This is a genomic window from Pseudomonas sp. Con_6, from assembly GCF_059379395.1.
Map to the genome: position 1 here is coordinate 6,225,814 of NZ_CM182011.1, position 41,687 is coordinate 6,267,500.

A 41,687-nucleotide genomic window follows, 5' to 3' on the forward strand; every position below is an offset into this window, starting at 1 on the left:
AGCGGCTCCAGTTGGTGCCGAACTGGTAGGCCATGACCAGGCCGGAGACCACGCCCATGCCGAAGTTGACGGCAAAGATCTTCGACCAGAAATGGTAGAGGTCGCGGTAGACCGCTTCGTTGGTTTTCAGCCACAGGCCTTCGAGCACCGCCAGGTAGCTGGCAAGGCCGATGGTGATGGCAGGGAACAGGATGTGAAAGGACACGGTGAACGCAAACTGCATTCGGGCGAGATCGAGAGCCTCTGATCCGAACATGGTGCTTCCTCTGTCAGGTAATCCGGCGCCAGGGTCCGTTGCCTTGACGCCAACTGCCCCTGTGGTGGTGGAGTGCGACACCTTTGGATTTGTTCTGAAAAGTTTCCCACCGCAGGGATTGGTGGCCCGCAGGCCTGTCGCAGACGGATCGATCGTTTCAGATACAACTATTGATCCAGATCAACGACAGGGAGAAAGGATAGTCCCGAACCACCGCGACGGTTGTGTGGTGCGTTGCCGCGTGACCGGTTGCCTCACCCCCTTTACGGAAAGATGAAACGGTGCGCTCAGCGAACAGGATCGACGCTTTTCGCAACCTTTTGTTACAGGCCGGTGTTACGCTGCGTTACCCCTCCCCATAGAAGACTCCGCGCTCGCCCATGTCTGCCCAGGCTCCGTTGTTGCTGCGTCATCATCGTCCTTTCCTGTCGTTCTGGCTGGCCCGGGTGTTCACCGCCAGCGGTTTCCAGATGCTCACCGTGGCCATCGGCTGGCACCTCTACCAGCTCACCGGCAACGTCCTCGACCTGGGTCTGGTCGGTCTGGTGGAGTTCGCCCCGCGAGTGCTGTTCATGCTGCACACCGGGCATGTCGCCGACCGCTATGACCGACGCCGCGTGGCCGCGTTGTGCCAAAGCCTGCAGGCAGTCATCGCCTTGGTCCTGGCGCTGGCCAGCACCACGGATTCGGTGAGCCGCGAGCTGATCTTCATCCTCGCCTTCCTGCTCGGTGCCGCGCGTTCGTTCGAAATGCCGGCGACCCAAGCGCTGCTGCCCAACGTGGTACCGCCGGAGCTGTTCCCACGGGCGGTCGCAGCCTCGGCCTCGGCGATGCAGTCGGCGACCATCGTCGCCCCGGCCCTTGGCGGGTTTCTCTATGCCTTTGGCAGTGTCTGGGTGTACGGGCCGACGGTGCTGCTGTACGTCATCGCCTGCTGCCTGACCCTCAGCCTGACTTCACGACAGACCCCACTGGCCCAGGGCCGAGCCAGCATCGAGTCGCTGCTGGCGGGGATCCGCTTCATCCGCAGCCGGCCGGATATCCTCGGGGCGATTTCCCTTGACCTGTTCGCCGTGCTGCTGGGCGGGGCCACCGCGCTGCTGCCGGTGTTCGCCAAGGACATTCTGCTCACCGGGCCCTGGGGCCTGGGCCTGCTGCGCTCGGCGCCAGCGGTGGGGGCGTTGCTGATGTCACTGTGGCTGGCGCGCTTCCCGGTGGAACGCAAGGTCGGGCGGGTGATGTTCACGGCGGTGGGCGTGTTTGGCGTGGCGACCATCGCCTTCGGCCTGTCCACCTCGTTCTGGTTCTCCTTGGCGGTGCTGGCGGTACTGGGGGCGGCAGACATGATCAGCATGGTGATCCGCGGCGCCTTCGTGCAACTGGAGACACCGGACGAGATGCGTGGGCGAGTGAGTGCGGTGAATGGCTTGTTCATCGGTGCTTCGAACCAGCTTGGCGAATTCGAGTCCGGGGTGACGGCGCACTGGTTCGGCACGGTGCCGGCGGTGGTGCTGGGCGGGGTCGGTACGCTGGTGGTGACCGGGGTATGGATCAAGCTGTTCCCGACGCTGGCGGGTCGGGATCATATGCATAGCCGGCGTTCGGCCGACTGACCGCGGGGCCTTCATCGCTGGCTTGCCAGCGATGAAGGCCTCAAGATCAACACCCAAGCAGATGCGCCACCTGCCCGCGCATCACCTTCCCTTCCAGCAACTCCACCAGCGTCAGGGCAAACTCGATCGCCGCCGCCGAGTGCTGCGCCGTGATGCAGTTACCATCCACCACCACCGGCTGATCGACGAAATTGCAGCCAGACAGCTGCTGGCTGACATCGTTGTGGCAGGTCATCTTGCGCTGGCGCAGCAACCCCCAGGCATTCAGGGCAATCGCCGGCGATTCGCCGATCGCCGCATAGAACGACCCGGCCTTGGCCTGCTGTTGCACCCGCTGCTGTAGCGGCTGGCTGGCAGCCATGTGCTGAGCACCATTCTCTCCGCCCGGCAGCACGATCAGGTCGAACGACTGCGCCAGTACATCCAGCAACATGGCGTCGGCAGTCAGCCGTGTGCCGCGGGCGCAGGTAAGCATGCGGCGGTTCTCGATGCTCACCACCAGCACTTCCACCGCCGACTGGCGCAGCACATCGATCAGGGTCACGGTCTGCAGGTCGTCGACGCCTTCGGCGACGACGATCAGGGCTCTCTGGGTCATGAATGAACTCCTTCCGGGCGTATCCAAGCAGCGTAGATCACACCGCCGACAGCGGCTGATCGATGGCCGGTTGGACGCATTACCCTGTGCCAGCCATGCTGGTATGATGCGCGGCTTTTTTCCGGTCCGACGCGAAATCACATCAAGGCGGTACGCTTTGTGCTTTCCTGACTGGACCGACAACTTTCGGCGCCCATCGCGCCACGGGGAGCAGGACATGCTGGAAAGGCTGTTTCAACTGAAAGCACACGATACGAATGTGCGTACCGAGATCCTGGCGGGCGTCACCACGTTCCTGGCCATGGCCTACATTCTCTTCGTCAACCCGAGCATCCTCGGCGAGACCGGCATGGACAAGGGCGCGGTGTTCGTCGCCACCTGCCTGGCCGCGGCCATCGGCTCCACGATCATGGGCATCATCGCCAACTACCCGATCGCCCTGGCACCGGGCATGGGCCTGAACGCCTTCTTCACCTACACCGTGGTCCTGCACATGGGCCACACCTGGCAGGTGGCGCTCGGCGCGGTGTTCATCTCCGCAGTGCTGTTCTTCCTGCTGTCGATCTTCCGTATCCGCGAGTGGATCGTGAACAGCATCCCGCTGCCGCTGCGCTCGGCCATCGCTGCCGGTATCGGTCTGTTCCTGGCGCTGATCGCCCTGCATAACGCAGGCATCGTCGTCGATAACCCGGCGACCCTGGTGGGCCTGGGCGACCTCAAGCAACCGGCACCGATCCTCGCCACCCTGGGCTTCTTCCTGATCGTCGCCCTGGAAGCGCTGAAAGTGCGCGGCGCCGTGCTGATCGGCATCCTCGCCGTTACCGTCGTCTCCATCGTCCTCGGTGTCACCCCGTTCGGCGGCCTGGTGTCGATGCCGCCTTCGCTGGCCCCGACCTTCCTGCAACTGGACATCAAGGGCGCGCTGGACATCGGCCTGGTCAGCGTGATCTTCGCCTTCCTCTTCGTCGACCTGTTCGACAACTCCGGCACCCTGATCGGCGTGGCCAAACGCGCCGGCCTGATGGGCAAGGACGGCCACATGCCGAAGATGGGCCGCGCCCTGATCGCCGACAGCACCGCGGCTATGGCCGGTTCGCTGCTGGGCACCTCGACCACCACCAGCTACATCGAGTCGGCAGCAGGCGTCAGCGCCGGCGGCCGCACCGGCCTGACTGCCATCGTCGTTGCCATCCTGTTCCTGCTGGCGCTGTTCTTCGCCCCGCTGGCCGGTAGCGTGCCGGCCTTCGCCACCGCCCCGGCGCTGCTGTTCGTCGCCGTGCTGATGGCCTCCGGTCTGGCCGAGATCAACTGGGATGACATTACCGAAGCCGCGCCGGTGATGATCACCGCCCTGGCCATGCCGCTGACCTACTCCATCGCCAACGGCATCGCCTTCGGCTTCATCTCCTGGACCGCGATCAAGCTGATCTCCGGCCGCCGCGGCGACCTGAACTCGGCCCTGGTGATCCTGTCCATCCTGTTCGTCATCAAGCTGGGCTGGTTCAACGCATGAGTGCTGTCTTCGACCCTTCCACCTACGACCAGCAACTCGCCGCCAAGGTCGAGCGCCTGCGCGAACTGCTGGCGCCGTTCGATGCGCCGCAGCCGAGCGTGTTCGACTCGCCGCGCGAGCACTACCGCCTGCGCGCCGAGTTCCGCCTGTGGCGCCAGGATGGGCAGCGGCATTACGCGATGTTCGCGCCAGGCGAGAAACACACGCCGATCCTCATCGAGGACTTCCCCATCGCCAGCCTGCAGATCAACGATCTGATGCCACGCATGAAAAGCGCGTGGCAGGCCAGCGAGGCGCTGAGCAACAAGCTCTTCCAGGTGGAGTTCCTGACCACCCTGGCCGGCGACGCGATGATCACCCTGTGCTACCACCGTCCGCTGGACGAGGCCTGGGAGGTCGAAGCGAAGCGCCTGGCGCAAGAGCTGGGCGTGAGCATCATCGGCCGTTCCAAGGGCAAGCGCCTGGTGATTGGCCGCGACTACGCGGTGGAAGCGTTGAACGTAGCGGGCCGCGAGTTCCGCTACCGCCAGCCGGAGGGCGCCTTCACCCAGCCCAACGGCCAGGTGAATCAGAAGATGCTGGGTTGGGCCTATGAAGCACTCGGCCAGCGTGACGACGACCTGCTGGAGCTGTACTGCGGCAACGGCAACTTCACCTTGCCGCTGGCGACCCGCGTGCGCAACGTGCTGGCCACCGAAATCAGCAAGACCTCGGTGAATGCCGCGCTGCACAACCTCGATGACAACGGGGTTGATAACGTGAAGCTGGTGCGGCTGTCGGCGGAAGAGCTGACCGAGGCGCTGAACGAGGTGCGGCCGTTCCGTCGCCTGGAAGGCATCGACCTGAAGAGCTACCAGTTCGGCAGCGTCTTCGTCGACCCGCCGCGCGCCGGCATGGACCCGGACACCTGCGAACTGACCCGGCGTTTCGACAATATCCTGTATATCTCCTGCAACCCGGAGACGCTGGCGACCAACATCGCCCAGTTGCATGACACGCACCGGATCGAGCGGTGTGCGTTGTTCGATCAGTTCCCCTATACCCACCATATGGAAAGTGGGGTGCTGCTGGTTCGGCGCTGATCTCCCGGACCTCATCTCGGGTGAACCCGCGATGAGGTTCTCACAGTCAGCACATCAACAAGGGCACCAACTGATCCATATCGGTCAACGCCCCATGATGCCCCTGCCAGCGACTCGCCGCTGGCTCCACCTCGCTGCGAATGATCCCCCCGTCCCCATTCGGCACCACGATCAGGTCGCCGATCCGCGCCTCCGCCTGGCTCAGCATCACATCGCCAAACAGCCCGGCACCGATGGCATCCGCCTTGTTCAGCACCGTATAGGCATCGCCCAGGCGATCGCTCCAGCGCTGCTGAGTGCGGTCCAGTCGCGTCGGGTCGACATAGACATGCCGCGCGCGGATATCCCCGGCCACCGCCAGCACCCCTTCCTGCAACCCTGGCTCACGGTCGAAGTCCACCACCGCCTCGGCGTCCAGCCCGAGCATGCCGTGGTCGGCGGTCACCAGCAGCCGAGCGCCGGCGGGCAGTTGCTGGAAGATCGATTCGGCCAGGCGATCGGCGAGCCGCAACTGCGCCAACCACGCCTCGGAGCCCGGCCCGAACAGATGCCCGGCGAAATCCAGATCGGCAAAATAGGCGAAGCACAATGCCGGCGCTTGCATCTGCAGGGCCTGGCGCACCAGTTCCGGATAAGCGTAATAGGACGGCGCCCCGAGGATCTGCGAGCCCCGGTAGATCGCCCGGGTGTACGCCGACTCGGCATAGCGCGCCGGCATCACCGTGCTGATCCTGAAACCCTGTTCGGTGGCCTGCTCCCAAGCGGTCTGCGGCGCGATGAAGCGCTCAGGCGCAGGGGCGTGGGTAACGGCGCGGCCCGCGACGAAGGGCGCGCAGCTCCAGGTCAGCGGCGAGAATTCGCTGTCGGCATCCAGGGCGAAGCTGCAACCGACGATACCGTGGGCGCCGCTGCCCAGCCCTGACGCCAGGGCGGCCAGGCTCGAAGCCGTGGTGGCGGGGAAGCCAACCCGAAACACGCCCTCCGGACGCATCAACGCAGCAAGAAACGGCGCATGCTCGGCATGCTTGCGCAGCAACTCATGCCCCAGGCCATCGATCAGCAGCAAGCAGGTAGCCGACGACGGCGCCAGGCCGAACGGATTGCGAAAGCCCACCGCGCCCAACGCCGCGAGAATCGAATGGGTCAGGTTGGCCAGCCCGGGCCAGGTCTGATGCTGGGTAACGTCCATTTTCACCGCCATTTACGTCCCTCCTCCGTGGTCGAACCACAAGATGTAGCACGACCCTGTTCGATCAGCGAACACTAATCGTCGCCGCCAATTGATTCCTGTTAACCAAACGGTACATTTTACCGGGACACTCCTTTTCCAATTGCCAAGAACAACAACGGAGTCTTGACCGATGAATCTGGCCAAACCGCCCGGCATTCTCGCCGGCCTGATCGGCGCGGGCATCCAGGCCTCGCGCACCCCAGCGCTGCATGAACACGAAGGCGCCGCCCAGGGCCTGAACTACCTGTACCGGCTGATCGACCTCGACCAGCTCAAGCTCGACAGCAGCGCCCTCGAAGAACTGCTCACCGCCTCGCAGTACATGGGCTTTACCGGCCTGAACATCACCTTCCCGTGCAAGCAGGCGATCCTACCGCTGCTGGATGAACTTTCGCCGGAAGCCCGCGGCATCGGCGCGGTGAACACGGTGGTGCTGAAGGATGGCCGGCGCATCGGCCACAACACCGACTGCCTGGGCTTTGCCGAAGGTTTTCGGCGCGGGCTGCCGGATGTCTCGCGCCAGCGTGTGGTGCAGATGGGTGCCGGCGGCGCAGGTGCGGCGGTGGCTCATGCCCTGCTCAGCGAAGGCGTGGAACAACTGACCGTGTTCGATGTGGAAGCCGAACGGGCCCAGGCCCTTGTGGATAACCTCAACCAGCATTTCCCGGGCAGCCGCGCCAAAGTCGGCCACGATCTGGACAGCGCGCTCAAGCAAGCCTGCGGCCTGGTCAACACCACCCCGATGGGCATGGCCAAGCTGCCGGGTATGCCAGTGCCGAAAGCCCTGCTGCGGGCCGAGCTGTGGGTGGCGGAGATCGTCTATTTCCCGCTGGAAACCGAGCTGCTGCGCGAAGCCCGCGCCCTCGGCTGCCGCACCCTGAACGGCGCGACCATGGCGGTGTACCAGGCGGTCAAGGCGTTCGAGCTGTTCAGCGGAATCACCCCCGATCCGCTGCGCATGACCGAGCATTTCCACAGCCTGGGCGCTTGAGAAAGAAAAACGCCGCGGAGCAAGTCCGCGGCGTTGTGGGGATCAGGCCTGCAGGTAGCGCAACACCGATTCGCAGATCATTTCTTTGTGCCGGGCCTTGACGGCCTGGTCCTCGAAATCGACCTGGAAGATCTCACCGAAGGTGTGGCGGTTGGACACCCGGTAGAAACAGAACGAACTGATCAGCAGGTGCACGTCCAGCGCTTCCAGCCCCTTGCGAAACAAGCCGTCGCTGGCACCACGGCGGAGAATCTCGTCCAGCGCCTGCAACACCGTCTTGTTCATCGAACGGATCGCCGAGGACTGCTTCACATACTCGCCATGGTGCATGTTCTCGTTGCACACGATACGCACGAAATCGACGTTGCGGTCATGGTGATCGAAGGTGAACTCCACCAGGCGACGGATGCCGGTGCGCGGCTCCAGTTCGGCCAGGTGCAGGTTGCTCTCGGTGCTGCGGATATCGCCGTAGAGCTTCTCCAGCACCTCGACGTACAACTGCTCCTTGGAATTGAAGTAGTAGTAGATCATGCGCTTGGAGGTCTGGGTGCGCTCGGCGATCGCATCCACCCGGGCACCGGCCAGGCCCTGCTGGACGAACTCGCTGATCGCCGCCTGCAGGATGTTCTCGCGGGTCTTTTCCGGGTTGTTCTTGCGGCCCTTGCGCGACGCGGTTTCGGCGGGCACGGAAGGTGCAGTGGTCGTGGTCATACGGAGCTCGTGGCCTTCGATTTATCCGCACGATTATGGGGCGCATGTGCGTCAGAAGAAAGCCTTGGGATTGCAAGGAAATTCCAAGGATCACGCGGACCCTGTGGGAGCGGGTTTACCCGCGATTGCGATGGTGGACTCACTACCGTAATCGCGGGTGAACCCGCTCCCACAGGGTTTTGCGGTGCCTCAGAGTTTGGCGTGGCGCAATCCGCCGCTACGGGCCTTGGCCATCGCCGCCAGGCGCACCGCCACGTTCGCCGCGCCATACCCGGCATAACCATTGCGCCGCTGGATCACCTCGAAGAAGAAACGCTCCTCGAACGGCTCGGTGTACACGTGGAACAGCTCGCCGCCATTGGCATCGCGGTCATACAACACGTTGTAATACGCCAGCTCGCTGAGGAACTCGTCGTCGAAATCGAAGCGCGCCGCCAGGTCGTCGTAGTAGTTCAGCGGAATGTCCAGCAGCGCCACCCCGGCTTCCTTGGCCTTCTTCACCGCGGTGAAGATGTCCTCGCAATCGAAGGCGATGTGATGCACCCCCGAGCCACGGTAGTGCGACAGCGCATGGGAAATCGCCGTGTTGCGGTTCTCCGAGATGTTCAGCGGCAGGCGGATGCTGCTGCACTGGCTGCGCAGGGCACGGCTCTTCACCAGGCCGTAAGGGTCCGGCAGCACCACTTCGTCATCGGCCTTGAAGTCCAGCAGACTCTTGTAGAACAGCACCCAGGTATCCAGGCCATCGGCCGGCAGGGCCATGGCCATATGGTCGATACGGGTCAGGCCAAGGCTGCCCGGCGCGGCTGCGGCGCTGAGGCTGAAGTCGGTGTCGTAGATGGTCTGGCCATTGGCATCCTGGTCTACCAGATAGATCAGGCTGCCATCCGGCGCCCGCACCGCCGCCAGTTCGCGCTCGTTCGGACCGACCAGGCCGCGATAGGGCTGTCCGTGATAGCCGACGGCGCGAGCCAGTGCCTTGGCGCTGTCCTTGACCCTCACGGCGGTGGCGCACAGCGACGGGCCATGGCTCTCGAAGAAGTTGTGAGCGAAGGAATACGGCTCGGCATTGAGGATCAGGTTGATGTCGCCCTGACGCAGCAGGCTGACGTTCTTCGAACGATGCTGGCCGACCTTGGCGAAACCCAGGCCTTCCAGCCAGCTACCCAGCTTGGCGCCCGAGGCGTCATCCACGGCGAACTCAAGGAATTCGACACCGTCATAGGCATCCGCCGCTGGCGGCGCGAACAGCAACTCCGGCTCGGCCGCCACGGCCGGTGCGGTCTGCAGCAGGCGCTCACGGGTCTTCTCTTCGAGGTACAGCAGCGAGCGCAGGCCGTCGGCGGCGTTGGCCCGCGGCGGCGCGGCGCGGAAGCCGTCGTTGAAGATTTCCAGCGAAAGCGGGCCGCGATAACCGGCCTTGAGGATCGGTGCGAGGAACGCCGGCAGGTCGAACTCGCCCTGCCCCGGGAAGCAGCGGAAATGCCGGCTCCACTCCAGTACGTCCATGGCCAGGATCGGCGCATCGGCCATCTGCACGAAGAAGATCTTCTCCCCCGGCACCTGGGCGATACCGCTCGGGTCACCCTTGATCGAGTAGGTGTGGAAACTGTCGAGGATCATCCCCAGTGCCGGGTGATCGGCCTCACGGACAATGTCCCAGACCTGCTGCCACTGGTTCACATGGCGACCCCAGGCAAGGGCTTCGTAGCCGATGCGCAAACCACGCGCGCCAGCACGCTCGGCCAGCAGGCTCAGGTCATCGACCAGGATCTGTTTTTCACCGATGGCATCGGCGGCAACGTTGCTGCACACCAGCACCAGATCGGTGCCAAGCTCCTGCATCAGGTCGAACTTGCGTTCGGCGCGATCGAGGTTGCGTGCCAGACGCTCGCGGCGGCAGCCTTCGAAGTCGCGGAAGGGCTGGAACAGGGTGATATCCAGGCCAAGGTCGGCACAGCGCTGCCTGATTTCGCGGGGGCTGCCGTCGTAGTAGAGAAGGTCGTTCTCGAAGATCTCGACGCCGTCGAAACCCGCGGCGGCTATGGCTTCGAGCTTTTCCGGCAAGGTGCCGCTGAGGGACACGGTGGCAATCGAACGCTGCATCTTCAGTCTCCTGTGGGCAGGCAGTGCCCAAACTGAGGAGAATTATTGGCCGGGGCGAAAACCACCTCAAGAAAAAGGTACGAACCGGTTAGTTTTGTGTGCGATTATCGCCCGAAATGCGCTGTGACGAATTGACCCTTTTTTGAGCAGTGCGCACCATTTCAAACCATGGAAGCAGGGATCCTGGCCACCGTACCCGGTCGATCCTGCCAACTAAGGCTTATGCAATGCCGTTTTTTGCGTCACCCAAGGCTCGACCTATAAACATAAAAAATACGGGTAACCTACGATGATCCACAGCTCCAGCAATCCCATTGCTCAGCCGTTGAGCAGTACCCCGCACGCCGGTATCGGCGACAAGATCCGCGGCGCCATGGCCGTGGGCAAGACCCGTTGGGTCATGCTCGCCCTGGTGTTCTTCGCCACCACCCTCAACTACATCGACCGCGCCGCCCTCGGCGTCATGCAGCCCATCCTGGCCAAGGAAATGAGCTGGACGGCGATGGACTACGCCAACATCAACTTCTGGTTCCAGGTCGGCTACGCCATCGGCTTCGTCCTGCAGGGCCGGCTGATCGACAAAGTCGGCGTCAAGCGCGTGTTCTTCTGCGCCGTGCTGCTCTGGAGCCTGGCCACCGGCGCCCACGGCCTGGCCACTTCGGCGGTCGGCTTCATGGTCTGCCGCTTCATCCTCGGCCTGACCGAAGCCGCCAACTACCCGGCCTGCGTCAAGACCACCCGCCTGTGGTTCCCGGCCGGCGAACGCGCCGTGGCCACCGGTATCTTCAACGCTGGCACCAACGTCGGTGCCATGTTCACCCCGATGCTGCTGCCGCTGATCCTCACCGTGTGGGGCTGGCAGGCCGCGTTCATGGCCATGGGCGCCCTGGGTCTGGTCTGGGTGCTGTTCTGGGGCCTGAAGTACTTCAACCCCGAAGACCACCCGACCGTCACTGCTGCCGAACGTGCCTACGTCATGGGCGAGGCCGAGCCTGAGCAGAAAGGCGTGCCGTTCTCGCGGATCCTGCGCATGCGAGGTACCTGGGCCTTCGCCCTGGCCTACTCGATCACCGCGCCGGTGTTCTGGTTCTACCTGTACTGGCTGCCGCCGTTCCTCAACCAGCAATACAGCCTGGGCATCAGCGTCACCCAGATGGGCATCCCGCTGATCGTCATCTACCTCAGCGCCGACTTCGGCAGCGTCGGCGGCGGCATCCTCTCCTCGTTCCTCATCGGCCGCGGCGTGGCGCCGGTCAAGGCGCGACTGATGTCGATGGCGCTGTTCGCCGCCACCATCGTCGGCGTGATCTTCGCCGCCGGCGCCAGCAGCCTGTGGGTCGCGGTACTGGCGATCTCCCTGGCCATCGCTGCGCACCAGGCCTGGACCGCCAACATCTGGAGCCTGGTGATGGACTACACGCCCAAGCACATGATGAGCACCGTGTTCGGCTTCGGCGGCATGTGCGCGGCCATCGGCGGCATGTTCATGACCCAGATCGTCGGCTACGTGCTGACCACCACCAACAACAACTACACCGTGCTGTTCACCATGATCCCGGCGATGTACTTCATCGCCCTGACCTGGATGTACTTCATGGCGCCACGCAAGGTACCGAAGGTCGAAGACTGACCTTAAGCGCCTGACCCACGCGGGGCCTGTTCCGAAAAAACAGGCCCCGCTTGCGTTTCAGCGCCGCCGTTGCAGCCAGGCCGCAGCCAGCCCGCTCAAGCAGACGATGGCTATGCCGATGATCCCCCATTGGTCCGGACGCTGGCCAAACAGCACGATGCCCATCAGCCCGGCGAAGACGATCTGGCAGTAGCTGAACGGCGCCAGCATGGCCGGCGGCGCGTGGCGGAAGGCCTGGGTCAGGAACAGGTGGGCGAGCATGCCGAAGGTACCGAGGGCCAGGGTCATCAGGCCGTGGGTCAGCGTGGGCACGGTCCAGAAGAACGGCACCAGGGCGCTCATCACCAGGGTATTGAACAACCCGGTGAAGAAGTTGGTGGCGGTCGGGCTGTCCACCTGGCTCAGCTTGCGGGTGAGGATCTGGTAGAAGCAGAAGCAGGTCGCCGAACCGAAGGGCAGCAACACCGCAGGAGTGAACAGCGCGCCGCCGGGATGAACGATGATCAGCACGCCGACGAAGCTGGCCAGCACGGCCAGCCACTGGCCCTTGCTCACCGACTCCTTCAGCAACGGCAGCGACAGCGCCGTCACCATCAGCGGCGCGAGGAAGTTCACCGCCGTCGCCTCGGCCAGCGGCAGGTACTGCAGGGCCTTGGTGAACAGCAGGCTGCAGCCCAGCAGGCACAAGGCCCGCGCCGCCTGCAGCCGCGGCCTTCGGGTGCGCAAGCCGCTCAGGCCGGCCTGGGGCAGGAAGATCCCCAGCATCAGCAGGGTGTGAACCAGATAGCGCGCCCACACCACCCAGACGATCGGATAGAACCCCGACAGGTACTTCGACATCGCGTCGTGGCTGGAAAACAGGAAGGTCGCGACAACGACCAGCAGGATGCCTTTGAACGGTTGACTGACGGAGGGCATGGGCGGCTCGAAGCGTTAGAGGTGGCTCAATACGTTATGGGTCTTGTCCAGCGCCCACTGTGCGCGTTGCAGCGCGGACACGCCCTGTTCCAGCAGTTGCCGGGTGGGGATCTCCAGGCTCAGGGGCATGTCGGGGGAAACGCTGGCGAGCAGCCCGCGCAGGTCGCAGTCGCCGTCACCGGGGAAACGCCGCTCGTTGCGCGCCTGGCGCAAGATCTCGGCCATGTCGTCCGGTCGTGGCCCGGCCACGTCGCACAGTTGCAGGTAGCGCATCCGCGAAGCCGGCACGTTGCGCAGGTCTTCCAGGCGCGAGGCGGAGCGGTCGAAGTGGAAGGCATCCACCAGTACGCAGCCGTTGTCGCGGTTGGCGGCCTGGACGATGGCCAGGGCCTGGGTGAGGTTCTTCGCGTCGGTCCAGGGCATGAATTCCAGGTGCGGATGGATGCCGTACTTAGCCGCCAGATCGCAGAGGGCGGCGAAGTTGTCGGTCATGCGCGCCGGGTCCGGGTCATTGCCGGCCACCAGCAGCTCGGTGGCGCCGAAGTCCGCGCCCACGGCCAGCAGCGAGTCGAAATCGGCGACGCGGGTTTCCGGCTTGAGGCGCAGGATCTCGATGTCCAGCACCTTGATCCCGGTGTCGCGCAAGCGCGCGGCGGTCTGCTGGCGCAGCGCGGCGTCGCGGACCAGAGGGAAATGATGTTCTTCCGGGGTGGCGGGCTCTAGGCGCAGGCCGACGTGGCTGTAGCCGGCGCGGGCAGCGACTTCGACCATGTCCGGAGGGGAGAGCTCGAGGACGGTGAGGGCGGCCAGGGAGAGGATGCGTTGGCTCATGGGAGTGGGGTTCTCTTTTGTTCTGGGTGCAATTATTTAGAACTTGGTTCCAGTTTCATTGCAAGCAGAAAAAAGACTGCCCTGGGTTCAGAGCGGGAGAGTGCTGCTGTGGATATCAGGACCTCATCGCGGGCAACGCCCGCTCCCACAGGTCATGCGGCGTACGCGGTCCCTGTGGGAGCGGGCGTTGCCCGCGATGAGGCCCTGAAGAACAACGGAAGAATCAGATGAACAACTCGGAAGCCGGACTCGCCGCCGCCAGCTCCTGCACAGTCTCCAGCAGCACTGGCGCCAGCTCATGCATTCGCGCCTCGCTCATCCGCGCCGTCGGCCCGGCGATGCTCACCACCCCCAGCGCGTGCCCGTCCCGCGGATCGGCGATCACCGCCGCCAGCGCCGACATGCCCACCGCCGAACTCTCCACCACCCAGGCATAGCCATGCTCCCGGGCAATACGCAGGCGCTCCAGCAGCTCGGCATTGGACTTCGGCGCATTCGGCCCGAAGTCTTCGGCAGGCGCGATGCCCTGGCGCTCCACCAGCAGCAACGCCTGGGCATCACTGAGGCTGGCCAGCCAGGCATGCCCGGAAGCGCTGTAGAACAACGGCGCATCCCGCCCCATGTCCGGGTCGTACTTGAGCCCGGAACGCGCCCCCTGGGACTTGGCGATCCAGGTCTGGCGCTCGCCATCGATCACCCCAAGGCGCACCAGCTCGCCACTCTGCCCGGCCAGCTGGTCGAGGATCGGCTGGACGATGTCCGCGCCGCTGTTGGCCAGGTAGCGAAAGCCCAGGGCAACCAGGCGGGTGCTCAGCAGGTAGCGGCTGTTCTCCGGGTTCTGGCGCACATAACCCAGGCGGATCAGCTCGGCGAGCATGCGGTGGGTCGCGCTCTTGGGGATGTCCAGTTGCTCGGACAGGGCCTGCATCGGCAGCCCGCGAGGCTCGCTGGTAAGGCTTTCGATAAGGCTGAACGCGCGTTCGATCTGACTGCCGGCCATGGTCGTGGTCCCTGAAAATATGAGCGAATTCTAAAGAGCGCCAGACAAAGCGCAAACCACTGTTCGATCTTCGCCCAACTTCACGGGCAGCGACTTGGCACCACCCGCGCGATCATGGATTATGGAATCAAGTTCCAAAAATAACACTACGAGGATTTTCCATGACCGCCCTTCCCTCCCACGCCCGCACGGTGGACTGCGATGTCCTGGTGATCGGTTCCGGCGCCGCCGGCCTCAGCGCCGCGGTCACCGCCGCCTGGCACGGGCAGAAGGTCATAGTGGTCGAGAAGGACCCGGTATTCGGCGGCGCCACCGCCTGGTCCGGCGGCTGGGCCTGGGTGCCGTGCAATCCGCTGGCGCGGCGCGCCGGCATCGTCGAGGAACGTTCGGCGCCGCGCACCTACCTGGAACATGAGCTGGGCGAACGCTTCAACGCGCCGCTGATCGACGCCTTCCTCGAAGCCGGGCCCAACATGGTCAGCTTCTTCGAGAAACACACCGCCTTGCAGTTCGCCGACGGCAACGGCATCGCCGATATCCACGGCGACACGCCAGGCGCCGGCACCGGCGGCCGTTCGGTGATCGCCGCGCCCTACGATGCCCGGCAGACCGGCAAACTGCTCAAGCGCCTGCGCCGGACCATGCGCGAAACCTCGTTCTGGGGCATGCCGATCATGGCCGGCCCGGACCTCGGCGCCTTCCTCACGCTGACCCGCTCCTGGCGCTCGCTGCTGCATGTAGGTAAGCGCGTCGGCAAGCACCTGCTCGATCTCGTCACTCATGGCCGGGCCCTGCACCTGGTCAACGGCGTGGCGCTGGTGGCGCGCCTGGCCAAGTCCGCCGACGATCTCGGCGTGCTGCTCTGGGAGTCGGCACCGGCCCGCCGCCTGCTGCGGGAAGACGACAAGGTGACGGGTGCAGTAGTGGAGACCGCCAACGGCGAAGTCACCATCAACGCCCGCGCCGTGGTGCTCGCCGCGGGCGGCTTCCCCAACGATATCGAACGACGCAAGGCGCTGTTCCCACGCACGCCCACCGGCCACGAACACCTGGCCCTGCCACCCGTAGCCGCCAACGGCGATGGCCTGCGCCTCGGCGAAAGCGTCGGCGGCAAGGTCGCCGACGACCTGCACAGCCCGGTGGCCTGGGCACCGGTATCGAAGGTGCCTTATGCGGACGGCAGCAGCGGTCACTTCCCGCACATCATCGAGCGCGGCAAGCCTGGGATCATCGGCGTGCTGAGCAATGGCCAGCGCTTCGTCAACGAGGCCGACGGCTACTACGACTATGTCAGCGCCATGGTCGCCGCCGCGCCGGGTGAGAAGGTCGAGTCCTGGCTGGTCTGCGACCACCGCTTCCAGCGCCGCTACGGCCTCGGCATAGCCCGCCCCTTCCCGCTGCCGACCTCGACGCTGGTGCGCAATGGCTACCTCAAGCGCGCCGACAGCCTGCACGACCTGGCCAACCAGTGCGGCATCGATGCCCGTGGCCTGGTCGATACGGTCAGCGAGTACAACCGCCATGCCCGCCTCGGCGAGGACCCGCAGTTCGGTCGCGGCCACACTCTGTACAACCGCAAGCAGGGCGATGCGCTGCACGGGCCGAACCCCTGCGTGGCGCCGATCGAGCATGGGCCGTTCTACGCGGTGAAGGTCGAGCCGGGCTGCTTCGGCACCTTCGCCGGGCTGCGCACCAACGAACATGCGCAGGTGCTGGATGAGCGCCAGCAACCGATCGAGGGCCTGTACGCGGCGGGCTGCGACATGGCCAGCATCATGGGCGGACACTATCCGGCGGGCGGCATCAACCTCGGGCCGGCGCTGACCTTCGGCTACATTGCCGGTCGTCATATCGCCGGCGTAACCGCCTACGAGTGATCAGTTGAAGCGTTGCCCGGAAATCGCCGGATGATAGATCGGCTGGACCTTGTTCCCCGCCGGGTCCAGCAGGTGGAAGCTCCAGGTTCCATCGCCGTGGGCGAACGGCGCGTCCAGCAGGGTCACGCCGCATTCCTTCAGGTAGGCATGCCAGGCATGCAGCTCGTCGATGCTGTCGACCACGAAGCCGTAGTGATCCACCGCCTGCTCGCCGCTGCTCGGCACGAAGGCGCGGCCCAGGGACAGGTTGTCGTTGCCGCAGGTCAGGTAGACCAGATCTTCGTTGGCGCGGTGCAGCACTTGCATGCCGAGGATATCCACGTAGAAGCGCTCGCAGACTTCCAGGTTGGGCACCAGGATCGCGAGATGACGCAGGCCGTTGAGGCGGCTTGGACGGACAGCCATGAGTTCGACTCCATTTTTGTATACAATTTTTCAGAAATATAAGACAAAAAGGAGTTCGACGTGTACAGCCTTCTACTCAAGACCCAATTGCAGCCCGGTAGCCTGGAGCGGTTCATGGAGGCGATGCGGGTCAATGCCGCCAGTTCGGTGAGGGATGAACCGGGGTGCCTGGTGTTCGATGTGATCCGCGATTTCAGTGAGCCGGATCTGGTGTGGTTGTACGAGGTATACGAAAGCGAAGCGGCGTTCGAGGCGCATATGCAGACCCCGCACTTCCTGGCCAGCCGGCCGTTGCTGGAGCCGCTGATCGTCAGTCAGGGGGTGATCGAGGGGGAGGTGCTGGCCTTCAACTCAAAGGCCAAAGGCTGACGCGGCCCCTACGGGAGCGGGTTCACCCGCGATTGCGGTAGTGAATTCACTGACGTAATCGCGGGTGAACCCGCTCCCACAGGGTTTTGCAGCGTTCTTCAGGTTCAGAAGTCGAAGAACACCGTCTCCCCTTCCCCCTGGATACGGATATCGAAGCGATACGCCGTCTTCCCGTCCCGCTCGCAGCGGGTCGCCACCAGGGTCTCGCGACGCTGTGGCTGCTCGATCAGGTTCAGCACCGGGTCCTTGGCGTTGGCCTCGGCCTCATCGTCGAAGTAGATCCGCGTCTGCAGGTGGATGTTGATCCCCCGGGCGAACAGGCTGACGTTGATATGTGGTGCCATCGGCACGCCAGCAGCGTTCTTCGCCACACCCGGCTTGACGGTCTGCATGGTCCACTCGCCGCCGTCGAAGGTGGTGGCGGTGCGGCCAAAGCCGTTGAAGGCGTTTTCCAGGTTGTAGTCGGTCTGGTAGTCGCCGTTGTGGTCGGCCTGCCAGAACTCGATGAACGAGTCGCGCACCAGGTGGCCGTTGCCGTCATAGACGTTGCCGAACACCACGATATGCTCGCCCGGCGCGTCGCCCTTGGCCATCTGGCTCCAGATTTCCTGGTCGCGGGTCGGATTGCCGGCGGCCTCGAGGGCCAGGCCGATGTGGACGTAGGGGCCGGCGGTCTGTGAAGGGGTTTCCGGCAGCAGTTCGATTGGCATGACGGGGCTCCTCAGCGGTTTTCGAAGTGGGTCGCGCGCTGGCCGCGCAGGACGATGTCGAAGCGATACGCCAGGCAATCCATCGGGTTGGCGTTGCTCATGTCCAGACGGGCGATCAGCAGGTCGACGGCCGCCGGGTTGGCGATGCTCTTGACGATCGGGCACAGCGGGATCAGCGGATCGCCTTCGAAATACAGCTGGGTGATCAAACGGGTGGAGATCGACGGACCGCTGATGGAGAAGTGGATATGCGCCGGACGCCAGTCGTTCGGGCCGTTGCGCCATGGGTACGGGCCCGGCTTGATGGTGCGGAAGCTGTAGCGACCTTCGCTGTCGGTCAGCGCGCGGCCGACGCCGCCGAAGTTCGGGTCCAGCGGGGCCAGGTAACGGTCGTTCTTGTGGCGATAGCGGCCGCCGGCGTTGGCCTGCCACATTTCCACCAGGGTGTTGGGAATTGGCTTGCCGTACTGGTCGAACACGCGACCAGTGACCAGGATGCGCTCACCAACGGGCAAGCCGCCGTTGTTGAAGTTGAGCAGCAGGTCGTTGTCGTGTTCGCCGAAACGCAGGTGGGAAAAGTCCGGGCCGGTGCTTTCGCTGATCGACTGCGGGATGCTCACCAGCGCCTGGCGCGGCGAGCGGGCAATGGAAGTCTTGTAGTCCGGGGTGAAGGCTTTCGGATGCCAGTTCCGATCACGGATGACGAAGCGACTGTTGTCTGTGGCAGACATGTCGTTCTCCTGTTCTTGGAGTTATGGAGAGCCCGATCAGGACGGGCGGGTGGTGCGGCAAAGTGTCCACTGCCAGCGCCCCGGCGAAAACTGAATTGTCCGACAGCATCCATAACCATTTGGTTATGTGTAACCGGTTGCCTCTCGGGTGGGCTAACCTTTAGGGCGATGACACCACCCTCGTGGAGAGACATCCATGCAATGGCGAAAAGGCAGACGCAGCGACAACGTGGTCGATGCCCGCGGCGAAGGCTCGGGCGGCGGGATGCGCATGGGCGGCGGCAAGGGCCTGACCCTCGGCGCGGTGGTGCTGATCGTCGGTATCGGCCTGCTCACAGGGCAGGATCCGATGCAGATCCTTGGCCAGTTGGCCGGACAGATGCAGCAAGGGGGCGCACCAACGCAAACCCAGCCACGACCAGCGGCCAACGACGAAGCCAGCCAGTTCGTCGCCAGCATCCTCGGCGACACCGAGGACACCTGGCGGGCGCTATTCGCCCAGGCCGGCAAGCAATACAAGGATCCGAAGCTGGTGCTGTTCAGCGGCCAGGTGAATTCCGCCTGCGGCTTCGCCACCTCGGCCACCGGACCTTTCTATTGCCCGGCGGACCAGCAGGTGTACCTGGACATGAGCTTCTTCCGCGAGATGGAACAGCGCTTCGCCGCCGCCGGCGATTTCGCCCAGGCCTATGTGATCGCCCATGAAGTGGGTCACCACGTGCAGACCCTGCTGGGCATTTCGGCCAAGGTAAATGATGCCCGGCGCAGCGGCCAGAAGGTCGAGGGCGCGAACGGCCTGCTGGTGCGCCAGGAGTTGCAGGCCGACTGCTTCGCCGGGGTCTGGGCCTACCAGGCCCAGCAACGGCACGACTGGCTGGAACCGGGGGATGTCGAGGAGGCGCTGAATGCCGCCAATGCCATCGGCGACGACCGTCTGCAGCAGCAGGGTCAGGGTCGGGTGGTGCCGGACTCGTTCACCCATGGCACCTCGGCGCAACGGGTGAAGTGGTTCAAGGCCGGGTTCGACAAGGGTGATGTGAACCAGTGCGATACCTTCAAGGCCAAGAGCCTATAGACACTGTCGAGGATTGCTCGCTCCCACAGTGACTGGACACACTCCCGGACAAGCCCCGCATTTGCGGGGCTTGTCACATCTTGTTGAGTATTTCTGTCGGATTTACTGAAAAAGCGTTTCAGCTCAGCGTTCTGTAGCCGATAAAGCCTGCTCAACGCCCGCTGGCCTCCAAGAAAAAGAACCATCAGCGACCGCCGATCACACCTTTTCCTGGAGGGACTTCGATGAACAGTTGGTTCGCCAACATCAGCGTCAACCGCAAACTCGGGCTGGGCTTCGGCCTTGTGCTCGTGCTCACCGGCCTTCTCGCCCTGGCCGGCTGGACCAGCCTGGGCAGCCTTATCCAGCGCAGCAACTGGATGAGCGACATCACCCGCCTGAACAGCGACCTGACCAACCTGCGCGTCGCACGCCTGCAGTACATGCTGGCCAACGGCGACGACACCGCTGCCGCCAACGTGCAGGCCAAGCTCAACGACTTCAACAAGCAGCAACAGCTCCTGCTCAACAACTTCAAGAGCCCGGAAAACCTCAAGCTGTTGAACGAGCAGGCGCAGATCATCAGCGCCTACCAGGTCACCCTCAATCGCATGCGTGCCACCTACAAGGCTGGTGCCGACGCCCGTGGCGACCTGGAGACCACCGCCAGCAGCGCCCTGCAACTGATCGACGCGATCAACCGCGACGTGCTCGCCCAGGGCGAGAGCGACGCCGCGCGCCTCGACCAGTACCGCGCCGCCAGCGCTGCCAAGGAGCAACTGCTGCAGGTGCGTTTCGAAGTGCGCGGCTATATCGCCGACAACAGCGCGCAGAACGAACAGACCGCCCTGCGCCAGCTGGACAACGCCCTCGACTACGCCCGCAAGCTGAACGGCGCCCTGCCCAACGAAGCGGCGCGCATCCAGCAGTTCGAGGCCGCCGTGGTCAGCTACCGCGACGCGCTGAACCGCTACAAGAATGCCGTGGCCGACATCGCCGCGGCCCGCACCGAAATGACCACCCAAGGCTACGACATCGTCAGCCGCAGCGAAGCCCTGTACAAGATCCAGCTCGAACGCCGTGACGCCGAAAGCGCCCAGGCCCGCAGCCTGCAGTTGATCGCCACGCTGCTGGCGCTGCTGGTGGGCATCGCCGCCGCCGTGATCATCACCCGCCAGATCACCCGCCCGCTGCGCCAGACCCTGGAAGTGGTGGAACGCATCGCTGCCGGCGACCTGACCCACGAGCAACGCGTCACCCGCCGCGACGAACTTGGCGTGCTGCAACAGGGCATCCAGCGCATGGGCACCACCTTGCGCGACCTGATCAGCGGCATCCGCGACGGCGTCACCCAGATCGCCAGCGCTGCCGAAGAGCTGTCGGCCGTCACCGAGCAGACCAGCGCCGGTGCCAACAACCAGAAAGTCGAGACCGACCAGGTCGCCACCGCCATGCATGAAATGGCGACCACGGTGCAGGAAGTCGCACGCAACGCCGAGCACGCCTCGGCCGCCGCCACCGACGCCGACCGCCAGGCCCGCGCCGGCGACGACGTGGTCACCCAGGCCATCGCGCAGATCGAGAAGCTGGCCGACGAAGTGGCGCGCTCCACCGACGCCATGGCGCAGTTGCAGCAGGAAAGCCAGAAGATCGGCAGCGTCATGGACGTGATCAAGTCGGTGGCCGAGCAGACCAACCTGCTGGCCCTCAACGCCGCCATCGAAGCGGCCCGCGCCGGCGAGGCCGGGCGTGGTTTCGCCGTGGTCGCCGATGAAGTGCGCGGGCTGGCCCAGCGCACGCAGAAGTCCACCGAGGAAATCGAAGTGCTGGTGGCCGGCCTGCAGAACGGTACGCAGCAGGTGGCCAATGTGATGCTCGGCAGCCGCAGCCTGACCGACAGCAGCGTCGAGCTGACGCGCAAGGCCGGTACCTCGCTGGAGAGCATCACCCGCGTGGTGTCGGACATCCAGTCAATGAACCAGCAGATCGCCGCGGCGGCCGAGCAGCAGAGCGCGGTGGCCGAGGAGATCAGCCGGAGCATCCTGAGTGTGCGGGATGTGTCGGAGCAGACCGCGTCGGCCAGTGAAGAGACGGCGGCGTCCAGTGTGGAGCTGGCGCGGTTGGGGAATCAGTTGCAGATGATGGTCAGTCACTTCCGGGTCTGACCGGGAAGATGAGGTCGCTCTTTCGGGCCTCATCGCAGGCTTCGCCAGCTCCCACAGGTTTCGCGGTGCACGCGGTCCTTGTGGGAGCTGGCGAAGCCTGCGACGAGGCCCGGAAGAACACAGCAAAACCCGTTATTTGACTACCTGTCCCACACCCCGCCCGCGCGGATCCGAAGCCGTCTCCAGCTTCTCGCCACGCACCCGGATCGCCTGGATATCCCCCATCTCCCACCCCTGGTCCTCCAGGGTGTAGCCCATCTTCTTCAGCTCCTGCGCCACCTCACCGGTCAACGGTGCAAAGGCATCGAAGTAGATGGTGTCCTTGGGCAGCAACTGATGATGCACCCGCTGCGCCGCCACGGCTTTTTCCAGCGGCAGGTCGTAGTCATACAGGTTGTTCAGCACCTGGAAGATCGAGGTGAAGATCCGCGAACCGCCCGGCGTCCCCAGCACCAGGGTGACATTGCCATCGCGGGTCACCAGGCTCGGGCTCATCGACGACAGCATGCGCTTGCCCGGCTCGATGGCATTGGCATCGCCACCCACCACGCCAAAGGCATTGGCCACCCCCGGCTTGGAGCTGAAGTCATCCATCTCGTCGTTGAGCAGGAAGCCCGCGCCCTTAACCACCATCCCGCTGCCATAGTCCCAGTTCAGGGTGTAGGTGTTGCTCACCGCGTTGCCCTGCTTGTCGACGATGGAGAAGTGCGTGGTCTGGTGCGGCTCCAGCCCCGGACGGACCTTCTCGGTCTCGGAAATCGCGTTCGGATTGACCTCCTTGGCCCGCCGCGCCAGGTACTCCGGCGCCACCAGCTCGGCTACCGGCACCTTGGCGAAGGCCGGGTCGCCGAGGTAGTCGGCACGGTCGGCGAACACGCGCTTCTCGATTTCCGCCAGCAGGTGGATGTAGCGCGCCGAGTTCAGCTCGACACCCTTGAAGTCCGCCGCACGCTGCTCCTTGATCCCCAGCAACTGAGCCAGGGCGATGCCGCCGGAGCTGGGCAACGGCGCGGTGTAGACCACGTTGCCGCGCCAGTCGATGCGCATCGGCTCGCGCCACACCGCCTTGTAGTCCTTGAGGTCATCCTTGCTGATCAGGCCGTTGCTGGCCTGCATCTGCGCCACCAGCAGGTCGGCGGTCTTGCCCTGGTAGAACTCGCTGACGCCCTTGTCTGCGATGCGTTCCAGGGTCTGCGCCAGTTCCGGTTGCTTGAAGGTCTCGCCGACCTTCATCTTGCCGAAGTAGTCGTTGAAGTTGGTGCTGTCCTTGAACAGGCCGAGGGCGTCCTCGCGGTACTGGTACTGCTTGGCGGCAACCTTGAAGCCGTTCTTCGCGTAACCCACCGCCGGCGTGATCAGCTCGGACCAGGGCAGCTTGCCGAACTTCTTGTGCGCCTCCCACAGGCCCATCACCGTGCCCGGCACGCCGGCGGCGCGAGCGCCGACCAGGCTGAGGTTCTCGATGATCTCGCCCTTGTCGTCGAGGTACATGTTGCGCGTGGCCGCTTTCGGCGCCACTTCGCGGTAGTCGAGGAAATAGGCCTTGCCGTCCATGTACAGGGTCATGAAACCGCCGCCACCGATATTGCCGGCTTCGGGGTAAGTGACGGCGAGGGTGAAGGCCGTGGCCACCGCGGCATCCACCGCGTTGCCGCCCTTCTTCAGGATATCGGCGGCCACCTGTGCGCCATATTGATCAGGTGCGGCGACCGCGCCGCCTTCCAGCGTGACTGCATAAGTGGTTGAGCTGGCGAGGATCGCCGCAGAGAAGCCCAAGGTGCGAAACATCACAACGCGCATAGATACGTCCCTGGTTGTTGTTTTCGTTGAACACTCATTAAGGCCCATGAGGGAAGAGTTATCAAACGAGGTAGGACATTTCCTTTTCAGCAGGCGTACATCGCCAACTTGCGTTGCATGAAGTCGAGGAAGCACTGGATGCGCAAGGCCAGTTGCGAGTTGCGGTAGTACACCGCGTTGATGGGCTGGCGATAGCCGCTGTTGAAGTCACCCAGCAGCACCTGGAGGCGACCGGCGCGGATGTCCTCGTGGGTCATGAAGTGCGACAGGCAGGCGATGCCTTCGCCGGCCAGCACCAGGGCGCGCAGGGTCTCGCCGCTGGACGCGCAGAGGTCCGGGCGGATCAGCAGGCGGTCGCCTTCGCTGTGGCGCAGCGGCCAGTGGTTGAGGGTTTCGGTCTGGGTGAAGCCGAGCAGGGTATGCCCAGCCAGGTCCTCGACCCGCTGCGGCGTGCCATGCCGCTCCAGGTATTGCGGGCTGGCCAGCAGATTCAGCGGACTGCAGCCAAGGGAGCGGGCATGCAGGCTGGAGTCGGCCAGATCGCCGATACGGATGGCCACGTCGGTGCTCTGCTCCAGCAGGTCGATGATCAGGTCGTTGGTGTTCAGCTCCAGCTGGATCTGCGGGTACAGCGCCCGGAACTCGGCGACCCACGGTACGATCGCGTGGAGCATGAACGGCAGCGCGGCATTGATCCGCAGACGCCCGGAGGGTGTTTGCCGATGCCGCGAGAGATGGTCTTCCAGATCGTCCATCTGTTGCAGGATCGCCTTGGCCCGCTCGAAGAAGAAGCGCCCTTCCTCGGTCAGGTCCATGCGCCGCGTGGTGCGGTTGATCAGGGTGGTGCCCAGCTTGCTCTCCAGGCGCGACAGGGTGCGACTGATCGCCGAAGGCGTCTGACCGCCCTGCTCGGCAGCGGCGGAAATCGAGCCGCACTCGATCACCGAGACGAACACCTGCAACTCATCGGACCTGGCTTTCACGGGACTACCTCGCGACACATGACGCGCGAATAGATAGCCCCTCGCCCGGCCCGACGCAAGTTCGCGTCAGGCCTGGAGGCCGAAAACCTTCGCCAGGTGCGCCTCGTAGGCGGCCACTGCGGCCGGCACGTCGGGTTGCTTCATCACATCGGTGGCGAGGAAGGTCGGCAGGCCGCTCATGCCGAGGAACTGGTTGGCCTTGTGGAACGGGAAGTACACCGCGTCGACGCCCTTGCCCTCGAAGAACTGGCCAGGCTCATCGAACGCTTCCTGTGGCGCATTCCAGGTCAGCGACAGCATGTACTGCTTGCCCTGGATCAGTCCGCCGCTGCCGTACTTCTTAGAACCGTCGGCGCGGGTACGGCCATCGCTGGCGTAGAGGCTGCCGTGGCCGGCGGTGAAGATCTCGTCGAGGTACTGCTTGACCGTCCACGGCGCCCCCATCCACCAGCCGGGCATCTGGTAGATCACCACGTCAGCCCAGAGGATCTTCTCGACTTCTTCACGGTTGTCGTAGCCACCGTCGATATAGGTGGTCTTGACGTCGTAGCCGGCGCGGTCGAGGAATGCCAGCGCGGTCTCGTGCAGGGTTTCGTTCAGGCGGCCATCGGAGTGGGCGAATTGCTTGCCGCCGTTGAGCAACAGGATCTTTTTCATGTCTTGCCTCATCTGTCGTGGGTCGCGCCAGGGCCGGTGGCCGGGGGACCGGGATATCGAATGGCGGCAGATTAGTGAGGAAAAGACGTGGGAAAAACCGTCAGCGGGACAAAATACTTTTGACCTAAAAGCACGAATTGAAGACATATTGTTGAAATAGAATCAGCGCTTCATTTCAACGAGGTCCATTCCATGAGCGAACCCTGCGGCTTCATCCTCAAAGCCAAGACCCGTCCGGACAAGGCCGAGGCCTTCGAAGCGCTGTTCCGTGCCTACGTCGAGCCGAGCCGCGCCGAACCCGGCTGCATCGAGTACCACATGCTGCGCGACAAGGAAGATCCGACCCTGTTCGTCTTCTACGAGATCTGGGCCAGCCAGGCCGCCCTCGACGAGCATTCGGCGCTGCCGCACATGCGCGAGTTCTTCGACAAGCGCATGGAATACCTGGAGCGGGACTTCGAGATCCAGCACATCGAGATGCTCAGCGAGTCTTCCGCTAGCCGTTGATCATCAGGTGCGCGCCGAGCAGCGCCATGCCGATGAAGAAGCAGCGCTTGAACAGCTGCGCGCTGATGCGCTGGCGCAGCCACTGGCCGAACAGCATGCCGAGCAGCGCCGGCGCCAGCACCAGCAGCGACGCGCCCAGGGCCTCGCCACCCAGCGCGTCCTGCCCGGCCAGGCCGATGGCCAATGCCACGGTGGAAACGGTGAACGACAGGCCCAGGGCCTGGACGCGCTCGTCCCGATCCAGGTCCAGCGCGCCCAGGTAGGGCACGGCGGGAATCACGAAGACACCGGTGGCGGCAGTGATCAGTCCGGTCACTCCGCCGCACAGCGGCCCCAGCCATTTCTCCTGTCGCGGCTTCAGGCTGAACGGCGGCAGCCACAGGCCCATCGCCGCATACGCCAGCAACGCCGCGCCGAGGGCATGAACGGCCCAGGCACCGCTGCTCATGCCCAGCCAACGGCTGCCGGCCAGCGTCCCGACGAAGATCATCAGCAACAGCGGCCACAGACGCTTGAGCAACGCCTGCAAATGCCCGCCAATCGCTAGTTGCCAGAGATTGGTGACGGTCGAAGGCACTATCAGCAAGGCCGCTGCCTGCGCCGGAGGCATAGCCAGGCCCAGCAGCCCCATGGCGATGGTGGGCAGGCCAAGACCGATCACGCCTTTGACTGCGCCGGCCAGGAGGAAGGTGAAGAGGACCAGCAGGGTCAGGGCTGGGCCGATGGTTTGGTAGAAGCTAAGGAAAGAAGTCATGCCGCTATGCTGGCGCATGCCGAAAAGTTTGGGGAGCTGGAATTCCCGCAGCCAGCCTTCATAAAAACAATAGGCTAGGACTATACTCGGCAAACCTTTGCAGTGGTCTCATTCATGCACTTCGACCTCATCGACCTCCGCCTTTTCCTCCACACCGTCGAGTGCGGCAACATCACCGCCGGCGCCCAGCGCAGCCACCTGTCATTGCCGGCGGCCAGCGCGCGGATCCGGGCGATGGAGAACTCGCTCGGCATTGCCCTGCTGGAGCGCAATCGTCGTGGCGTGCAGCCCACGCCAGCGGGCCAGGCTCTAGTCACCCACGCGCGGCAGATCGGCCAGCAGGTAGAGCGCCTGCAGTTCGACCTGGCCCAGTACGCCAACGGCCTGCACGGCCAGGTACGCCTGCTGTGCAACACCGCCGCGCTGACCGAGTACCTGCCGGAACTGCTCGCCAGCTTCCTGCGCGAGCGGCCCAATATCGATGTGGATATCCAGGAATTGCCCAGCCTGCGTATCGTCCAGGCTCTCGGCCAGGGCATCGCCGACCTTGGCATCGTTTCCACAGCCGTGGCCACCGGCGACCTGCAGACCCGCCCTTTCCGCGACGACCCACTGGTGCTGATCATGGCGCCGGACCACCCCCTCGCCACTGTGGATAACCCCGGTTTTCCCCGCTCCCTCGAACACGGCTACGTCGGCCTAGGCGCCAGCAGCGCCCTCGCCCTTCATCTTGAAGAACAGGCGCTGCACCTCGGCCGGCGCATGCAGGTGCGGGTGCGTGCGGAGGGCTTCGACGGGGTGATCCGAATGGTCGCCCATGGTGCAGGGCTGGGCATCGTCCCGCTGGCCGCAGTACGGCGCTGGCAAGGACTGTTGCCGTTGCACAGCGTGGCCTTGCAGGAGGATTGGGCACAGCGCCGGCTGCTGCTCTGCGCACGCGAGTTCACGACGTTGCCGGGCCAGGCATTGGCCCTGCTGGAAGCGTTGGCGCCGCGTATTTAGACAACTGGACGTCGAACACAGGCAATTGCCTGCCGAACCGGCTCGCTAGGCTGCGGACTCTTTCAATTGTCTGACGGAGCCCCTATGAGCAAGCCAATCGTCGTCCTTCGCGATACCCATCCGCTGCCGGTACTCGACGCCTGCAAATGGGAAAAACTGGCGGGCGACCCGCACACCGTCAACCTCAACGCCTACAACAGCGAAGACGGCAGCAAGATCATGGGCACCTGGATCTGCACCCCGGGCAAATGGCGGGTGAACTACGAGAAGTGGGAGTACTGCCATTTCCAGGAAGGCTATTGCGTGATCACCCCTGACGGCCAGGAGCCGATTCACCTGCGGGCTGGGGATATCTTCATCGTCGAGCCGGGGATGAAGGGGACCTGGGAAGTGGTCGAGACCGTGCGCAAGTATTTCGTGTTCGCTTGAGCCTTGAAGGCCAATCGCCGGCAACGCCGGCTCCCACAGGTTCCGTGATATACGCGGACCTTGTGGGAGCCGGCGTTGCCGGCGATTGGCCCTCAAGCGAAACCCATCACTCAGGCTTGCGATAACTCTCCACGATCGCCGAGAAGTCCTTCCCACCATCCCCGCGCAAACTCATCGCCTGATACAACTGCTGCGCCACCGCCCCAAGAATCACCGGCTGGTGCGCCTGCTTCGCCGCCTCGGTCGCCAGACCCAGGTCCTTCAGCATCAGCTCCGCACCAAAGCCACCGGTATACCCACGCGATGCCGGCGCCGTTTCGATGATTCCCGGCCACGGGTTATAGGTATCCGAACTCCAGCAACGCCCGGTCGAACTGTTGATGATCCCCGCCAGTACCTTGGTGTCGATACCCAAGGCATTGCCCAAGGCCATGGCCTCGGACACGCCGACCATGGAGATCCCCAGCAGCAGGTTGTTGCAGATCTTGGCGATCTGCCCGGTGCCCACTTCGCCGCAGTGCACGATGTTGCGCCCCATCTGCGCCAACACCGGCTGCAGCGTGGCGAACAGGGCGTCGCTGCCACCGACCATGAACGTCAGGGTGCCCGCCGCCGCGCCGCCGGTGCCGCCGGAGACCGGTGCATCGCCCATGTCCACGCCCTGCTTCGCCGCCGCTGCGCAAACCTCGCGGGCAGTCTGTGGGTCGATGGTGCTGCAATCGACCACTGGCGTACCGACGCGCACGCCGGCCAGTACACCTTTCTCGCCGAGGTACACGCTGCGCACATGAGCTGCAGCCGGGAGCATGGTGATCACCAGTTCGGCGTTACTCGCCGCATCCTGCGGCGAGTCGCTGATATGCCCGCCGAGCTCGGCCAGTTCGGCGAGGATGGTGGTGTTGAGATCGAACAGGTTGAGGCTGTGGCCGGCCTTGATCAGGTTGCGCGCCATCGGCGCGCCCATGTTGCCCAGACCCACGAATGCGATACGCATGATCAACTCCTTAGCGCAGGCTGATGGTGGTGTTCACGCCATCGTTGACGCTGTCGTCATCGAACCAGCGAGCGGTGACGGTCTTGGTCTGAGTGTAGAACTGCACCACCTGCTTGCCGTAAGGACCGAGGTCACCGAGCTTGGAACCACGGGACCCGGTGAAGCTGAAGAACGGCACCGGTACCGGAATCGGGATGTTGATGCCGACCTGTCCGACATCGATTTCCGCCTGGAACTTACGCGCCGCCGCGCCGCTCTGGGTGAACAGGCCGGTGCCGTTGCCGAAGGGGTTGCGGTTGACCAGGGCGATGGCTTCGTCGAGGGTGTCGACCTCCAAAACCACCAGCACCGGGCCGAAGATTTCCTGGGTGTAGATCTGCATCTCGGTGGTCACCCCGGAGAACAGGGTCGGGCCGACGAAGTTGCCGTTCTCGTAGCCCGGTACCTTCACGTCACGGCCGTCCAACTCCAGCTTGGCACCTTCGCGGATGCCGCTTTCGATCAGGCCTAGCACACGTTCCTTGGCACGCTTGGAAATCAGCGGGCCGACATCAGTGCCTGGCTCGTTGCCGGCGTTCACTTTCAGCTTCGACGCCAGCGCTTTCAGGTCCGGCAGCCACTCGCGAGCCTTGCCCACCAGCACCGCCACCGAGGTCGCCATGCAACGCTGGCCGGCAGCACCAAATGCAGCGCCAGCGAGGGCATTGAGGGTCTGTTCGCGGTTGGCGTCAGGCAGGACCACGGCATGGTTCTTCGCGCCCATCATCGACTGCACGCGCTTGCCGTGCTGGCCGGCCAGGTTATAGACGTGGGTGCCCACTTCAGTCGAGCCGACGAAGGAAATCGCCTTGATGTCGGCATGGGTGCAGATCGCATCCACTACCTGCTTGCCGCCGTGCACCACGTTGAGCACGCCCGCAGGAACGCCGGCCTCGATGGCCAGCTCCACCAGCATCATGGTCGACAGCGGATCCTGCTCGGACGGCTTGAGGACGAAGGTGTTGCCGCAGACGATGGCCATCGGGAACATCCACAGCGGGATCATCGCCGGGAAGTTGAACGGGGTGATGCCGGCGCAGACGCCGATCGGCTGGCGCAGGGTGTAGGTGTCGACGCCGCCGGCGACGTTCTCGGCGAACTCGCCCATCTGCAGGGTGCCGATGCTGCACGCATGCTCCACCACTTCCAGGCCGCGGAAGATATCGCCCTCGGCATCGGCGATGGTCTTGCCCTGCTCGGCGCTGAGGGTCACGGCGATGCGCTTGGAGTGTTCGCGGATCAGCGCCTGCAAGCGCAGCATGATGCGCATCCGCGCACCGATGGGCGTGTCTTTCCAGGCCTTGAAGGCGCGCTGCGCTGCAGCGACAGCGGCGTCCACTTCCTCGGCGGTAGCGAAGGGCACCCGCGCCAGCACTTCCTGGGTGGCCGGGTTGACGATGTCGCGCCATTCACTGGTCTTCGACTCGACCCACTGACCGTCGATCAGCAGGCGGACCTGGTCGACCTTGGTCTGACCGGGGGTGTGGGGTGCGTTCATGAGGCTTCTCCAGAATATTGTTGTTAGCGAGAGAATGGCCGCCGTGACAGGACTTGGGGCCTGGGCTGTTTTCGAGTATAGATGTGCAAACATCTAACAAGAACGCACATAAAAACCGGTCCAACATGCAAAAAAACATCACCTCGCTGGGCTCGCTGAACTGGGATGACCTGAAGTTCTTTCTGGAGGTGGCGCGCACCCGCAAGGCCAGCAGCGCGGCCAAGCGCCTGGGGGTCGACTACACCACGGTGTCGCGGCGCATCAGCTCGCTGGAGCAGGCACTGGGCACCTTGCTGTTCGAAAAGTCACGGACCAGCGGCTTCGTCCTGACCGCCGAGGGCCAGCGCCTGCTGAGCTATGCGGAGTCGATCGAAAGCACGCTGCATATCGCCTGCGAGCAGGTGTCCGGCTCCGGGGTGGCGTTGTCCGGGCATGTGCGCATGGGCTGCACCGAAGGCTTCGGCAGTTTCTTCATCACCCCGCAGCTGAGCCACTTCGTCGACACCTACCCGGCGATTTCCGTGGATATCCTGCCGCTGCCGCACTTCATCAGCCTGTCCAAGCGCGAGGCGGACATCGTCATCGCCCTGGAGCGACCGGAGCATGGGCCCTATGTGTGCTGCAAGCTGTGCGACTACCGCCTGCGCCTGTACGCGACCCGGGACTACCTCGACAACCACCCGCCGATCCGCCGCGCCAGCGACCTGGGCGAGCATCCGTTCATCAGCTATGTCGATGACCTGGCGTTCAGTTCTGAGCTGCTGTACCTGAACAACCTGCTGCCCAACGCCAACGCACACCTGCGCAGCACCAGCGTCATCGCGCAGTTCGTGGCGGCGCAGCAAGGGCGGGGACTAGCAATCCTGCCGTGCTTCCTGGCGGCGCAGGATCCACGGCTGGTGCCGGTGTTGCCGGAGGAGGTGCAGATCACCCGGCAGTTCTGGATGTACTGCCGGGAGGATCTGCGGAAGTTGAAGCGGATTACGCTGTTGTGGGATTACATCAGGGATGTGACTGAGCGGAACATGCCGTTGTTGATGGGGGAATCGCCAATCATGCAGTTCCCCGAGTGACGCGAGCTGTCATACCCGCTCCAGCATCAACCCCGAGATCCGCTTCACCTTGCGCTCCACCGCCTCTTCCAGTACCCCGGCACGTGGTTCGACCAGACTGAACCAGTCCTTGGCGCGGGTGATCCCGGTGTAGATCAGCTCCTTGGTCAGCACCGGGTTCAGCGCGTCCGGCAGCACCAGCGCGGTATGGGCGAACTCCGAGCCCTGGGACTTGTGCACGGTCATGGCGTACACCGTTTCCACCTCGCTCAAGCGGCTCGGCAGGACGAAGCGCACACCACCCCGCCCGTCGTTGCGCGGGAAAGCGACCCGCAGCGGTGCCACTTCGGACACCCCATCCGGGATGCGCAGGACGATGCCGATATCGCCGTTCATCAGGTTCAGGCCGTAGTCATTGCGGGTTACCAATACCGGCCGGCCTTCGTACCACGGCTGCTCGCCCTCGATCAGCCCGGCATGGGTCAGCACCCGGCCAACCCGCTGGTTCAGTCCCTCGACGCCCCAAGGCCCCTTGCGCACGGCACAAAGCAACTGGAAGCGCTCGAAGTCCTTCAGGACGTTCATCGCCCAGTTGCTCCAGCATGGATCGTCGATGCTCCGCCCGGCGGCCGGGCGGCCCTGGCGAATGGTGTGCAGGTATTCGCGATATCCCAGCGGCCCTTTCGGTCCGCGGTCGTGCCCGTCCAGGACCAACCGGTCGAGGGCACGGTCCTGCTCGCCACGCAGGCTCACGCCGAAGACGTCCTTGTACTCGCCGTCGCGGAGCAAGGCCCGCGCCTGCGCCGATGCCTGGCGGTTGACCAGACGCGCCAGCTGACCGATGCCGCTGCCCTCGCCGAAACGCCGCGAGCGACGCAGCATCACCACCTGCTGGGCCAATGGATAGCGGTCGCGGTCACCCGGCTCCAATCCGCTGGTGGTCAGCGACTCACCGCTGACCTGTTCCAGCCAGGTTTGTGTTTCCGGGCTGTAGCGCCCCTCCTCCGCATCCCGGCACAGATCCCCGAGCACCGCGCCCGCCTCCACCGAAGCCAACTGATCCTTGTCGCCCAGCAGAATCAGGCGGGCGTTTTCCGGCATGGCGGCAAGCAGGTTGGCCATCATCTCCAGGTCGATCATCGAGGCCTCGTCCACCACCAGCACATCCAGCGGCAGCGGGTTGCCCGCGTGATGGCGGAAGTGCCGCGAGTTGGGCCGGCTGCCCAGCAAGCGGTGCACGGTGGAGACGTCACAGGGAATCTGTTCGCGTACTGCGGCGCTGACTGTCAGTTTTTCGACCTGCTGGCCGATAGACTCGGTCAGCCGCGCAGCGGCCTTCCCGGTAGGCGCCGCAAGACGAATGCGCAGCGGCCTTCCCGCCTCCACTGCCGGCGCCTGCAGCAAGGCCAGCAGGCGCACCACCGTGGTGGTCTTGCCGGTGCCGGGGCCGCCAGTGATGATGCTGAATGCGCCCCGGGTGGCGAGGGCGCAGGCGAGTTTCTGCCAGTCGATCTGCCCGGCCTCGGCGCCTTCGCGGAACAGGTTGTCGAGGCGCGCGTGCAGGTCGGCGGGCGTCGGCTCGGCCAGTTGCAGGCGTTGGCGCAGGGCACTGTCGATCTGCCGTTCATAGGTCCAGTAACGGCGCAGATACAGCCGGCCCTCGCTGAGGACCAGCGGACGCGCCAGATGCTGCGGATCGTCCGCAGCAGCAACCAGCGTGCTGGCGCGCAGGTGTTGCAGCCAGGTGTCGCCAGTCAGGCGCTCCAGCAGTTGCGAGGGCAGCAACAAGGGGCCAGCCAGGGCGTCGCCCTCCGGCGGCAGGGACAGGGCAAAATCCGGTTCGTCCAAGGTTTTGTGCAAGTCGAGGCAGACGTGACCATGTCCCAATTGGTGGCTGGCCAGCGCGGCAGCCAGCAGCACAAGGGAATCGCCGTCGGGATCGCGATCGCGCAGGAAACCGGTGAAGGCGCGGTCCAGCGAGCGCAGCCAACCGCGCTCGACCCAGCGATCGAGCAGGGCCAGCAGGTCGTGGCTGTCGCTCAGCGGAGCCAAGGCGGCGAGATGCTCGGCATCCAGCGGGGTCGGCAGCAGGTCATCGAAGGTGCGGGTCATGGGGCTTCTCCAAACAGGTCCTGTTGCGCCACTGCCGGTGCGCCGCGGAACAGCGCGTCGAGTTGTTCGATCAGGGTCCGTGGCGGCTTGGCGAAATACACCCCTTGAGTTGGCGAATGGGTGCCGCGCAGAAAGATGTACACCGCACCACCGACATGCCGGTCGTAGTCGTAGTCCGGCAGCCGCGCGCGCAACTGGCGATGCAGGGCGAGTACATAGAGCACGTATTGCAGGTCGTAACGGTGCTCGAGGATCGCCGCTTCCATGGCCGCTCCGCTGTAGGCCAGGTCGTCGGGACCCAGCCAGTTGGACTTGTAGTCGGCCACGTAATAGCGCCCGTCGTGCTCGAAAGCGAGGTCGATGAAACCCTTGAACATGCCGTTGAGCAAGGCAGCCTGCGCCGCCGGACGCGAAGCGCCCTCATGGGTGTACTGTGCCACCAGGCGGTCCAGACGCAGCACGTCGACATGGTGGCTGGCGAACCAGAACTCCATCTCGATCTGGTACTGGCTCAGTCCACCAAGCGCCACCGAGGCGCCACCATTACCCAGGGGCAACGGCGCTTGCAGCAGATGCTGCAACCAGTGGCTCAGGGTGTTGATCCAGCCCTTCCAGTCCCGGCGGTTGCAGCGCTGAGCGACAGTGTCATGCAGCGCCTGCGGTGCCGCAGCAACCCGCTCGAAGCCCTGCTGCCCGGCCCACTCCAAGAGGCCGTGAAGGAAGGTGCCGGGGTTCGGCCCACGGGGGAAACGGTGGATATCGCCCGCAGTGGCTGCCACTTCGCGCAAAGCATCGGGATCATGGCGCTCGTCGTCCAGCAGTTGCTGGGCCTGGGCAACGTCGGCTCCCAACTCCAGGGCTGCCTCACCGATACGCAAGGCACTGTAGGATGCGATCCACCAATTTTCAGCGGCACGACGCTTCGGCTCACGCACGGCGAGCAATTCGGCACGCTGGCGGGGAGGTACGTAGACTTGCTCATCTGCCTCGGGCGGCGGCTCACTGCTGATGGCCTCGCAACCACTTTTCAGTTCGACGATCCAGCCGGCCAGCGCAGCGGAGTCCACCAGCGGCACGCCGCCACCAAGCAAGTAACCCAGCGCGCTGCGGTGCAGCAGCGACTCCTTGCCGGTCCCACGCTTGAGGTCGGCGACACCCAGCCAGCAGGCATGCCTGGCCCGGGTCAGGGCCACGTAGAACAGGCGCAGGTCCTCGGCCAGGCGCTCGTCGTCGGCCATGGCGATCTGCTGCTCGGAGGGGCTCAGGGTCAAGTGCGCCGTGCCAAACTCGTCATGCCAGCCCAATGGCAGGCGCTTGCCATCGACCGGTTTCGCGGTGCAGATGAAAGGCAGGAAGACCAGTTCGTATTCCAGACCCTTGGATTTGTGGATGGTCACCACCTTGACCAGTTGCTCGTCGCTTTCCAGACGCAGGATCTGTTCTTCGCCAGCCTGCCCGGAGGCCGCCAGGTGCTCGCCAAGATGGCGGATCAGGGCCTGTTCGCCATCCAGTTCGGTAGCGGCCTGCTGCAGCAGTTCGGCCAGATGCAGCAGGTTGGTCAGCACGCGCTCGCCATCAGAGCGCCCCATCAACACATTGGGCAGGTCGAAGTCGTGGAGCAGGCGCCGCAGCATCGGCAGAACGCCTTGGAGGCGCCAGATCAGCCGGTACTGGCGGAACTGCATCACACGGCTCTCCCAGAGCATCTCGTCTTCGTTGAGCTGCGCCAGGGTACGCAACGGCTGGGCGAGCGTGCTACTGGCCAAGGCAGCCTTGAGCAAGCGCTCGTTGTCCGGCTCGGCGCAGGCTTTGAGCCAGGCCAGCAGGTCGCGAGCTTCCTGGGCGGAGAAAACAGAGTCCTTGTCCGACAGGTAGACGCTGCGTACTCCCCGCGCCATCAGTTCGGCGCGGACCATCTGCGCTTCGCGCCCGTCACGCACGAGGATGGCGATATCCGAAGGCAGGCAGCCACGCAAGGTGCCATCCGCCTGGAGGAAACCGGCACTGCCCTGTTCGCCACCATTGAGCAGGTGAACGATACGGGTCGCGCAACCGACGGCCATCTGCTGGCGGTACAGCGCATTGGACAGCGGCGCCTCACTCGCCTGATACCAGAGATTCAAGGCAGACACGGGCTCGCCGTCTATTTGCAGCTGTTCCTTGTGGCCTCGTGCCTTGACCGAAACGAAAGGCACCGGATTGTCGCCACGCGGATCGCGGAACAGGAAGGCACCACGCCCCTCATCGCGCTGCTCGGCCTGCTGGAAGACGTGATTGACCGCCATCACCATCGGCTGGGTCGAGCGGAAGTTGGTGTCAAGGCTGTGCAGGCGTCCGCTGGTGGCGCGTCGGGCACCAAGGTAAGTGAAGATGTCGGCGCCGCGGAAGGCATAGATCGCTTGCTTGGGGTCGCCGATCAGGAACAGACCGGTGTCGCGGACATTGTCCTCGATGCGGTAGATGCATTCGAAGATGCGGTACTGCACCGGGTCGGTGTCCTGGAATTCGTCGATCAGAGCGACGGGGAATTGCTCGCGGATCAATCCGGCCAAACGCTCGCCAGCGGCACCGCCCAGCGCATGATCGAGGCGCTGGAGCATGTCGTCGAAGCCCATTTCCGCGCGGCGGCGCTTTTCCTGCTCAAAGCGTTGCGACACCCAGCTGGCGGCATGTTCCAGCAACTGCGCATCCGGGGTTGGCAGAGCCTGTAGTTGCTCGCGAAGAGTGACCATTGCGTCCAGCGCAGGATGGCTCGGTGGCTCGACTTTCCAGGCCTCGGCCATGCCTTCGGGGGTGAAGCGGGTGAAGCCCGTACCGATGTCCAGCACCTGCGCCTGTTCGTCCTCGGCCCAAGCACAAAGCTTGTCACACCAGGGCTTGAAATAGCGCTCCTGCATCTTGTTGCCATTGACCTGCTTGGCGGCCACAGCGTCGCGGCACAGTTGTAGCAGTTCCTGCGACCACTGCGCCCAGGGCGCCTTCAGGTTGCGCAACTGCTCGCTGCGCTGACGCAGCGCCTCGGCGATCACCTCCTGCGGCTCCAGCACCTGCGCCTCGCCGACATGCCGGCCGAACAGCGCCCGCACCCGCGGCAACAGGGCATCCGGGCTGCCCCAGTGTTCCCGCACCCAGGCCAGTGCCTCGCCTTGCATGCCGTAGCAGAACCGCCGCCAGTAATCGCGCATGACCTGGCCGAGCAGCTCGCTGTGGTCGGTCTCCAGGGTCTGGGTGAACAGGCTGCCGCTGTCGAAGGCGTGCTCGCGCAACATCCGCTGGCACCAGCTGTGGATGGTCGAGACGGCGGCTTCGTCCATCCATTGCGCGGCCACTTCGAGGCGGTTGGCGCAGGCCAGCCAGGTATCCGCGGGATAGTCGTCACGCAGTTGGGTCAGCAGCGGATCGGCCTCGGCCAGATCGCCGCGGAAGAAGCGTGCGGCCTCGGCCAGGCGGGTTCGGATCCGCTCGCGCAGCTCCTTGGTGGCCGCATCGGTGAAGGTCACCACGAGGATCTGCGGCGGCAGCAATTCCCGACCGAAGCCCTGCTCGCCACCATGGCCGAGCACCAGGCGCAGGTACAGCGCGGAGATGGTGAAGGTCTTGCCGGTACCGGCACTGGCCTCGATCAACTGGCTGCCGTGCAGCGGGAAGGTCAACGCCAGGGGGACCTGCTTGATGGACTCGCTCATGGACGCGCCTCCTCGTTGGCCAGTGTCTGCCATGGGGCTTCGAACATGGGCTTGTACAGGGCCTCGCACCAGCCCTCGAATTCCTCGCTGGCGGTGAGTGCCGCAAAGTCGTTGAATTGTCGGGCCAGGGCCACGCTCTCGCTACGCTCGCCCTCGCGCTGGCCGTCACCGTCATAGGCCGTGGCGGCGTCGGCGAGGGCCTTGTCCGGGTCCTTGCCGGCGAGCCAGGCGAAGGCGGTCTTGATCGCCACCGGCAGCGGCGCGTTCATGCCGGCCTGACGCGAGACCAGCAAATGGCTGAGCAGCTCCGTGGCGTCATCCTGGTCGAGGGGAGCCAGCATCAAGGTGATGTCAGTGGCGACGACTGCGCTGTGCAAGCGGTGGCCGACCGCGCACGCCGCCAGGTGCATGACCCAGGTCGCGGTGAGGCGATGCCATTTCAGCGAACGCCCGCTGCTGATGCCATTGGGCAAGGTGGTGATGCTCAGCAACTCCTGGTCGGCGCGTTGCTGGACGCGACCGAGCCAGCCTTCGAGCCGGAGTTCGCCGGCTTCGAAACGAATGGGCAGGGCACTGTCGATACGGGTCGGCCACTGGCGCAGCAACTGGCGGTGACGCTGCAGCAGGTCCGGCAGCGGTTCGATCAGTTCGTCCCGCAGGCAATCACCGAAGCCGGCCAGCGGCAACAGACCGCTGCCTTGCAGGCGACGGGCCTGGTCGCGCAAGGCCGCATCACTTTGCTCCGGATCGACCAGGGCCGCGCCGAGCAGGCTTTCGCTCAGACCGTAGCGTTGCCGGGCATTGAGCACGAAGGGCTCGTCATCAGCCAGCGGAGCCTCCACCGACTCGAAGAACACTTTCAGACGTTGACTGAAAAAATGTCGGACCGGGTGCCGAAGAAAATCTTGAAGCAGCGGCAGGGTCAGCGGTTCATCGGCCTGATAGCGTTCCAGTTGGCCCTCCGTGTCGTCGCTGGCCTCGTCCAGCAGATGGAGGCTGCGCCATTCCCGGGCATAGCTGAAAAGATCGCTGCCGCGGTGGAAATAGCGGGCGCTGAAGGGTTGCAGCGGGTGTTCGGTGGTGAGTCTTTCCAGCAGTTGCTCGCCGGCGTCGTGCTTGCTGTCGGCGGCAGCGCCCTTGAGTCGCCAGCCGGCAGCGAGGTGGTCGCGCAACTGACCGATCAGCACTGAGGCCGGACGCTCGCTGTTGTCACGGATACTGCGGCCGACCCAGCTGACGTACAACTGGGCACGGGCGGACAACACGGCCTCCAGCAGCAGGTAACGGTCGTCTTCACGGCGCGAACGGTCGCCGGGGCGGTAATCGCTGCCCATCAGGTCGAAGTCCAGGGGCGGCTGTGCACGGGGGTAGTCACCATCGTTCATGCCCAGCAGGCAGACCACCTTGAACGGAATGGCGCGCATCGGCATCAGGGTGCAGAAATTCACAGAACCGGCGAGGAAACGCTGGGACAAACGGCCCTGGTCGAGCCCGGCCAGCCAGGCTTCGCGGACCACGGTCAGCGGCAAGAGGTCCTGCAGGCCGACCGACTCACAGGTCTTCAGCCAGTCGTCGCAGAGGGTCTGCAATTGCACCAGCAGATAGTCGTCGTGCTCGCTTTCGGCGAGGAAGAACACTTGCAGCAGTGCGTTCAGGCGTGCTCCCCAACGCGCTGCCGGTGCCGGTCGGGAAAGTTCGGCATGGGCCACTTCGAGGGCATCGAGCAAGGCCACCAGTGGCCCGATCAGGGCGGCATCCAGACCACCGATTTCGTCGTAGGGCACGATACCCTCGCAGCTGTCGCCGGCACCGACGGCATAGCCAAGGAGCATGCGCCGCAGGCCGAAACGCCAGCTGTTCTGCTCCAGGTCATCCGGCAAACCGAGGGTGGCGCGTTGCTCCGCATTCAGGCCCCAGCGCACCCCGGCGCCTTCGATCCAGCGGTGCAGGGTCGGCAGGTCACTTTCCTTGATGGCGAAGCGGGCACGCAGGGCCGGCACGTCGAGCAGGTCGAGAATCTCGCTGAACGGGAAACGGCTGTCGGGCAGCTTGAGCAGGTGCTCCAGCGCGATCAGCAACGGATCGCGACCACGCTGGCCCTGGTCGGTCAGGGTGAAAGGGATGAAGCGGCTGTCGCCACGGTCGAGCTGGCCGAACACCGCGCGGATATGCGGGGCATAGGCATTGATATCCGGCACCATGACGATCACGTCGCGGGGGCGTAGTGCGGGATCGGCGCTGAAACGGGCGAGCAGTTGGTCGTGCAGGATTTCGACTTCCCGTTGGGCGCTGTGGGCTACGTGGAAGCGTACGGAGGGATCTTTCTTCGGGTCGATTTCCGGCCACAATTCGCGGGTTTCGCCGAGGGGACGCAATTCGAGGATGTCGTCCTGCAACTGACCGAGCAGGTGCTGGGGCTGGTCCTCGCTGAACAGGTCGATACGGCCATCGCTGAATGCGGTACGGTAGCTGGCGGGATCGTCGTAGCTGTCGAGCAGGTTGATGTAGTCGCGCCCCTGCTTGCCCCAGGCCGCCAACAGCGGATGGGCATGCTGGTGCAGGCTTTCCGCATTGATCGGGGTAGTCATGCCGTTCTTGCGTTGCTGGCGCTTGTACTGGTGGCGCAGCAGGTCCTTGTCGGCAACGATATCGGCCCAGTGATGGCGGCAAGGGTTGTGCACGCAGAGCAGCACCTGGCTGAAGCGAGCCAGTCCGGCGAGGGCTTCCAGTGCTTGGGCCGGCAGCGAGGAAATACCAAAGACGATCACCCGCGGCGGCAGGCCGGGTGGTGCCTGCTCCAGGTTATTGATGCGCTCGATGAAACGCTGGTGAACACCAGCGCGGCTCTGGGCCATCCCGGCCTCGCCGACATCCAACAGCAACGCGCGCCATAGCTCCGCCTGCCAGCAATTCGCCGGCGAGAGCGGGCGGGATTCGTTACGGGCGTTGATCAGCACATGACGACCCGCAGCCCACTCTTTCAGCCAGTCGGCGCGGTAGACCTGGTATTGGTCGAACAGATCGGCGAGGCGCTCGGCCAGTTGGTAACGCTTGCGCAGGTCGCTGTCATCGAGGAGGAAGCGCTGCAGGGGCTCGAAGTGCGGCTGGTGGATCAGCTCGGGCAGCAGGCGCATCAGGCGCCAGGTCAGGGGGGCCTTGTCGAGCAGGGAAGTTTCCGGGATTTCCTCGCGCCCCAGTACCTTGCGATACAGCTGCCACATGAAACTGCCGGGCAGTTGCACCTCGATCGCCGCAGCGATGCCACTGCCGCCCATGTCGTCTTCTTCGGGGTCTTCGGCGAGGGCCAGCTTCAACCACTGGGCAATGCCGTTGCTCTGCACCAGGACGATTTCGTTTTCCAGCGGCGCCAAAGGATAACGCCGCATCCAGCTCACAACCAGGCTTCGTAGCTCGTCCAAACGATTGCCGTGAACGACCATGAATCCTGGGAGAAGGGGGCATGCGTACGACATTGGGCGTCCCTGAGCAGTCGTGAAAGAGAAGGGAACATAGCATGGAGGTCGTTCCCGGGGCATGAGCGCATTTATTTCGGCCCGTTAAAGACAAAACCCCTACCTGCTTACGCAGATAGGGGTTTCGGAATTTAATCTTGACGATGACCTACTCTCACATGGAGAAGCTCCACACTACCATCGGCGATGCGTCGTTTCACTGCTGAGTTCGGGATGGGATCAGGTGGTTCCAACGCTCTATGGTCGTCAAGAAATTCTGGCTGTCGTCTCGTCTTTCAACGCTACGACAAATCGGGTATGTGATGTGTGAGTCGCAAACTTTCGGTCATTTCGTCTTCACAACACCGCAATCTGGCGCGCCTTCCGGCCTCACTCAAATTGCTTGGGTGTTATATGGTCAAGCCTCACGGGCAATTAGTATTGGTTAGCTCAACGCCTCACAGCGCTTACACACCCAACCTATCAACGTCGTAGTCTTCGACGGCCCTTCAGGGAGCTCAAGGCTCCAGTGAGATCTCATCTTGAGGCAAGTTTCCCGCTTAGATGCTTTCAGCGGTTATCTCTTCCGAACATAGCTACCCGGCAATGCCACTGGCGTGACAACCGGAACACCAGAGGTTCGTCCACTCCGGTCCTCTCGTACTAGGAGCAGCCCCTCTCAAATCTCAAACGTCCACGGCAGATAGGGACCGAACTGTCTCACGACGTTCTAAACCCAGCTCGCGTACCACTTTAAATGGCGAACAGCCATACCCTTGGGACCGGCTTCAGCCCCAGGATGTGATGAGCCGACATCGAGGTGCCAAACACCGCCGTCGATATGAACTCTTGGGCGGTATCAGCCTGTTATCCCCGGAGTACCTTTTATCCGTTGAGCGATGGCCCTTCCATACAGAACCACCGGATCACT

33 protein-coding genes, 2 rRNA genes and 1 pseudogene (2 of these 36 only partly in view) are annotated in these 41,687 nt (G+C 64.2%); 14 read left to right on the forward strand and 22 right to left on the reverse strand.

Annotated elements, in window-relative coordinates; all coding sequences use genetic code 11:
* A protein-coding gene (locus tag AC5QPF_RS28185; RefSeq protein WP_494960882.1) for a cytochrome ubiquinol oxidase subunit I crosses the window boundary here: on the reverse strand, positions 1 to 256 show its start. 1,184 nt of this gene lie to the left of the window's left edge; the window shows 256 of its 1,440 coding nt (coding positions 1-256); it begins with the start codon at positions 254 to 256; its stop codon lies beyond the left edge, outside the window.
* A gap of 380 nt (positions 257 to 636) precedes the next feature.
* On the opposite strand from AC5QPF_RS28185, the gene AC5QPF_RS28190 reads away from it, so the two are divergent.
* Positions 637 to 1,869 (forward strand): MFS transporter, encoded by a 1,233-nt coding sequence (locus tag AC5QPF_RS28190; protein WP_494960883.1) that lies wholly within the window; start codon positions 637 to 639, stop codon positions 1,867 to 1,869.
* A gap of 46 nt (positions 1,870 to 1,915) precedes the next feature.
* Here the strand turns inward: AC5QPF_RS28190 and AC5QPF_RS28195 are convergent, their stop codons facing one another.
* Positions 1,916 to 2,467, reverse strand: coding sequence for a DJ-1 family glyoxalase III (locus tag AC5QPF_RS28195; protein WP_494960884.1), 552 nt, complete (start codon positions 2,465 to 2,467; stop codon positions 1,916 to 1,918).
* A gap of 217 nt (positions 2,468 to 2,684) precedes the next feature.
* On the opposite strand from AC5QPF_RS28195, the gene AC5QPF_RS28200 reads away from it, so the two are divergent.
* On the forward strand, positions 2,685 to 3,980 hold the full coding sequence (locus tag AC5QPF_RS28200) for a solute carrier family 23 protein (protein ID WP_494960885.1): 1,296 nt from the start codon (positions 2,685 to 2,687) through the stop codon (positions 3,978 to 3,980).
* On the forward strand, positions 3,977 to 5,062 hold the full coding sequence (gene trmA, locus AC5QPF_RS28205; protein ID WP_494960886.1) for a tRNA (uridine(54)-C5)-methyltransferase TrmA: 1,086 nt from the start codon (positions 3,977 to 3,979) through the stop codon (positions 5,060 to 5,062). Before AC5QPF_RS28200 ends, trmA begins: the two co-directional genes overlap by 4 nt.
* Positions 5,063 to 5,108: 46 nt before the next feature.
* On the opposite strand, the gene AC5QPF_RS28210 is transcribed toward trmA, so the two are convergent.
* Positions 5,109 to 6,263, reverse strand: a complete 1,155-nt coding sequence (locus tag AC5QPF_RS28210; RefSeq protein ID WP_494960887.1) for an alkaline phosphatase family protein — start codon at positions 6,261 to 6,263, stop codon at positions 5,109 to 5,111.
* Positions 6,264 to 6,423: 160 nt separating this feature from the next.
* Between AC5QPF_RS28210 and AC5QPF_RS28215 the strand changes: the two genes are divergently transcribed.
* Positions 6,424 to 7,284, forward strand: a complete 861-nt coding sequence (locus AC5QPF_RS28215) for a shikimate dehydrogenase (RefSeq protein WP_494960888.1) — start codon at positions 6,424 to 6,426, stop codon at positions 7,282 to 7,284.
* A gap of 42 nt (positions 7,285 to 7,326) precedes the next feature.
* On the opposite strand, the gene AC5QPF_RS28220 is transcribed toward AC5QPF_RS28215, so the two are convergent.
* Positions 7,327 to 7,995: a TetR family transcriptional regulator gene (locus tag AC5QPF_RS28220; protein WP_494960889.1), complete on the reverse strand. Its 669-nt coding sequence runs from the start codon at positions 7,993 to 7,995 to the stop codon at positions 7,327 to 7,329.
* A 189-nt stretch (positions 7,996 to 8,184) separates the two neighbouring features.
* Positions 8,185 to 10,101, reverse strand: a complete 1,917-nt coding sequence (quiC, locus tag AC5QPF_RS28225; RefSeq protein ID WP_494960890.1) for a 3-dehydroshikimate dehydratase QuiC — start codon at positions 10,099 to 10,101, stop codon at positions 8,185 to 8,187.
* Between the two features lie 289 nt (positions 10,102 to 10,390).
* On the opposite strand from quiC, the gene AC5QPF_RS28230 reads away from it, so the two are divergent.
* Entirely contained in the window at positions 10,391 to 11,731 is a 1,341-nt protein-coding gene (locus AC5QPF_RS28230) for an MFS transporter (RefSeq protein WP_494960891.1), read from the forward strand.
* Positions 11,732 to 11,788: 57 nt separating this feature from the next.
* On the opposite strand, the gene AC5QPF_RS28235 is transcribed toward AC5QPF_RS28230, so the two are convergent.
* The 3 genes from AC5QPF_RS28235 to AC5QPF_RS28245 form a co-directional block, all read right to left on the reverse strand.
* A complete protein-coding gene (locus AC5QPF_RS28235; protein ID WP_494960892.1) occupies positions 11,789 to 12,649 on the reverse strand; it encodes an EamA family transporter in 861 nt (286 codons plus the stop codon).
* Positions 12,650 to 12,664: 15 nt separating this feature from the next.
* Positions 12,665 to 13,480, reverse strand: coding sequence for a TIM barrel protein (locus AC5QPF_RS28240; protein WP_494960893.1), 816 nt, complete (start codon positions 13,478 to 13,480; stop codon positions 12,665 to 12,667).
* Between the two features lie 223 nt (positions 13,481 to 13,703).
* On the reverse strand, positions 13,704 to 14,480 hold the full coding sequence (locus tag AC5QPF_RS28245) for an IclR family transcriptional regulator domain-containing protein (protein ID WP_494960894.1): 777 nt from the start codon (positions 14,478 to 14,480) through the stop codon (positions 13,704 to 13,706).
* Between the two features lie 161 nt (positions 14,481 to 14,641).
* Here AC5QPF_RS28245 and AC5QPF_RS28250 point away from each other — a divergent pair, with 161 nt between their 5' ends.
* The gene (locus AC5QPF_RS28250; protein ID WP_494960895.1) at positions 14,642 to 16,357 is read left to right on the forward strand and encodes an FAD-dependent oxidoreductase; all 1,716 of its coding nucleotides are present in this window, start codon (positions 14,642 to 14,644) and stop codon (positions 16,355 to 16,357) included.
* Here the strand turns inward: AC5QPF_RS28250 and AC5QPF_RS28255 are convergent, their stop codons facing one another.
* On the reverse strand, positions 16,358 to 16,762 hold the full coding sequence (locus AC5QPF_RS28255) for a VOC family protein (RefSeq protein ID WP_494960896.1): 405 nt from the start codon (positions 16,760 to 16,762) through the stop codon (positions 16,358 to 16,360).
* Between the two features lie 60 nt (positions 16,763 to 16,822).
* Between AC5QPF_RS28255 and AC5QPF_RS28260 the strand changes: the two genes are divergently transcribed.
* Complete coding sequence (locus AC5QPF_RS28260) at positions 16,823 to 17,131, forward strand: antibiotic biosynthesis monooxygenase (protein ID WP_494960897.1); 309 nt, start codon at positions 16,823 to 16,825, stop codon at positions 17,129 to 17,131.
* Between the two features lie 104 nt (positions 17,132 to 17,235).
* Here the strand turns inward: AC5QPF_RS28260 and pcaG are convergent, their stop codons facing one another.
* On the reverse strand, positions 17,236 to 17,841 hold the full coding sequence (gene pcaG, locus AC5QPF_RS28265) for a protocatechuate 3,4-dioxygenase subunit alpha (protein WP_494960898.1): 606 nt from the start codon (positions 17,839 to 17,841) through the stop codon (positions 17,236 to 17,238).
* 11 nt (positions 17,842 to 17,852) lie between these two features.
* A complete protein-coding gene (gene pcaH / locus AC5QPF_RS28270; protein WP_075801547.1) occupies positions 17,853 to 18,572 on the reverse strand; it encodes a protocatechuate 3,4-dioxygenase subunit beta in 720 nt (239 codons plus the stop codon).
* A 196-nt stretch (positions 18,573 to 18,768) separates the two neighbouring features.
* Here pcaH and ypfJ point away from each other — a divergent pair, with 196 nt between their 5' ends.
* The 3 genes and pseudogenes from ypfJ (at position 18,769) to AC5QPF_RS28285 (ending at position 21,791) form a co-directional block, all read left to right on the forward strand.
* The gene (ypfJ, locus tag AC5QPF_RS28275; protein WP_494960899.1) at positions 18,769 to 19,647 is read left to right on the forward strand and encodes a KPN_02809 family neutral zinc metallopeptidase; all 879 of its coding nucleotides are present in this window, start codon (positions 18,769 to 18,771) and stop codon (positions 19,645 to 19,647) included.
* A 359-nt stretch (positions 19,648 to 20,006) separates the two neighbouring features.
* Positions 20,007 to 20,888 (forward strand): annotated as a pseudogene (locus tag AC5QPF_RS28280) (methyl-accepting chemotaxis protein); the annotation flags it as partial.
* Positions 20,889 to 21,086: 198 nt separating this feature from the next.
* The gene (locus tag AC5QPF_RS28285; RefSeq protein WP_375547351.1) at positions 21,087 to 21,791 is read left to right on the forward strand and encodes a methyl-accepting chemotaxis protein; all 705 of its coding nucleotides are present in this window, start codon (positions 21,087 to 21,089) and stop codon (positions 21,789 to 21,791) included.
* A gap of 132 nt (positions 21,792 to 21,923) precedes the next feature.
* Here AC5QPF_RS28285 and ggt read toward each other — a convergent pair whose 3' ends face one another.
* The 3 genes from ggt to mdaB all read right to left on the reverse strand — a co-directional run bounded on the left by ggt (position 21,924) and on the right by mdaB (position 25,231).
* Positions 21,924 to 23,591, reverse strand: coding sequence for a gamma-glutamyltransferase (ggt, locus tag AC5QPF_RS28290; RefSeq protein WP_494960900.1), 1,668 nt, complete (start codon positions 23,589 to 23,591; stop codon positions 21,924 to 21,926).
* A gap of 86 nt (positions 23,592 to 23,677) precedes the next feature.
* Positions 23,678 to 24,574 (reverse strand): LysR substrate-binding domain-containing protein, encoded by an 897-nt coding sequence (locus tag AC5QPF_RS28295; protein WP_494960901.1) that lies wholly within the window; start codon positions 24,572 to 24,574, stop codon positions 23,678 to 23,680.
* A 66-nt stretch (positions 24,575 to 24,640) separates the two neighbouring features.
* Positions 24,641 to 25,231 carry an NADPH:quinone oxidoreductase MdaB gene (gene mdaB / locus AC5QPF_RS28300; protein WP_494960902.1) on the reverse strand — a complete coding sequence of 197 codons (591 nt, stop codon included), beginning with the start codon at positions 25,229 to 25,231 and terminating at the stop codon, positions 24,641 to 24,643.
* A gap of 192 nt (positions 25,232 to 25,423) precedes the next feature.
* On the opposite strand from mdaB, the gene AC5QPF_RS28305 reads away from it, so the two are divergent.
* Positions 25,424 to 25,738 carry an antibiotic biosynthesis monooxygenase gene (locus AC5QPF_RS28305; RefSeq protein WP_494960903.1) on the forward strand — a complete coding sequence of 105 codons (315 nt, stop codon included), beginning with the start codon at positions 25,424 to 25,426 and terminating at the stop codon, positions 25,736 to 25,738.
* Here AC5QPF_RS28305 and AC5QPF_RS28310 read toward each other — a convergent pair.
* Positions 25,728 to 26,492: a TSUP family transporter gene (locus AC5QPF_RS28310; protein WP_494960904.1), complete on the reverse strand. Its 765-nt coding sequence runs from the start codon at positions 26,490 to 26,492 to the stop codon at positions 25,728 to 25,730. The two genes, AC5QPF_RS28305 and AC5QPF_RS28310, sit on opposite strands and share 11 nt — an antisense overlap.
* A gap of 114 nt (positions 26,493 to 26,606) precedes the next feature.
* Between AC5QPF_RS28310 and AC5QPF_RS28315 the strand changes: the two genes are divergently transcribed.
* Both AC5QPF_RS28315 and AC5QPF_RS28320 read left to right on the forward strand, forming a co-directional pair.
* Positions 26,607 to 27,494, forward strand: coding sequence for a LysR substrate-binding domain-containing protein (locus AC5QPF_RS28315; RefSeq protein WP_494960905.1), 888 nt, complete (start codon positions 26,607 to 26,609; stop codon positions 27,492 to 27,494).
* Between the two features lie 84 nt (positions 27,495 to 27,578).
* A complete protein-coding gene (locus AC5QPF_RS28320; protein WP_494960906.1) occupies positions 27,579 to 27,923 on the forward strand; it encodes a cupin domain-containing protein in 345 nt (114 codons plus the stop codon).
* A 106-nt stretch (positions 27,924 to 28,029) separates the two neighbouring features.
* Here AC5QPF_RS28320 and mmsB read toward each other — a convergent pair whose 3' ends face one another.
* Together mmsB and AC5QPF_RS28330 are read right to left on the reverse strand one after the other, a co-directional pair.
* Positions 28,030 to 28,917 carry a 3-hydroxyisobutyrate dehydrogenase gene (gene mmsB / locus AC5QPF_RS28325; RefSeq protein ID WP_494960907.1) on the reverse strand — a complete coding sequence of 296 codons (888 nt, stop codon included), beginning with the start codon at positions 28,915 to 28,917 and terminating at the stop codon, positions 28,030 to 28,032.
* 10 nt (positions 28,918 to 28,927) lie between these two features.
* Positions 28,928 to 30,454 carry a CoA-acylating methylmalonate-semialdehyde dehydrogenase gene (locus tag AC5QPF_RS28330; protein WP_494960908.1) on the reverse strand — a complete coding sequence of 509 codons (1,527 nt, stop codon included), beginning with the start codon at positions 30,452 to 30,454 and terminating at the stop codon, positions 28,928 to 28,930.
* 125 nt (positions 30,455 to 30,579) lie between these two features.
* Here AC5QPF_RS28330 and AC5QPF_RS28335 point away from each other — a divergent pair, with 125 nt between their 5' ends.
* On the forward strand, positions 30,580 to 31,527 hold the full coding sequence (locus tag AC5QPF_RS28335; protein ID WP_494960909.1) for a LysR substrate-binding domain-containing protein: 948 nt from the start codon (positions 30,580 to 30,582) through the stop codon (positions 31,525 to 31,527).
* 9 nt (positions 31,528 to 31,536) lie between these two features.
* Here AC5QPF_RS28335 and recD read toward each other — a convergent pair whose 3' ends face one another.
* The 5 genes from recD to AC5QPF_RS28360 form a co-directional block, all read right to left on the reverse strand.
* Positions 31,537 to 33,618 (reverse strand): exodeoxyribonuclease V subunit alpha, encoded by a 2,082-nt coding sequence (gene recD / locus AC5QPF_RS28340; RefSeq protein ID WP_494960910.1) that lies wholly within the window; start codon positions 33,616 to 33,618, stop codon positions 31,537 to 31,539.
* Complete coding sequence (gene recB, locus AC5QPF_RS28345; RefSeq protein WP_494960911.1) at positions 33,615 to 37,304, reverse strand: exodeoxyribonuclease V subunit beta; 3,690 nt, start codon at positions 37,302 to 37,304, stop codon at positions 33,615 to 33,617. The genes recD and recB overlap by 4 nt, the downstream gene beginning before the upstream one ends.
* Positions 37,301 to 40,777, reverse strand: a complete 3,477-nt coding sequence (gene recC / locus AC5QPF_RS28350; protein ID WP_494960912.1) for an exodeoxyribonuclease V subunit gamma — start codon at positions 40,775 to 40,777, stop codon at positions 37,301 to 37,303. The genes recB and recC overlap by 4 nt, the downstream gene beginning before the upstream one ends.
* Before the next feature lie 135 nt (positions 40,778 to 40,912).
* Positions 40,913 to 41,028, reverse strand: a 5S ribosomal RNA gene (rrf, locus tag AC5QPF_RS28355).
* Positions 41,029 to 41,170: 142 nt separating this feature from the next.
* Positions 41,171 to 41,687, reverse strand: a 23S ribosomal RNA gene (locus tag AC5QPF_RS28360); it runs 2,374 nt beyond the window's last position.

Excerpts from the sequence above, each read along its gene's own strand:
- AC5QPF_RS28220 (WP_494960889.1), bottom strand. The coding sequence starts at position 7,995 with ATGACCACGACCACTGCACCTTCCGTGCCCGCCGAAACCGCGTCGCGC.
- pcaG (WP_494960898.1), bottom strand. The coding sequence starts at position 17,841 with ATGCCAATCGAACTGCTGCCGGAAACCCCTTCACAGACCGCCGGCCCC.
- recD (WP_494960910.1), bottom strand. The coding sequence starts at position 33,618 with ATGACCCGCACCTTCGATGACCTGCTGCCGACCCCGCTGGATGCCGAG.
- recC (WP_494960912.1), bottom strand. The coding sequence starts at position 40,777 with ATGTCGTACGCATGCCCCCTTCTCCCAGGATTCATGGTCGTTCACGGC.
- AC5QPF_RS28245 (WP_494960894.1), bottom strand. The coding sequence starts at position 14,480 with ATGGCCGGCAGTCAGATCGAACGCGCGTTCAGCCTTATCGAAAGCCTT.
- AC5QPF_RS28235 (WP_494960892.1), bottom strand. The coding sequence starts at position 12,649 with ATGCCCTCCGTCAGTCAACCGTTCAAAGGCATCCTGCTGGTCGTTGTC.
- mdaB (WP_494960902.1), bottom strand. The coding sequence starts at position 25,231 with ATGAAAAAGATCCTGTTGCTCAACGGCGGCAAGCAATTCGCCCACTCC.
- ggt (WP_494960900.1), bottom strand. The coding sequence starts at position 23,591 with ATGCGCGTTGTGATGTTTCGCACCTTGGGCTTCTCTGCGGCGATCCTC.
- AC5QPF_RS28190 (WP_494960883.1), top strand. The coding sequence starts at position 637 with ATGTCTGCCCAGGCTCCGTTGTTGCTGCGTCATCATCGTCCTTTCCTG.
- AC5QPF_RS28215 (WP_494960888.1), top strand. The coding sequence starts at position 6,424 with ATGAATCTGGCCAAACCGCCCGGCATTCTCGCCGGCCTGATCGGCGCG.
- AC5QPF_RS28210 (WP_494960887.1), bottom strand. The coding sequence starts at position 6,263 with ATGGCGGTGAAAATGGACGTTACCCAGCATCAGACCTGGCCCGGGCTG.
- pcaH (WP_075801547.1), bottom strand. The coding sequence starts at position 18,572 with ATGTCTGCCACAGACAACAGTCGCTTCGTCATCCGTGATCGGAACTGG.
- AC5QPF_RS28200 (WP_494960885.1), top strand. The coding sequence starts at position 2,685 with ATGCTGGAAAGGCTGTTTCAACTGAAAGCACACGATACGAATGTGCGT.
- AC5QPF_RS28305 (WP_494960903.1), top strand. The coding sequence starts at position 25,424 with ATGAGCGAACCCTGCGGCTTCATCCTCAAAGCCAAGACCCGTCCGGAC.
- mmsB (WP_494960907.1), bottom strand. The coding sequence starts at position 28,917 with ATGCGTATCGCATTCGTGGGTCTGGGCAACATGGGCGCGCCGATGGCG.
- trmA (WP_494960886.1), top strand. The coding sequence starts at position 3,977 with ATGAGTGCTGTCTTCGACCCTTCCACCTACGACCAGCAACTCGCCGCC.
- AC5QPF_RS28285 (WP_375547351.1), top strand. The coding sequence starts at position 21,087 with ATGGCGACCACGGTGCAGGAAGTCGCACGCAACGCCGAGCACGCCTCG.
- AC5QPF_RS28230 (WP_494960891.1), top strand. The coding sequence starts at position 10,391 with ATGATCCACAGCTCCAGCAATCCCATTGCTCAGCCGTTGAGCAGTACC.
- AC5QPF_RS28250 (WP_494960895.1), top strand. The coding sequence starts at position 14,642 with ATGACCGCCCTTCCCTCCCACGCCCGCACGGTGGACTGCGATGTCCTG.
- AC5QPF_RS28255 (WP_494960896.1), bottom strand. The coding sequence starts at position 16,762 with ATGGCTGTCCGTCCAAGCCGCCTCAACGGCCTGCGTCATCTCGCGATC.
- AC5QPF_RS28310 (WP_494960904.1), bottom strand. The coding sequence starts at position 26,492 with ATGACTTCTTTCCTTAGCTTCTACCAAACCATCGGCCCAGCCCTGACC.
- AC5QPF_RS28315 (WP_494960905.1), top strand. The coding sequence starts at position 26,607 with ATGCACTTCGACCTCATCGACCTCCGCCTTTTCCTCCACACCGTCGAG.
- quiC (WP_494960890.1), bottom strand. The coding sequence starts at position 10,101 with ATGCAGCGTTCGATTGCCACCGTGTCCCTCAGCGGCACCTTGCCGGAA.
- ypfJ (WP_494960899.1), top strand. The coding sequence starts at position 18,769 with ATGCAATGGCGAAAAGGCAGACGCAGCGACAACGTGGTCGATGCCCGC.
- AC5QPF_RS28320 (WP_494960906.1), top strand. The coding sequence starts at position 27,579 with ATGAGCAAGCCAATCGTCGTCCTTCGCGATACCCATCCGCTGCCGGTA.
- AC5QPF_RS28240 (WP_494960893.1), bottom strand. The coding sequence starts at position 13,480 with ATGAGCCAACGCATCCTCTCCCTGGCCGCCCTCACCGTCCTCGAGCTC.
- AC5QPF_RS28335 (WP_494960909.1), top strand. The coding sequence starts at position 30,580 with ATGCAAAAAAACATCACCTCGCTGGGCTCGCTGAACTGGGATGACCTG.
- AC5QPF_RS28330 (WP_494960908.1), bottom strand. The coding sequence starts at position 30,454 with ATGAACGCACCCCACACCCCCGGTCAGACCAAGGTCGACCAGGTCCGC.
- recB (WP_494960911.1), bottom strand. The coding sequence starts at position 37,304 with ATGAGCGAGTCCATCAAGCAGGTCCCCCTGGCGTTGACCTTCCCGCTG.
- AC5QPF_RS28195 (WP_494960884.1), bottom strand. The coding sequence starts at position 2,467 with ATGACCCAGAGAGCCCTGATCGTCGTCGCCGAAGGCGTCGACGACCTG.